General features: G+C 72.3%; 48 protein-coding genes and 2 pseudogenes (1 of these 50 running past the window's edge). 22 read left to right on the top strand and 28 right to left on the bottom strand.

The genetic code is table 11. From position 1 onward, the window contains the following. The 5 genes from QSK45_RS12595 to QSK45_RS12575 all read left to right on the top strand — a co-directional run. Positions 1-578 carry the final stretch of a class I adenylate-forming enzyme family protein gene (locus tag QSK45_RS12595; protein WP_285556171.1) on the top strand. Its footprint begins 916 nt before the window's first position, so the window shows 578 of its 1,494 coding nt (coding positions 917-1,494); its start codon lies beyond the left edge, outside the window; it ends in the stop codon at positions 576-578. Further along, on the top strand, positions 575-1,348 hold the full coding sequence (locus QSK45_RS12590) for a glycosyltransferase family A protein (RefSeq protein ID WP_285556169.1): 774 nt from the start codon (positions 575-577) through the stop codon (positions 1,346-1,348). Before QSK45_RS12595 ends, QSK45_RS12590 begins: the two co-directional genes overlap by 4 nt. Continuing rightward, the gene (locus QSK45_RS12585; RefSeq protein ID WP_285556167.1) at positions 1,345-2,493 is read left to right on the top strand and encodes a cytochrome P450; all 1,149 of its coding nucleotides are present in this window, start codon (positions 1,345-1,347) and stop codon (positions 2,491-2,493) included. The genes QSK45_RS12590 and QSK45_RS12585 overlap by 4 nt, the downstream gene beginning before the upstream one ends. Then, positions 2,490-3,401: an NAD-dependent epimerase/dehydratase family protein gene (locus QSK45_RS12580; protein WP_285556165.1), complete on the top strand. Its 912-nt coding sequence runs from the start codon at positions 2,490-2,492 to the stop codon at positions 3,399-3,401. Before QSK45_RS12585 ends, QSK45_RS12580 begins: the two co-directional genes overlap by 4 nt. A 567-nt stretch (positions 3,402-3,968) precedes the next feature. Beyond that, positions 3,969-5,522 carry a hypothetical protein gene (locus QSK45_RS12575; RefSeq protein WP_285556163.1) on the top strand — a complete coding sequence of 518 codons (1,554 nt, stop codon included), beginning with the start codon at positions 3,969-3,971 and terminating at the stop codon, positions 5,520-5,522. A 356-nt stretch (positions 5,523-5,878) separates the two neighbouring features. On the opposite strand, the gene QSK45_RS12570 is transcribed toward QSK45_RS12575, so the two are convergent. The 4 genes from QSK45_RS12570 to QSK45_RS12555 all read right to left on the bottom strand — a co-directional run bounded on the left by QSK45_RS12570 (position 5,879) and on the right by QSK45_RS12555 (position 10,700). Beyond that, positions 5,879-6,661, bottom strand: coding sequence for a GntR family transcriptional regulator (locus QSK45_RS12570; protein ID WP_285556161.1), 783 nt, complete (start codon positions 6,659-6,661; stop codon positions 5,879-5,881). A gap of 273 nt (positions 6,662-6,934) precedes the next feature. Further along, the gene (locus QSK45_RS12565; RefSeq protein WP_285556160.1) at positions 6,935-7,861 is read right to left on the bottom strand and encodes a sulfite exporter TauE/SafE family protein; all 927 of its coding nucleotides are present in this window, start codon (positions 7,859-7,861) and stop codon (positions 6,935-6,937) included. Then, complete coding sequence (locus QSK45_RS12560) at positions 7,858-9,285, bottom strand: MBL fold metallo-hydrolase (RefSeq protein ID WP_285556158.1); 1,428 nt, start codon at positions 9,283-9,285, stop codon at positions 7,858-7,860. Before QSK45_RS12560 ends, QSK45_RS12565 begins: the two co-directional genes overlap by 4 nt. Positions 9,286-9,497: 212 nt before the next feature. Then, a complete protein-coding gene (locus QSK45_RS12555) occupies positions 9,498-10,700 on the bottom strand; it encodes an NAD(P)/FAD-dependent oxidoreductase (RefSeq protein ID WP_285556156.1) in 1,203 nt (400 codons plus the stop codon). A gap of 357 nt (positions 10,701-11,057) precedes the next feature. Between QSK45_RS12555 and QSK45_RS12550 the strand changes: the two genes are divergently transcribed. Further along, a complete protein-coding gene (locus QSK45_RS12550; protein WP_285556155.1) occupies positions 11,058-11,561 on the top strand; it encodes a Tn3 family transposase in 504 nt (167 codons plus the stop codon). Positions 11,562-11,602: 41 nt separating this feature from the next. Here the strand turns inward: QSK45_RS12550 and QSK45_RS12545 are convergent, their stop codons facing one another. Then, a complete protein-coding gene (locus QSK45_RS12545; RefSeq protein ID WP_285556153.1) occupies positions 11,603-12,241 on the bottom strand; it encodes a TetR/AcrR family transcriptional regulator in 639 nt (212 codons plus the stop codon). Between the two features lie 94 nt (positions 12,242-12,335). Between QSK45_RS12545 and QSK45_RS12540 the strand changes: the two genes are divergently transcribed. The 3 genes from QSK45_RS12540 to QSK45_RS12530 all read left to right on the top strand — a co-directional run bounded on the left by QSK45_RS12540 (position 12,336) and on the right by QSK45_RS12530 (position 15,097). Continuing rightward, positions 12,336-13,298 (top strand): zinc-binding dehydrogenase, encoded by a 963-nt coding sequence (locus tag QSK45_RS12540; RefSeq protein WP_285556151.1) that lies wholly within the window; start codon positions 12,336-12,338, stop codon positions 13,296-13,298. A 383-nt stretch (positions 13,299-13,681) separates the two neighbouring features. Further along, positions 13,682-14,350 (top strand): class I SAM-dependent methyltransferase, encoded by a 669-nt coding sequence (locus QSK45_RS12535; protein ID WP_285556149.1) that lies wholly within the window; start codon positions 13,682-13,684, stop codon positions 14,348-14,350. Positions 14,351-14,563: 213 nt separating this feature from the next. Then, entirely contained in the window at positions 14,564-15,097 is a 534-nt protein-coding gene (locus tag QSK45_RS12530) for a VOC family protein (protein WP_285556146.1), read from the top strand. Between the two features lie 299 nt (positions 15,098-15,396). Here the strand turns inward: QSK45_RS12530 and QSK45_RS12525 are convergent, their stop codons facing one another. After that, on the bottom strand, positions 15,397-17,325 hold the full coding sequence (locus tag QSK45_RS12525; protein ID WP_285556145.1) for a hypothetical protein: 1,929 nt from the start codon (positions 17,323-17,325) through the stop codon (positions 15,397-15,399). Between the two features lie 310 nt (positions 17,326-17,635). Here QSK45_RS12525 and QSK45_RS12520 point away from each other — a divergent pair, with 310 nt between their 5' ends. After that, complete coding sequence (locus QSK45_RS12520) at positions 17,636-18,673, top strand: C40 family peptidase (protein ID WP_285556143.1); 1,038 nt, start codon at positions 17,636-17,638, stop codon at positions 18,671-18,673. A 155-nt stretch (positions 18,674-18,828) separates the two neighbouring features. Here the strand turns inward: QSK45_RS12520 and QSK45_RS12515 are convergent, their stop codons facing one another. Continuing rightward, entirely contained in the window at positions 18,829-19,791 is a 963-nt protein-coding gene (locus QSK45_RS12515) for a LysR family transcriptional regulator (RefSeq protein ID WP_285556140.1), read from the bottom strand. A gap of 220 nt (positions 19,792-20,011) precedes the next feature. Between QSK45_RS12515 and QSK45_RS12510 the strand changes: the two genes are divergently transcribed. From QSK45_RS12510 to QSK45_RS12500, 3 genes are all read left to right on the top strand, one after another. Then, positions 20,012-20,707, top strand: a complete 696-nt coding sequence (locus QSK45_RS12510) for a type 1 glutamine amidotransferase domain-containing protein (protein WP_285556138.1) — start codon at positions 20,012-20,014, stop codon at positions 20,705-20,707. A 6-nt stretch (positions 20,708-20,713) separates the two neighbouring features. Next, positions 20,714-21,355: a TetR/AcrR family transcriptional regulator gene (locus tag QSK45_RS12505; RefSeq protein WP_285556136.1), complete on the top strand. Its 642-nt coding sequence runs from the start codon at positions 20,714-20,716 to the stop codon at positions 21,353-21,355. 197 nt (positions 21,356-21,552) lie between these two features. Then, on the top strand, positions 21,553-22,920 hold the full coding sequence (locus tag QSK45_RS12500; protein ID WP_285556135.1) for an aldehyde dehydrogenase family protein: 1,368 nt from the start codon (positions 21,553-21,555) through the stop codon (positions 22,918-22,920). 183 nt (positions 22,921-23,103) lie between these two features. Here QSK45_RS12500 and QSK45_RS12495 read toward each other — a convergent pair whose 3' ends face one another. The 3 genes from QSK45_RS12495 to QSK45_RS12485 all read right to left on the bottom strand — a co-directional run bounded on the left by QSK45_RS12495 (position 23,104) and on the right by QSK45_RS12485 (position 27,226). Then, on the bottom strand, positions 23,104-24,615 hold the full coding sequence (locus QSK45_RS12495) for a carotenoid oxygenase family protein (protein WP_285556133.1): 1,512 nt from the start codon (positions 24,613-24,615) through the stop codon (positions 23,104-23,106). Positions 24,616-24,941: 326 nt separating this feature from the next. Continuing rightward, positions 24,942-26,414, bottom strand: coding sequence for an APC family permease (locus QSK45_RS12490; RefSeq protein WP_285556131.1), 1,473 nt, complete (start codon positions 26,412-26,414; stop codon positions 24,942-24,944). Positions 26,415-26,491: 77 nt separating this feature from the next. After that, positions 26,492-27,226 carry a FadR/GntR family transcriptional regulator gene (locus tag QSK45_RS12485; RefSeq protein ID WP_285556129.1) on the bottom strand — a complete coding sequence of 245 codons (735 nt, stop codon included), beginning with the start codon at positions 27,224-27,226 and terminating at the stop codon, positions 26,492-26,494. 711 nt (positions 27,227-27,937) lie between these two features. Between QSK45_RS12485 and QSK45_RS12480 the strand changes: the two genes are divergently transcribed. Next, positions 27,938-29,398 carry an amino acid permease gene (locus tag QSK45_RS12480; protein ID WP_285556127.1) on the top strand — a complete coding sequence of 487 codons (1,461 nt, stop codon included), beginning with the start codon at positions 27,938-27,940 and terminating at the stop codon, positions 29,396-29,398. A gap of 389 nt (positions 29,399-29,787) precedes the next feature. Here QSK45_RS12480 and QSK45_RS12475 read toward each other — a convergent pair whose 3' ends face one another. Both QSK45_RS12475 and QSK45_RS12470 read right to left on the bottom strand, forming a co-directional pair. Further along, complete coding sequence (locus QSK45_RS12475) at positions 29,788-30,015, bottom strand: hypothetical protein (RefSeq protein WP_285556125.1); 228 nt, start codon at positions 30,013-30,015, stop codon at positions 29,788-29,790. 230 nt (positions 30,016-30,245) lie between these two features. After that, a complete protein-coding gene (locus QSK45_RS12470) occupies positions 30,246-31,238 on the bottom strand; it encodes a LysR family transcriptional regulator (protein ID WP_285556123.1) in 993 nt (330 codons plus the stop codon). Between the two features lie 861 nt (positions 31,239-32,099). On the opposite strand from QSK45_RS12470, the gene QSK45_RS12465 reads away from it, so the two are divergent. The 5 genes from QSK45_RS12465 to QSK45_RS12445 all read left to right on the top strand — a co-directional run bounded on the left by QSK45_RS12465 (position 32,100) and on the right by QSK45_RS12445 (position 39,893). Further along, positions 32,100-33,563, top strand: coding sequence for an aminopeptidase P family protein (locus tag QSK45_RS12465; RefSeq protein WP_285556121.1), 1,464 nt, complete (start codon positions 32,100-32,102; stop codon positions 33,561-33,563). A 125-nt stretch (positions 33,564-33,688) separates the two neighbouring features. Beyond that, entirely contained in the window at positions 33,689-35,134 is a 1,446-nt protein-coding gene (locus QSK45_RS12460) for an aminopeptidase P family protein (protein ID WP_285556119.1), read from the top strand. A 106-nt stretch (positions 35,135-35,240) separates the two neighbouring features. After that, on the top strand, positions 35,241-35,948 hold the full coding sequence (locus QSK45_RS12455) for a GntR family transcriptional regulator (RefSeq protein ID WP_285556116.1): 708 nt from the start codon (positions 35,241-35,243) through the stop codon (positions 35,946-35,948). Between the two features lie 346 nt (positions 35,949-36,294). Continuing rightward, positions 36,295-36,819, top strand: coding sequence for a P-loop nucleotide/nucleoside kinase family protein (locus QSK45_RS12450; RefSeq protein WP_285556114.1), 525 nt, complete (start codon positions 36,295-36,297; stop codon positions 36,817-36,819). 479 nt (positions 36,820-37,298) lie between these two features. Continuing rightward, positions 37,299-39,893, top strand: a complete 2,595-nt coding sequence (locus QSK45_RS12445; RefSeq protein ID WP_285556112.1) for a collagenase — start codon at positions 37,299-37,301, stop codon at positions 39,891-39,893. A gap of 516 nt (positions 39,894-40,409) precedes the next feature. On the opposite strand, the gene QSK45_RS12440 is transcribed toward QSK45_RS12445, so the two are convergent. The 10 genes from QSK45_RS12440 to QSK45_RS12395 form a co-directional block, all read right to left on the bottom strand. Further along, entirely contained in the window at positions 40,410-41,336 is a 927-nt protein-coding gene (locus tag QSK45_RS12440) for an ornithine cyclodeaminase family protein (protein WP_285556335.1), read from the bottom strand. A 5-nt stretch (positions 41,337-41,341) separates the two neighbouring features. Next, a complete protein-coding gene (locus tag QSK45_RS12435) occupies positions 41,342-42,385 on the bottom strand; it encodes a proline racemase family protein (protein ID WP_285556109.1) in 1,044 nt (347 codons plus the stop codon). 222 nt (positions 42,386-42,607) lie between these two features. Beyond that, on the bottom strand, positions 42,608-43,609 hold the full coding sequence (locus QSK45_RS12430; protein WP_285556107.1) for a proline racemase family protein: 1,002 nt from the start codon (positions 43,607-43,609) through the stop codon (positions 42,608-42,610). A gap of 2 nt (positions 43,610-43,611) precedes the next feature. Continuing rightward, positions 43,612-44,508 (bottom strand): dihydrodipicolinate synthase family protein, encoded by an 897-nt coding sequence (locus QSK45_RS12425; protein ID WP_285556105.1) that lies wholly within the window; start codon positions 44,506-44,508, stop codon positions 43,612-43,614. 55 nt (positions 44,509-44,563) lie between these two features. Further along, positions 44,564-45,979 (bottom strand): FAD/NAD(P)-dependent oxidoreductase, encoded by a 1,416-nt coding sequence (locus QSK45_RS12420; RefSeq protein WP_285556103.1) that lies wholly within the window; start codon positions 45,977-45,979, stop codon positions 44,564-44,566. Then, positions 45,972-46,226: a (2Fe-2S)-binding protein gene (locus tag QSK45_RS12415; RefSeq protein WP_285556101.1), complete on the bottom strand. Its 255-nt coding sequence runs from the start codon at positions 46,224-46,226 to the stop codon at positions 45,972-45,974. Before QSK45_RS12415 ends, QSK45_RS12420 begins: the two co-directional genes overlap by 8 nt. Then, entirely contained in the window at positions 46,223-47,389 is a 1,167-nt protein-coding gene (locus QSK45_RS12410; protein ID WP_285556099.1) for an NAD(P)/FAD-dependent oxidoreductase, read from the bottom strand. Before QSK45_RS12410 ends, QSK45_RS12415 begins: the two co-directional genes overlap by 4 nt. 603 nt (positions 47,390-47,992) lie before the next feature. After that, positions 47,993-48,889, bottom strand: coding sequence for an ATP-grasp domain-containing protein (locus tag QSK45_RS12405; protein ID WP_285556097.1), 897 nt, complete (start codon positions 48,887-48,889; stop codon positions 47,993-47,995). Next, complete coding sequence (locus tag QSK45_RS12400; protein WP_285556095.1) at positions 48,886-49,770, bottom strand: ATP-grasp domain-containing protein; 885 nt, start codon at positions 49,768-49,770, stop codon at positions 48,886-48,888. The genes QSK45_RS12405 and QSK45_RS12400 overlap by 4 nt, the downstream gene beginning before the upstream one ends. Positions 49,771-50,735: 965 nt before the next feature. After that, complete coding sequence (locus QSK45_RS12395; RefSeq protein WP_285556093.1) at positions 50,736-51,146, bottom strand: RidA family protein; 411 nt, start codon at positions 51,144-51,146, stop codon at positions 50,736-50,738. 77 nt (positions 51,147-51,223) lie between these two features. Here QSK45_RS12395 and QSK45_RS12390 point away from each other — a divergent pair, with 77 nt between their 5' ends. Continuing rightward, entirely contained in the window at positions 51,224-51,595 is a 372-nt protein-coding gene (locus QSK45_RS12390) for a winged helix-turn-helix transcriptional regulator (RefSeq protein ID WP_285556091.1), read from the top strand. Between the two features lie 22 nt (positions 51,596-51,617). Here the strand turns inward: QSK45_RS12390 and QSK45_RS12385 are convergent. The 5 genes and pseudogenes from QSK45_RS12385 to QSK45_RS12360 all read right to left on the bottom strand — a co-directional run. Next, a pseudogene (locus QSK45_RS12385) lies at positions 51,618-51,880 on the bottom strand (IS701 family transposase); the annotation flags it as partial. Positions 51,881-52,035: 155 nt separating this feature from the next. Continuing rightward, positions 52,036-52,575 carry a GNAT family N-acetyltransferase gene (locus QSK45_RS12380; RefSeq protein WP_285556088.1) on the bottom strand — a complete coding sequence of 180 codons (540 nt, stop codon included), beginning with the start codon at positions 52,573-52,575 and terminating at the stop codon, positions 52,036-52,038. 256 nt (positions 52,576-52,831) lie between these two features. Next, positions 52,832-53,077 (bottom strand): hypothetical protein, encoded by a 246-nt coding sequence (locus QSK45_RS12375; RefSeq protein WP_285556086.1) that lies wholly within the window; start codon positions 53,075-53,077, stop codon positions 52,832-52,834. 143 nt (positions 53,078-53,220) lie between these two features. Further along, positions 53,221-53,320: pseudogene (locus QSK45_RS12370) on the bottom strand. Between the two features lie 470 nt (positions 53,321-53,790). Next, positions 53,791-54,468, bottom strand: coding sequence for a TetR/AcrR family transcriptional regulator (locus QSK45_RS12360; protein ID WP_285556084.1), 678 nt, complete (start codon positions 54,466-54,468; stop codon positions 53,791-53,793). Positions 54,469-54,569: 101 nt separating this feature from the next. Between QSK45_RS12360 and QSK45_RS12355 the strand changes: the two genes are divergently transcribed. Beyond that, on the top strand, positions 54,570-54,956 hold the full coding sequence (locus QSK45_RS12355) for a nuclear transport factor 2 family protein (RefSeq protein ID WP_285556081.1): 387 nt from the start codon (positions 54,570-54,572) through the stop codon (positions 54,954-54,956). A 927-nt stretch (positions 54,957-55,883) separates the two neighbouring features. Here the strand turns inward: QSK45_RS12355 and QSK45_RS12350 are convergent. Beyond that, positions 55,884-56,171 carry a hypothetical protein gene (locus tag QSK45_RS12350; protein WP_285556079.1) on the bottom strand — a complete coding sequence of 96 codons (288 nt, stop codon included), beginning with the start codon at positions 56,169-56,171 and terminating at the stop codon, positions 55,884-55,886. Between the two features lie 500 nt (positions 56,172-56,671). Here QSK45_RS12350 and QSK45_RS12345 point away from each other — a divergent pair, with 500 nt between their 5' ends. Next, positions 56,672-57,130 (top strand): Hsp20/alpha crystallin family protein, encoded by a 459-nt coding sequence (locus tag QSK45_RS12345; RefSeq protein WP_285556077.1) that lies wholly within the window; start codon positions 56,672-56,674, stop codon positions 57,128-57,130. Positions 57,131-57,254: the final 124 nt, after the last annotated feature.

Genomic DNA, 57,254 nt, shown 5'->3' with positions numbered 1-57,254 from the left:
TGTTCCCCGCCGCGGCCGTCGAGCAGGCCGACAAGGCCGCCTTCGCCGCTGACGGGGACCTGGTCGGGCCGCCCCTGCCCGGTGTGACGGCGAAGACCGATGCCTCCGGGGAACTGCTGCTCTCCGGTCCCGCCGCCCGTGACCGCTATCTGGGCGAGGACCCGGACCCGTGGGTCGCCACCGGTGACCGGGCACGCCTCGACGGCGGCCGGATCGTGTTGGAGGGCCGCTGCAAGGACATGGTCCTGCGGCACGCGGAGAACATCTACCCGGGGCTGTACGAACCGGCGCTGCACGTACCCGGCGTCGAACTCGCGGTGCTGGTGGGGGTATCGGCCGAGGACGGTGACGAGCGCCTGGTCGCCGTCGTGCAGCCCGGCCCCGGGGCCGACCGCGCCGCGTTGCGCGCGGCCCTGTCCGGGCCGCTGGAGCGCATGGGCTCCGCCCGCCCCGACGCGGTGCTGCTGGCCGACATCCCGCTGTCCGGGCGCTCCCTGAAGCCCGACCGTGCAGCCGCCGCCCGCCTCGCCGGCCGGAGCCTCGCCGTCGGCCGTCCCTCACGACGGAGCCGCGCATGACCGCCCGGAAGGACGGGCCGCTGTGGGTGGTGGTCCCCGCGTACAACGAGGAGGCCGGGATAGGGGCCACCCTCACCGCGCTCGCCTCCCAGACCGACACCGGCTTCACCCTGGTCGTCGTCGACAACGCCTCCACCGACGCGACCGCCGACGTGGTGCGCCGCTTCGCCGCCGCCGCCCCCTTCGGCGTGCACCTCGTCCGCGAGGAGCAGCGCGGCACCGGGGCCGCCGCCGATACGGGCTTCCGGTTCGCCGTGGCGCACGGCGCCGAACTGCTCGTCCGCACCGACGCCGACTGCGTGCCCGCCACCGGCTGGATCGCCGCGGCGCGCGCGGAGTTCACGCGCGGCACGGAGCTGGCCTGCGGCCGGAGCCTCCCGCGCCGGGACGAGTTCCCCTCCCTCGTCGAGCGCCGTCTCCTGCCCGCGGTCGTCAGGGCGACCGCTCTGTACGGGCGCTACCGCACCGAGCACCGGCATCCGCGCTACCGCGCCCCCTACGTGCTGTGCCACGGCCACAACCTCGCCATCACCGCCGCGCTCTACCTGCGGTGCGGCGGCGCGCCGCGCACCCCGCTGGAGGGGCCGCCCGAGGACGTCGTCCTCCTCAACCGGGCGCGCGAGCACAGCGACCGGATCGCTCGGGCGGAGCGGATGGTGGTGCACACCAGCTTGCGCCGCCTGCGGGCCTGGGGCGCCCGCCGGACCCTGCTGTGGTGCTGGGACCGACGCTACCTGCCCGCCGACGTGAAGGAGGTGCACGTCAGATGACCACGGTTCCCGCCGCGCCCGCCGCCTCGGCCCTCCGCGCCGCCCGGCGCCGCGACCGGCGCGTGTACACCCGTTCCCACCCCCTGTTGTTCGCCCTCCTCGCCGCCACCCGCCGCCGTACGGTCGCCCGCGTCGGCGGAGCGGTGCTGGTGCACGGCACCGGGCCCTTCCGGCAGGCCCTCACCCGTGTCCCGCTGGACCGGGCGGCCGCAGGCACCACCGGCGGCGCCGCCCGGGAACTGTCCACGGGCGGCGCGCTGTTCGACCAGGAGGGCACCGGGCACCGCGCCTCCCGGCGTGCCGTCGCCGACGACCTCGGCGCGGCGGGGGTGGAACGGTTGCGCCCGGTGTGGCAGGACGTCCTGAACCGCCGTCTCGCCCCGCTCCGTGCCGGTCGCGACGTCGATCTCGTCGTGCTGGCCCGCGAACTGGCCGGGGCCACCGTCTGCGCGCTGCTGGACACGAGAGGCGATCCGGCGGCCGTCGCCGCTGCGGCCGCCGCTGCGGCCGCAGCCGCCGTACGCGACCACCTGCCCGGCCCCCGGTCGCCCGGCACCGCACGCGCGGCGGCCGCGGCGACGGCACGGCTGGAGGCGCTGCTCGCCCCGGCCGCCGGCGAAGTGACGCGGCCGGCCATGCCGGCCGTGCTCGCGGTCGCCGCCGTCAACACCACCGTCGCGGCCCTCCCGCGCGCCGCCGCCTGGTGCGCCGACGCGGGGCTCTGGGACCAGGCGGCCGACGACCGGCTGCGCTCGGCCCTGGTGAGCGAACTGCTGCGGGTGACCGCCCCCTCCCCGCTGCTGCCCCGCGTGGCGGCGGCCGACGCGGAACTGGACGGCTGCCCGGTGCGGGCCGGGGACCGCCTGATCCTGGTGGCGCGGCACGCCGTGCGGGCCCATGACGAACCACCGGACGCCCGTCACCCGGCCCCGCCCGCCGTGGCCCAGCTCGTCTTCGGTGCCGGCACCCACGCCTGTCCCGGCGCCCGCCTGGCCCGCGCCCAGCTCGACGACACGCTCGCCGCGCTCGCCCCCCACCGCCCCGTCGTCCTGCGCGCACGCGTGGACCGGAGCGCGGCCCTGCCCGGCTGGCGCTCCCTCACCGTGCGGGCGGGAGAGGCCCGTCGACACCCGGAGACCCCGTGACCACGATCGCCGTCACCGGCGCGAGCGGCTTCTGCGGTTCCCGTGTCGCCACCGCGGCCGCCGCCCGCGGCGCCGCCGTCCACTGCGTCGGGCGACGCCCCGGCCCGGTCGGCCGGCACATCCCCTGGGACGCCGCGCGCGAGGTGCCGGACCTGTCCGGCGCAGACCTCGTCGTGCACTGCGCGGCGGCCGTCGGCGACCCGGTGCCCGGCTCCCCGGCCGAGGCCGCCATGCACGCCGTCAACGTCGACGGCACCGCGCGGCTGCTCGAGGCGGCCGCCGGCCGACCGGTCGTATGGGTGAGCAGCGCCAGCGTGTACGCGCCCGCCGCCGAGCGCTCCCGCATCACCGAAGACCACCCGGTGCGCGGGCACCTGAACGCGTACGGCCGCACCAAGGCCGCGGGTGAGTCGCTGGCGCTCGCCGCCGGCGCCGTGGTGCTGCGGCCGCGGGCGGTCTACGGTGTCGGGGACCCGCACCTGGTACCCCGGCTGCTCTCCCGCGTACGACGTGGTCTGCTCATGCTGCCGGGGCCGAGCGTCCGGCTCAGCCTCACGGCCGTCGAGAACCTCGCCGACGCCTGTCTCACCGCCGCGGACTGGCCGCCGGGCGCGTACAACATCGCCGATCCCACGCCGTACGAACGCGACGAGGCGATCGGGGCGGTCCTGCGCGCCCACGGCGTACGGGCGCGCATCGGCCACGTCCCGCTGCCGGTGGCCCGGATCGTGGCGGCCACCGCCCAGACGCTGGCCCGGCTACGGCCGCACGCGGAACCGCCACTCACCCGCTACGCCGTCGACCAGCTGGCGCATTCCGTGGTCCTGGACGTGTCCAGGGCCGTGTCTCAGGGGTGGGCGGCCGGTCACACGCTGAAGGACTACGAAACGGCCCTGCTCAGCAGGTGAACGGCCGTGGAGGCGCCGAACGAGGGGTGCGGGGCGGCGGAGACGCCACCGCCGCGCCCCCGTGTGCCGCTTCCGCCGCTGGTCGGCGAAGGCGTGCGCCACGTCGGCCGCGGCAGTCGGTCCAGGTCCCGTGACGGGCTGACCACCGGGGTCCGTCCCGCCTGCGACGGCCGGGTCCGCCGCGTCCGGTGCCGGGTGCGCTGAGCGGGGTGCTGTCCGGAACCTCCCCGTGTGATCCGGGGCCACGCCGGGCTGCGGATCGGTCGCATACACACGGTGGGCGGCATGCGGCGTTCCCGTCGGCCTGGAGGATGCGCGCGACGGCGGGGTGCTCGGCATCGGCGTCCGACCGTGGACGGCGCGGTCGCCACGCGGGCGATCGGTCCACCGCCGCCGTCCGTCACGGTGATCACGCCGGGAACCTCCGCAACGACGGGCCGTCCGCCCTCAAATCCCCTACGGACACCGCCCGTTCACTCGAAATCCATACAACCTTACGGCGACGTCCGAGGTCATGGCGGGTGGCTCCCGGGATCCCCCGGTGTCCGAACAGCCAGAGGAGTTCGCATGACTTCAACTCCGGTTCGCGCCGGAACCGCAGACAGGAGGCGAGCACGACTGGCCCTGGGCGTCCTCGGTGTGGCGACGGCCCTGGCGGGAGCGTCGGCCGGAGCCGCGGTGGCGGCGCCGGGCCCGGCCGGCGTCGATGTCGTACTGGACGGCCCGGCGACCGCCACGGCGTATCCGTATGCGCCGTTCGACGGTCCGCTGTTCGTCGACGTGGCCGACAGGGGGACGAGCAAGATCGGTTCCTACACGCTCACCCTCGACGCCACCTCGCTCAAGGGTGTCGCCGATGTGACGGTCGAGGCGACACCGTGTCCCGAGAAGTCGGACCACGTCCTGGTCTGCCCGAAGAGCAGCGCGACGCCGCTGCACGGCTCCGACCAGTTCGTGCTCGACGTGCGGCGCGCGAAGGGTGCGACGGTCGGGAGCTCGGGCGAGATCCGTATGTCCGTGAGGTCGGACGGGGTGCGGCTCGCGACGCGGACGATCAAGGTGACGGTCCCCGACGCGGGCCTGGTCCCCGACCGGCTGGAGCGCACCCCCGGCGGCAAGGCGGTGAAGCCGGGCACCGCCATGAAGGTGACGGCCGGGTTCACGAACTACGGTGCCACGCCACGGGACAGCACGGTCGTCCTCATGCGCTACGAGGGCCTGACGCCGGGCAAGGAGTTCCGCAACTGCGAATACGGCTCCCACGGCGGCACCGAGCAGGGCAGCGGCACGGCCCGCTGCGAGGTCAAGGGTCCGATCGGCGTCAACGGTTCCTACGACCTGGACCTGGGCACGATGACGGCCGACGCCGCCGTGCTCGGCGGTCACTTCGACATCACGTACGACGCCGCGGAGTTCCGGTGGCAGGACGGCCGGTCCCACCACCCCGGCACCGGCGCCGAACTGGAACTGACCCCGCGTCCGGCCGACGCTCCCCCGGCCACGCCGCACGACGGCGCCATGCGCTTCGGATTCGACGTCGACAACACCGCGGACCTCCAGGCCGTGGGAACCACCGTCCGGCAGGAGAAGGCCGGCGACGTGGTGAAGGCAACGGTGGGCGTGCGCAACAAGGGGCCCGCCGGGATGGACGCCTGGCTCGGCAGCGAGCCGGGCGAGGACCCGCCGTTCTCGACCCGTGTCCTCCTCCCGGCCGGCACGGAGGCGGTCGCCACCCCCAAGGGCTGCGTCACGTCGACGGCCGGGAGCGGCGCCGTCTCCTACCACTGCTTCCACGACGTCGACGACTTCTGGATCGAGTCCGGCCAGTACACGAGCTGGACCTTCGACCTGCGCGTCGTCGATCCGGCCGCGCTGAGGCCGGGCAGCATCGAGGTGAGCGTGCCGGGCAACGATCCGGACGCGGGCGACAACACCGCGGCGATCGTCGTCCACGCCCCGGGCAGTGGTTCCGGCGGCAAGGGCACGGGGGGCAGCGCGCACGGGTCCACGGCCGAGCCCGGTCCGAGCCCGGTGGTGCCGCTGGCGGCCGTGGGCTCGGCCCTGGCCGTCCTCGTCGGCGGCGCGGTGTTCGTCGGCCTCCGCCGCCGCGGGCAGGGCTGAACGCCCCTGGGGCCGTATCGGGCTCGGGTCCCGTGCGCGACGTGCCCCGCCGAGGGAGCGCCGTGGCAAGGTGCGCGGGAACTCCCGGCCGGTGGAACCCCGTGCGTGCGGCGGGCCGGGTGCACCGGGTCGCGGCGGACGCGGTCCCATCGGCCACGACGTCGCACCGGCGCCGCGTACGGCCTGCCACCCGCGGCCCGGCGGCCCGCCGGGTCCGGGCGTCGCCGGTGCGGACGCCTCGGCTGCCCGGCCCCCGCACCGAGCGGGGCGCCGAGTACGGCCGGTTCGAAGGGATCCGCACCCCGCGCCCGCTACCTCGGGCCCGAGGAGTCTCGGGCCCGAGGGGTCATCCCCGGTCAGGGCGCGCTGACCGGAGCGCCCAGCCGGTAGCCCTCGTCCATGGAGAACGCGGCAGCGACGGAGAAGCGATCAGCTCGGACGAGCGTCTGCCGCCACTCGACCTGACGCCGGTCGGTGTCATGAGCGAGTCGGTCGATCGCGAACAGCGCGGTCGACGCCGGGCAGTCGAGCAGCACGCGCTCCCCGCGGCCGGGCACGACGGCCCGTATGCGTTCCCAGCCGCCGCTGATACGGGTGCCGCAGTGGCGTTCGAGCTCGTCGTAGAGCGAGGTGCGGGTGAAGTCGACGTCCAGGAGCGGACGGGCCACGGCCGCGGGAAGCCACACGCGGTCGACGGCGAGGGGCTGCTCGTCGGCGAGACGGAGGCGTTCGAGGTAGACGAGCGGTGTGGACTCCTCGAGTCCCAGACGGGCGGCGATGACACCGTCGGCGCGCTCGTCGAGCACGCGTACGACGCTGCGCTGGACGGCGCCGACCTCCTCCACGGATCGGAAGAGGCTGTACCCCTCGCCGACCTTCTGCTCCAGCGGGCGGCCGGCGGTGAACTGGGAGACCCGGCCGCGCCGGGCGGTGACGAGGCCCTCCGCACGAAGCTGGCGGAGGGCCTCGCGAACCGTGTGCCGGCTCACCTGGTACTCGGCCACCAGGTCGTGCTCGCCGGGGAAGACGTCGCGGAACTCCCCGTCTTCGAGACGGCGCAGCAGGTCGGCGCGAAGCTGTGCCCACAGCGGCTTGCCCGCGGATCGGATGAGGGTACGGGGGCCGGGTAGGGATGTCACCGGCGTCTTCCTGGGGCTCGGGGGGCGGGCTGATGCTGCTGACACGAGGTGAATGTTCGTACATTTCCGGGGACGGTGCAAACTCGCGCTCCTCGGTCCCGGCGGTGAGCGGGTGACCCGGTACGCGGAGGGGCCCACGTGACCGGCGCCCCTACCGCCGGGCGGGCGGCGGGGGCCGTCGGCGCCCGCGTCGGGCTCGGACACCGCCGGTCGGCTGTCGCCTGACCGGCGGTGCCCGTCGCCCGCCGCGGGGGCCCAGCCGGACACGCACCGTCAGACGATCACGTCGATGAGCATGAACGCGGCCATCGCGAGGAGTACAACGGCGAAGGTGCGCTGCAGGGCGGCCCCGGAGAGCTTGGCCGCCAGCCGTTTGCCGTCCCAGGCGCCGAGCACGGCGGCGCCCACGAACGGGCCGAAGACCGCGAGGTCGAGGGACGTCCCTCCGGCCGCCATCCGGGTGGCCAGGGACACCACCGAGTTGATGAGGATGACCACGAGGCTGGTGCCGACGGCCTTCCGCATCGGCAGGCGGAGCACCGACACCAGGGCCGGCACGGCCAGGAAGCCGCCGCCGACTCCCAGCAACCCGGTCACCGCACCCAGGCCGGCTCCGGCCATGGCGGTGCGGACATACCCGGCCCGGCCCACAGACCCGCTGGGGGCCTCGACGCCGCCGGCGTCCTCCGCCTCCGTGCTCGTCGCGGCCCTTCGGGGTTCCGGCTGGACGGCCGGTGTCCCGGTGCGCCCGGTGTGACCGGAGCGGGACGCCGCCACGGCCTGCTCGGGTGCCGCGGCCCGCGAGGCGGACGCGACAGGCCGGCCGGCCCCCCGCGCCGCGCGGAGACCGCGCAGCATCACCAGGGCGGCGAAGGCGGCCAGGACCGCGAACGCGGTGGTCAGGAGGGCCTGCGGGATGCGATGGGCGAGCACGGACGCGCCGATGGCCGGTGCCACGCCGGCCGCGGCGAACAGGGCTCCGGTCCGCCAGCGGATGTTGCCGGTGCCCGCGTGGCGGGCGAGCGCGGTGACGGAGGTGATGGTGACGACGACCAGACTCGTGGTCCCGGCGTCGGCGGGTGCGAGGCCCAGGAGGTAGACCAGGGCCGGCACCGCGAGCACACCCCCGCCACCGCCGAGCGCACCGAGCGCCAGGCCGACCACGGCTCCGCAGAGCAGGGCGAGGATCAGCACACTCACGCCGAGACGCCGCCCGGCATGGTGTCGGCGGGGTGCGCGACCGCGCCTCGCCATGCGGCGAAGCCGCCGCGCAGGTCGGTGGTCTCGAAGCCGCGGGCCCGCAGGACGGACGCGGCCACCGACGAGCGGTTGCCGCTCGCGCAGAACACGGTCAGCGGCCGGTCGGTCGGCAGTTCGCCGAGGCGGCCGACCAGCTCGGGCAGCGGGACGAGGAGGGCGCCGGGGATGGTGCCGTTCTCCCGGACCTCCCCCGGCCCGCGCACGTCCACCAGCGCGAAGCCGTCCGCGTCCGCGGCGAGCCGGGCTTCGACGTCGGGGGCCTCCACGCGCACGCCGGCGGTCAGGTATTCGGCGCCGACGGCCTCGACCGGGGTCGCCAGGGCGCCGAGGACACGGTCGAAGCCGATGCGGGCGAGACGGTTGCGGGCCTCGCGCGCGGTGTCCACGTCACCGCACAGGACGATGTCGTCCCGGGCGTCGAGCACCTCGCCCGCGAGCTCGGCGAAACGTCCGCCGAGGGGGACGTTGACGGCGCCGGGCAGGTGGGAGGAGGCGAACGACTCCGGGTCCCGCGTGTCCAGGACGACGGCGCCGCCCGCCCGTGCGTCGAGGAAGGCGTCGGGGGCGAGGGAAGGGACGGGGGTGTCCTCGTCCAGGACCGGACGGGCCTCGCGGTTGCGCACGGACGTGAACGCGAAGTAGGCGGGCGCGGCGGGCTGGCCCTCGGTCACGACGGAGACGAACTCGTCCTCGGTCATGTCGGCCAGGGCGTAGTTGCCCCGGCGCTGGTTGCCGATGGTGCAGCTCAGCTCGGTCGAGAGGTTCTTGCCGCAGGCCGAGCCGGCCCCGTGCGCGGGATAGACGCGTGTGTCGTCGGGGAGGGTGAGCAGGCGCTCGCGGGTGGAGTGGTACAGGGCGCGGGCCATCTCCTCGGCGGACCGGCCGCGGGAGCTGAGCAGGTCGGGACGGCCGACGTCACCGATGAACAGCGTGTCGCCGGTGAGGACGCCGTAGGGGACGGCGTCGTCGGCGTGCTCGCGTACCACGACGCAGATCGACTCGGGGGTGTGGCCGGGGGTGTGCAGGATCTCCAGGTCGACCTCCCCGAGGCTGAGGTGCTCACCGTCGTCCAGGGGGTCGGTGTCGAAGTCGAGGGAGCCGACGGACCCGTAGGAGATGCGGGCGCCGGTGCGCTCCGCCAGCTCCAGGTGACCGGAGAGGAAGTCGGCGTGGATGTGGGTCTCGATGACCCTCTCGATGGTCAGGCCGTGCCGTTCGGCGGTGGAGATGTAGTCGTTGACGTCGCGCTGGGGGTCGACCACGACGGCCCGGCCGGTGGTGCGGTCGCCGACGAGGTACGAGGCGTGGGAGAGGCACTCGAGGTAGAACTGCACGAAGACCAGCGGCTTGGTGTGGTTCGTCATGACGGGCTCCTGAAGGATGAGCGGTGACGGTGCGCCGGGGCGTCGGGCCCGGGGCGCGGGTGGCAGGTGGCGAGCCGGTGGGGCGGCGCGGATTCGACGGCGAAGGCGCGGTGGCCGAGGGGCGGTGTACGCCCGGGGCCGGGACGGCGGGTGCGACGCGCCGGGCCGAGGGGCGGTGCGGCGGTCGGACCGTTCCGGCCCTCGGAGGCGGGTCAGGCGAGCCCTCGGAGCATGAGGTTCCAGTAGAGGAAGGGCAGGCCGCGCCGCTTGAGGTACCACATGTCGGTGCGCTCGCGGATGGTGTCGATCACCGGGATCGACGGGGTGGGCCGGCCGCTGTAGTCGAACTCGGCGAGCAGCATCTTGTTGCGGGCCGTGGTCAGCGGGCACGAGGAGTAGCCGTGGTACGCGGCCGTGGGTTCCCGGCCGTTCATCGTGGCGAGGAGGTTCTCGACGACCACGGGCGCCTGCTTGCGCACGGCGGCGCCGGTCTTGGAGTTCGGGGACGAGCCGGCGTCCCCGAGGGCCCAGACGTTGGGGTACCTGACATGCCGCATGGTGTGCTTGTCGATCTCGACGTAGCCGGCCGGGTCGTCGGCTCCGGCGAGCGGGCCGCGCTTGATCCAGTCCGGGGCGCTCTGCGGCGGTACGAGGTGGGCCATGTCGTACGGCAGGGTCTTCTCGGCGCCGGTGCCCAGGTCGGTGACGACCACCTCGCGGGCCTCGGGGCGTACCTCGGTGACCTCGCTGCTGTAGTGGACGTTGATCCCGTACCGGCGGACCACCTCGTCGAGCACGCGCGCGAACTCCGGAACGCCGAAGATGCCGGCGCCGGGTATCACCAGGTGGACGTCGATCTTTCCGAGGAGGCCCTGCTCACGCCAGTAGTCGGCGGCGAGGTAGGCGATCTTCTGGGGGGCGCCGCCGCACTTGATGGCGCCCGTCGGCATGCTGAACACCGCGCTGCCCGAGCGCAGCCCGCTGATGAAGCGCCAGGTGGCGGGAGCGGTGTGCGGGAGGTAGTTGCTCGACAGACCGTCCTGGCCCAGCCCGGCCTCCAGGCCCGGTATCCGGTCCCAGTCCAGCTGGATGCCGGGGCAGACCACCAGGTGGTCGTAGGAGACGGTACCGCCGTCGTCCAGCGCCACCTCCTGGGCTTCCGGGTCGATGGCGACCGCGGCGTGGCGTATCCACCGCACGCCCTTGGGCATGACGCTCTTCTGCGGGCGGATGCTCTCCTGGAGTGGCGCTCGTCCGCCGCCGACCAGCGTCCACAGCGGTTGGTAGTAGTGGTCGAGGCTCGGATCGAGAACCGCGACGTCCTTCTCACCGGCTCGGCGGAGCCGAGCCGCGACCGAGATACCCGCGGTCCCACCGCCGATGATCACAGTCCGGTGGTGCTGATTGGTCACCAAGGGAACCCTCCCGCTCAAATGTACGTACATTTAAGCTAAGCGGCCCGGCCCGGATGCGCAAGTCACCTGCGGAAATCTCACATCAGTTGTACGTACATTTCCTCTTGTCCTGCGGCTGAGCACGTGCCCGCCTCGCCCACGGCCGGAGCGCAAGCCGGGCGCGCCCGCGGAGGCGTCGTGCCTCCTGTGGGTCACGCGCGGGTCGGCGGTCGTCGCGAGGGGACGGCACCGGTGCGCCGCTGATGGGGACAGGGGCCGGGCGGCGACGGCCTGCCGCGGCCGCCGGCCCTCGGGCAGTGGCGACGAGCGTGTCCTCCCCGGCGTCCGGGGGCTTCCGGCGCGTCCGGCGCGACCACGATGTGTTCGCCGGCCCGTCGCACCACCGGTCCGACCCGCGGGCCCGCCCGCGGGAGGGCAGGGTGCGCGCGTACGGCCCGCCGCCGATGCTCGACCGCGCGGGCCCCACACCCCGCCGGGGCAGGCGTTCGGCGGGTACGGCGGATCGCCCGGACGGAGCGCCTGCCGCGGACGGCCGACCCGGTCGACGCCACCTGCCGTCGGCGGACGATCCGTCAGCTCACCGTGCGGGAGTCGCGCCACAGGCTCGCGAGGGACGTCTGCCACGGCGGGCACGGCACCATCCACCAGGCGTACCGCGACGGGATGGGGGACGAAGGACGAACTCGGCTCGCTCGGCCGTCCCTCGACGTCACCTCGCCGTGGACGACGCGCCGCGTCGACGCCGCCGTCGCGCGACTCCGGGCCGAGGGCCATGGGAAGAGGGGCCGCGACGCCGGCCGGCGCGGCCGCGGTGAACGCCTACACCTCGCTCCGGCGACCGGAAACGTCCGCCGCGGGTAGCCGAGATCACCGCAGAGGCGCTGCCGCGGTGGACCCGGCATTCACCGCGACAGGCCGTGGGGTGGCGCGGGCGCCAGCCGGGCCGCCGGTGGTAGTGGTGCGTGCCGAGGGCGGGCTTCGAATGCCTGGATCACCAGCGCCGAGAAGCGCCGGGATGCCTTGACCCGGGTGGCGGTCGACGTGGCCTGGATCCCCTTGTTGGCCATGAGTACGAGAATCAGGTCGTCCAGGACGAAGTCGGAGCGCAGGTGCCCTGCTTCCTTGGCTCGCCGGGCCAGTTCGGCGACTGCTCTCACCGTGTACTCACGTCCTGCGGCGACATCCTTCACTCCCGGGTAGGCCGACAGGAAGGCTTCGGTGAAGCCCCGATCGCGTGCGTGCAGCTCACAGATCTTCTCGATCACCAGGCACAGGCCATGCCACGGATCGGGATCGGCGCACCCCTCGTCGACAATGGCGCGGCATGCGTGCAACTGGTCCGCGAAGACCTCGGCGACCAGCATCCGCTTGGTCGGGAAGTGACGGTACAAGGTGGCGGGTCCCACCCCGGCACGCCGCGCGACCTCCCTCATCGGCACGTCCAGACCGTCGGCGGAGAACAGCGCTCGGGCCGCTTCGAGGATGCGTTCGCGATTGTCCATCGCGTCGGAACGCAGCGTGTGAGGCAAACGGTCGGTCACCGCTCTCACTTTACCTAAGCGGACGGGGGCGTCCGTTACCGTCCGAGCCGTAGAAGCACTCGCGCTTGAGCCGTCCGAGAACCTGGAGACCGCGTTGAAGGCAATCTCGATCCAGACGTTCGGAAGTCCTGACGGGCTGGCCGTCGTCGACTTGCCGGTACCCGCACCCGCCGCCGGGCAGGTACTGATCGCCACCGAGGCGGTGGGCGTCGGTGGTCTCGACACCGTGATCCGTAGCGGGGCCCTGGCCGCCTACGGCTTCAAGGAGGGCCACATCCCGGGCAGCGAGGTCGCGGGCACCGTGGCCGCGGTGGGTGACGGCGTCGACGCGTCGTGGATCGGCCGACGGGTGTGGGGCTTCACCGGCACCGGCGGAGGCTGCGTCGAACAGGCCGTCGCGCCGGTCGAGCAGGTTCTTCCCCTGCCCGACAGCCTGTCCGCCGCCGCCGCGGTGACGCTCGGCAGCGCCGGCGCGGTGGCCCACTTCGGGCTTCGCCACGCCCGTTTCGCGCCCGGCGAGGCGGTCTTGGTGCGTGGCGCGGCCGGCGGTATCGGGATCATGGCGGTGCAGCTCGCGGCTCGCGGTGGCGCCGCCGTGGTGGCGGTCACGACATCGTCGTCCGAGCGCGGCGAGCGGCTGCGCCGTCTCGGCGCGACCCACGTGCTGGACCGCTCCGGCGACGGAGGGGGGAAGGCTCCCGCGGGCTATGACGTCATCATCGACGTCGTGGCCGGTGGGGACATGCCGTCGTTCTTCGACAGGCTCAACCCGAACGGCCGCATGGTGGTCGTGGGCGCTGTCGCGGGTCAGCCGCCCGCGGACTTCGGCACGAGGATCATGGCGGCGTTCCAGAAGTCGATGTCCTTCGCCGCCTTCAGCGCAGCCACCGTCGCCCCGGCCGACCTGGGTGCCGTACGGAGCGAGCAGTTCGGCGCAGCCGGCCGTGGCGAGATCGAAGCAGTGGTGCACGAACTGCTGTCGCTGGACGAAGCGGCGTCGGCCCATCGGAAGATGGACGCGGGCGAAGTCTTCGGCAGGATCGTGCTGACACCGTAGCCTCCGCGCTCTCTCCTGCGTGGGCTGGGGCATCCAGGGGCCGGGGTCCGCCGTGCGAGAGGCCGGCGCGGCCCTCTCGCGATGCCGTACAGGCGCGGGTTGAGGCCGGCGCGGCCCTCTCGCGATGCCGTACAGGCGCGGGTTCACTCGTTTCCACGGTGGATCGTGCCGCCCGTTCGGCCGGGGCGCGGGGGCCGGTGCGGAGGCCGCAGTGAGGTTGAGGCGGGCGCCCATGTCGAGGTTCGCCTCCCCGAACGGGCGGACGTGGGACCAGAACGGCGGGCCGCTTCGCCGCGGGCGATCACGGAGTCGGCGCCGTCGCAGGACCGGTCGGGAGTGGATGGCCGGGGACCCAGGTGACCGCACAGTCCTATTGTTGGCCGATGCGCGCACATCCCGTTGACCGCCCGGCCGATCTCGACGTCGTACGTGAGTCCTACGACCGGGTGGCCGACAACTACGCCCACATGGTCGTGACGACGGGAGTCGGCGACATCCGCAGGCATCCATGGCTCAAGGCGTCGATCGACGCCTTCGCCGACACCGTGCGCGGGCTCGGGCCCGTCCTCGACGTCGGCTGCGGGCCCGGAACGGTGACCGCCTACCTCGCCGAACGCGGACTCGACGTGTCCGGGGTGGATCTCTCTCCTCGCATGATCGAGAACGCGCGCCGGCTCCATCCGGAGTGCCGCTTCGCCGTCGCTTCCGCCACCGAGCTGGACCTCGGTGAAGCGTCCCTCGGCGGCGTGCTCGGGTGGTGGTCACTGTTCAACCTCCCCCGGGACGTCCTGCCCCAGGTCCTCGCCTCGTTCGCGCGCGCGTTGAAGCCGGGCGGACACTTCATCACCGCGACACACGTCGGCGACGAGGACGTGGTGCGCACCGAGGCCTACGGAGGCGTACCCGTCCGCTGGACGACACACAAGTGGCGGCCGGAACAACTCGTCGACCTGATCGAGCAGGCCGGCCTGGACCCGGTCGCGGAGCTGCGCCTCCCCCCGGAGGAGTACAGCGGGCCCGGTCTGGTCGTCATGGCCAAACGCCCCGGCTGACGAGCGTCAGGGGGGTCGGTACGTCCGGAGGGCGTGTGGCCTCGTCGCGGCGACACGCCAGGCTGACCCACGAGAGGCTCTTCGAAGGCGAGGATCTCTTCCGCGCGGCCGGCCATCCGGTCACGACCCGAGCGCACTGCCATCGAGGACAGGGGCTGACCTGAATCACGCCTATCGTGGCCGCCTGCCACCGACATGAGCGAAAGGACCGCGATGCCCGAGCAGACCAGCACCGCGCCGGAGGGATACACCACGGTTGCGCCCTGGGTCGTCACCGACGACACGGGGGCCTTCCTCGACTTCGTTGCCCAGGCGTTCGGGGGTGAGGAGCTCGGGCGGGTCGCGACCGAGGACGGCCTGATCGGGCACGGTGAGATCCGAGTCGGCGACACCGTTGTGCTGGCCTTCGACCGACACGCGGACTGGCCCACCCTGCCGAGTCTGCTGCGCGTGTTCGTCGCCGACGCGGACGAGGCGTTCTCACGAGCCGTCGCGGCAGGCGGCCATGTCGTCACTCGCCTGGCCGACGACGCCTTCGGGCAGCGCGGTGGGCGCGTCAAGGACCCCTTCGGCAACATCTGGTGGATCGTCAGCCGCGTTGAGGACGTCTCCGAGGACGAGATGTGGAAGCGGTTGCAGGACCCCGTCTACGCCGAGGCGATGCGCGTGGCTCAGGAGACACTCGACGCCGAGCTCAGCGGTCGACAGCACGGACGCGGCAGCGCACCCGTCAGGACAACCGGCTGACCCCTGATGTCGGCGTTCGCACCCGCCCCGGCTGGACGTGGACGGTCATCCGTACGCGCGGCTCGCGGACGGGTTCGGCGTGGGCACCACCGCCGATCGACCGCATCGCCGCAGACCGGCCTCTCCACCCGGGCAAGCACAAGACACGGGATGAACGCGCGGCTGGTGGCAGATCCTCCCGGCCGCCTGCCGTGGGCCTCGACGGCCCCGTCACGGTGCCCGCGCAGGCCGTCCTCCGACCCGGTGGAAGCGGTACGCGGCGAGTCACGCGGGCCCGCCCGGCTGACCGGCGGCCGGTGTCACGGCAGGCTCGGGCGCGGTCGCGCGGACAGCCGCGGCAGGAAGTTGATCCCCGGGTTGCAGTCCCCGAAGACCACGCGGCGGCCGCCCGGACCCGCCTCGACGAGGATCAGTCCGGTCACGGGCAGGGCCTGCAACTGGGTCGGCTCGACCGCGAACTCGTAGACACGGCTGAGGTTCTCTCCGGTCGTCGTCGACCGGGCGGTCGAGGTGTTGGTGGAGTCCTGCCAGCTCCGCGAGAGCGAGGTGGAGAAGGAGCTGGAGGTGCCCCAGCTGCTGCCCGACCCGATACCGCCGCCCCGGTTGGAGCCCGAGGTGTCGGACACGCCTCGCTGGTAACCGTAGCTGGTGCCGCGCCCCTCGGTCAGGGTCTCTCCGACCTGCCGGGTCAGTTGGTTCACCAGGAACTTGTGTTCCTGCCCGATGAACTGCGCGGCGGCCTTGGCCTCCTCGCCGTTGCCCAGGCGCATGAACACCGTCGCGCTGTCGGATCCGCCGGCGACCTGGACCGCGGCCTCCCGCAGGTGTTCCAGGAGGAAGACGAGCCGCACTCCCGCGGTCCGTGCCTGGCGTGCCATCGTTTCGAGGGCCTCGCGGCCCAGGTGGTCGGCGCCCGCCACGACGAGCGTGCCCGAGCCGGGAGCCACCGCGCCCTTGCGCAGCGCGTGGAGCAGCCGGAAGAAGACGAAGCGGTCGGTGAGGTCCTTGCGCCGGTGGACGGGGTCCTCGGTCGTGACGACGGTGAGGCAGCCGGGCTTCCACCAGGCGGACGCGGAGGTGTCGGGCGCTTCGGCCGCCTCCGCCTTCGTCAGCAGTTCCGTCTGGGCCCGTACGTAGCGGAGTTCGTTCTGCACGCGCTCGCCCTGGCCGACGAGGTCGATGGCCTGGGTGATCGACTCGATCTCGGCGCGGCTCAGCGCGCCCGGTGCCTGCGGGTCGACGTCGTACACGCGGAGCAGGACGCGGAGTCCGGCGGCGAGGCGGGAGAAGGTCACCGGTCCTTCGAGGAGGTCGGTGACGGTCTGGAGCACGTCCACGTCGATGGTGTGGAGGTCGATGTCCGCGCCGGGCGGGCGCATCGTCCCCAGGGCTTCGGCCAGCGTCTCCGCCAGTTCCTCCGAGGTGAACTCCGCGCGCAGGTCCATGCCGAGAAGGGCGCCGGGCATGGGCACGTGGCCGACGGTGACGCCGCGCTGGGCGGCGAGCCCGGCCAGTTCCAGGGCCACGGCCTGCTGGGTGAGGTCGAGGACGACGAACGACTGACCGCCGGACAGGAGTGGTCCGCCCAGTGTGGCGAGGAGGCTGGCCCAGCCGTTGCCAGTGCCGCCGAAGACATCGATCCGGCTGGGCCCGGAGGTGAGGGAGATCGGGTACCAGGTGTCCAGCGTCTCGTTGTGGCGCAGGTGCTCGGCGCGGTGGGCGGCGAGCCGGTCCTGCCAGGACTTCCGGCGGGCCTCGTAGTCGCGCTTGGCGCGTTCCCGGTTGGCCTCCAGGCGGCGTTCGGCGGCCCGCAGCCTGGCGTTGGGCGAGGTCGCGGCGCTCGCGGCGACGACGAGGACCACGACGACGATCGCTGCCGCGGCGCCCGCTGCCGCGAACGCGAAACCGGCCACGATCAGGGTCAGGCAGCCGAAGCCGGAGGTCTTGCGGCCGCTCATGGCCCGCTCCTGCATGGAGCGCACCTCGGCGTCGGAGGGCTCTTTGTAGACGGGCGGGTTGTGGGCGTCGCGGTGGACCGGCGGCTCCGGCGGCTGGACGAACTCCCAGCCCCAGCGTTCCTCCCCGCTGAAGACGCGCAGTGCCAGTTCCTCCGCGGCCCTGTCCCCCGGACCCCCCGATCCTCTCGATTCCTGCGGGTTCACCTGGCCGCTCCGGCCGTCCCGGTCACCCGGGCCCACGAGTTCGGTCGCGTCTTCGGCAGCACTCATCACGCCCCCCGTTCCCCTGTCGGAGCATTGTCCCCGTACCGGTGACACCTGTCCCCTCCCGCGGTCGAGAGGAGCCAGCTTGGCCTGAACTCCCCTGTAGATGACCGGAGTTGACACATCCCAGCGTGAGCGGAACGGCCGTTCCCCCGCAGACCGCGCCCAGTCGCCCAAACGTTTGATCTGATGGTAAGAAATTCATTAAGGTCGTGCTCCAACCCCCGTTCAGACGCTCACTCAGACGGAGTGACAGCGGAGGGCCCCGCCCACCGACGTGCTGGCAGGCGGCTGAAGGAGCAAGGAGTTCGCCCCTGTGGCGTCCCATCGTCGACCCAAGCAGCCCAACCGAACGCGTGTCACCGTACTGACCACCGCGGCAGCAGCCGCCGTCGCCCTCAGCACGCATGCCGCCAACGCCGCACCGAGTCACAAGCCCGACAAGGACGAGGTCAAGGCGAAGGTCGACAAGCTCTACGAGGAGGCCGAGCAGGCCACCGAGAAGTACAACGGGGCCAAGGAGAAGCAGCAGCGGTTACAGAAGGAGATCTCCGCGATCCAGGACGGCGTCGCCCGCGGCCAGCAGGAGCTGAACAAGCTGCGTGACGGCCTGGGTTCGCTGGCCGGCGCGCAGTACCGCTCGGGAGGCATCGACCCCTCGGTCCAGCTCTTCCTGTCCTCCGACCCGGACGACTTCCTGGACAAGGCCTCCACGCTCGACCAGTTGAGCGGCCGGCAGATCGCCGCCCTGAAGAAGGTCCAGGGCAAGCAGCGCGAACTCGCGCAGGAGCGCGCCGAGGCCACCGGGAAGCTCAGGGACCTCGCCACCACACGCACCGAACTGGGCGACAGGAAACAGGAAGTCCAGGGCAAGCTCGCCGAGGCGCAAGAACTCCTCAACACCCTGACCCTCAAGGAGAAGTCGGCCCTCGCAGCCGAGCAGCAGAGGGCCAGCCGCTCCTCCGCCGAACGCGTCAGGCTCGGCAACGGCAGCTCCGCCTCCGGCCGTGCCGCCGCCGCTTTCTCCTTCGCGCAGAGCCAGCTCGGCAAGCCCTACTTCCGTGGCGCCACCGGCCCCTCCTCCTACGACTGCTCGGGCCTGACCTCCTGGGCTTATGCGCAGGCAGGCGTCCACATACCGCGCACCTCCGAGGAGCAGGCGAACATCGGGACCCGTCTCACGCGCAGCCAGCTCCAGGTCGGCGACCTGGTCTTCTTCTTCGACGACTTGCACCACGTCGGCCTGTACGCGGGCAACGGCCAGATCCTGCACGCCCCTCGCACCGGCACGGTCGTGCGGTACGAGTCGATGGACACCATCGGCGGACCGTTCATGTTCGGCGTCCGGGTCTGACCCGTGAGCCGCCCGCGCCTTCGGCGAGGAGGCGCGGCGGGACGTCGTAGGGACACGGCAGCGGTGGCGCGGCGAGAGCGGCTCCGGGCCCGGAGCGGTCGTCACCGGGCACGGGACAGGGGGTGCGCCGCGCACCGCGGCGCACCGCCGCCCGGTCACCACGTGCGTGCCTCCCGCAGCAGATGGTCGCGAACCAGCGCCACATGCGGATTGTCCGCGGTGCCGGGGCGCTCCACCAGGTAGGCGGTGTTGATCGGCGGATCCTCGGGGGTGAGCAGCGGGACCAGCGCCCCCGAGGCCAGCTCCGCCCGGCAGAGATACCCGGGCAGCACGGTGAAGCCCGCGCCCGCGGTCACCGCGGAGAGGACCCCGCGCAGATCCGGCATGGTGAGCGCGGCCTGGGCGGTCAGTCGCCGCCCGAAGACATGCCGCCAGTAGCGGCGGGCGATGGGCAGGTCCTCCGCGTACGTCACCAGCGGCACCCCGCACAGGGCCGCCGGGCCCTCGGCGGCGACCCGGTCCGGGCCGATGCGCTCGGCCCACTCCGGCGACGCGACGAGGACGAACTCCTCGTCCGCCAGCGGTACGGCGGTCAGGGCGCGCCCACGCGGCCGGCGGGCGGAGACCACCAGATCGTGGCGGCCCGCACGCAGTCCTTCCAGCAGATCCTCGGAGAGCCCGGTGGTGACCCGCAGCCGTACACCGTCCGCCACGAGCGGTGCCAGGACGCGCAGGGCGCAGGAGCCGAGGAAGTCGGCCGGCCCGGCCAGATGCACCGGCGGAGCCGGCACGCCTTCCCGCAGCGGTGCGCGCTCGGCGACGACCGCCAGGGCGTCGAGGGGGCCCGCGACCTGCTCGGCCAGCTCGTCGGCGAAGGGGGTGGCCGTCACCCCGCGTGGCTCGCGCTCGAAGAGCTGCCGTCCGAGGTGGCGTTCCAGCGAGCGGATCTGCGTGGTCACGCTGGGCTGGGAGAGGCCGAGCAGCGGAGCGGCGGCCGTGTAGGAGCCGGTCCGGTGCACGGCCAGGAAGGTGCGCAGGAGGGAGAGGTTCAGGGGCGCCGGGGCGGGCCGCCGGGGCTCCGTCCGCGGTCCCGGCACGTCGGATTCCCTATCTGCCATCGGATTCCCTATCGCTCATGTTGCCGATCCTATTGGTAACGGTGAGCCGGGGCGGCCTACGGTCGAAGGCGTCGTCGCTCTGACGTTCTCCGTCCGGAACGTCAGAACGTCAGAGCCCCGACGCCCCGGAGCCGGGGACCGCCCGGCCGTCCGGGACCGGGAACCCCGGCGTCCCCGTACACGGGGGCACCGGACCGTCTAGCGAGAAGAGAGCACCACCATGGCGAAGATCCTGTTCGTGATGACCGGCGTCGATCACTGGACCCTGGCCGACGGCACCCGGCACCCGACCGGCTTCTGGGCCGAGGAGGCCGTGGCCCCCTACGAGGTGTTCACCGCGGCCGGGCACGAGATCACCGTCGCCACCCCGGGCGGCGTCGTGCCCGTCGTCGACCGGGCGAGCCTCGCACCCGAGACGAATGGCGGCCAGGAGGGCGCCGAGAGGGTCGCGAAGGCCCTGGAGTCGTTCAGCGAGCTGCGGCGGCCCGTGAAGCTGGAGGAGGTGGACCCGGACGGCTACGACGCGGTCTTCTACCCGGGCGGGCACGGCCCGATGGAGGATCTGGCCGTCAACACCGACTCCGCCGCCGTACTGACCCGCACCCTGGAGTCGGGACGGCCGCTTGGTGTGGTCTGCCACGCGCCGGCCGCACTGCTGGCCACCGCGGGCGAGGACGGCACCTCGCCGTTCGCGGGCTACCGGCTGACCGGCTTCAGCAACGAGGAGGAGCGGCAGGCCGGCTTCGCCGAGAAGGCCGAGTGGCTGCTCCAGGACCGGCTGACCGAGCTGGGCGCCGACTACGTGGAGGCGGAGCCCTGGACCCCGAACGTCGTGGTCGACCGCAACCTCTACACCGGCCAGAACCCGGCCTCCTCCGGCCCCCTCGCGGCGGAGCTGGCCAAGGCCCTGGGCTGAACGGGCATGGCCCCCGACCGGCTCACGGAGGTACTGGACGCCACGTACGACTGCCTCACCCGGTACGGCGTACGGCGCACCACGGTGGACGACATCGCCGGCGCCATGAACGTGTCCCGGTCGGCGGTCTACCAGTACGTCCGGGGCAAGGACGACGCGTTCCGCCGGCTCGCCGAGCGCCTGCACGACCGGGCGCTGGAGCGGGCCCGGCGGGCCGCGTCCGCCGACGCCCCGCTCACGACCCGGGTGCGCGGCGTGCTGGAGGCCAAGCTCGCCCTGGTGCTGGAACTGGCCGGGGACTCGCCGCACACCGCCGAACTCCTCGACGAGAAGGCCCGGCTGTTCGGCGACATCTGCCATCGCTTCACCGCCGATCTGCGCGCGCTGCTGATCGGCGTCTTCACCGAGTCGGGCCTGCAGGACCCGGGAACCCCGGCGGCGGACACCGCCCGCGCGGGTGCCGGGGAAGCGGAGGGCGCCGCCGGCGCGGACGCCGATGCCGTCGGTGCCGCCGAAGCGGCCGACATCGGCATCGCCCTCGTGCTCGGCCTGGAGTCCGTGCCCGGCGGTGAGCGCCTCCTCGCTCCGGCGGTGGACGCGCTGGTCGCCGGCCTGCTCGGTGAGGCCGCCGAGCGGGCCGCCCGCTGATCCGCCGGCCACCGATCCACCCCCGTACCCACCCCGGTACCCACCCCCGCGCCCGTACGGCGCACCCGCCCTACGGCCCGTCCATCCGCCCCGCGACCCACGGCTCGCCGCCCCGCCCGGCTCGAAGCCGTACCCCCCGAGCGTCCGCTCGACGGACGCCTCCTCCCACCCTCCCCTCAGAAGAAACGGGACCGCCCGTGACCACCACCACCGATGTCTCCGCGACCGCAGCCCCCCGGAGGGCCGGCTTCACCGCGGAGGACGCCGCCGCCCTCGTCGGCCGTCTGCGCGCCACCTTCCGCACCGGGCGCACCAGGCCCCTCGCCTGGCGCAGGGAGCAGCTCTCCCGGCTGCGCGCGCTGCTGACCGAGAACGGCGAGGACATCGCCGCCGCCCTCCACGCCGACCTGCGCAAGAGCCGCGCCGAGGCCGACGCCATGGAGATCGGCAGCACCGTCGCCGAGATCGACCACTGCCTGGAACATCTGGCGGACTGGCTGCGCCCGCGGCCCGCGGCCGTTCCCGCGGGCCGCTTCCCCGCGGGCACCACCGCCCGCAGCCAGTATCAACCGCTGGGCGTCGCCCTGGTGATCTCCGCCTGGAACTACCCCGTCAACCTGCTGCTGGTGCCCGTCGTCGGCGCGCTGGCCGCGGGCAACGCGGTGGTAGCGAAGCCGAGTGAGCTGTCCCCCGCCACCTCGGCGCTGATGGCGCGGCTGCTGCCGCGGTACCTGGACGACGACGCCGTCGCCGTCGTGGAGGGCGGCGTCCCGGAGACCACCGCCCTGCTGGCCGAGAGCTTCGACCACGTCTTCTACACCGGCAACGGCGCGGTCGGCCGCATCGTGATGAAGGCCGCCGCCGAGCACCTCACCCCGGTCACGCTCGAACTGGGCGGCAAGTCCCCGGTGTTCGTCGACCGGGACGCCGATGTGGCGGTGACCGCCGCCCGGCTGGCGCGGACCAAGTTCGCCAACGCGGGGCAGACCTGTGTCGCCCCCGACTACGTCCTCACCGACCCGGACACCGCCCGCGCCCTGGAGGCGGCCCTCCCCGCCGCGATCGGGCGGCTCTTCGGCGACGACCCCCAGTCGTCGGAGCTGTACGGGCGCATCGTCAACGAGCGCCACTTCGACCGCCTGGCAGCGCTCCTGGACTCGGGGCGCACGGTGGTCGGCGGCACGCACGACCGTGCCGACCGGTACATCGCGCCCACGGTGCTCGCCGAGGTGGAGCCGGACGCGCCGGTGATGCGGGAGGAGATCTTCGGTCCCGTCCTGCCCATCCTCACCGTGGACGGCCTGGACGAGGCCATCGCCTTCATCAACGAGCGCGACAAGCCCCTGGCCCTGTACGCGTTCACGGCGAACGACACCACGCGCGAGCGGCTGGCCACCGAGACCTCCTCCGGGGCGCTCAACTTCGGTCTGCCCATCTCCCATCTCTCCGTTCCCGAGCTGCCCTTCGGCGGCGTCGGCCCGAGCGGCATGGGCAACTACCACGGCCGCCACTCCATCGCCACCTTCAGCCACCACAGGGCCGTCCTGGACGTGCCGCTCGTCTGACGCCGGGAGTCGTGCCTCCCGTAGTGGCGGGCTCCCGGGCCAGACCTCACGGGAGATCCCGTCGACCACGGTGCCCGAGCCGTCCCGGAGGGACTCCTTCTCCGGGACGAGCCCATGGCAGACCGGCAAGCTGCTCGTCGCGCCGCGGCGCGAGGGCACGGACCCGGTCCGGCTCACGGGCGGTCAGGCGTCCGCGATCCAGCTCCCGTGGAACCCCAGCGGTACCCGGCCCGGCAGGTGAACGCGGGCCAGCGGGTGGCCGCCGAAGTCCTGGGCCGAGAGGATCACCAGGTCGGTCGCGCCGCGGTCGGGGTCGTTCACGTACGACAGAACGTAACCGTCGTCCTCGTCCCGTGCCCCGCGCCGCGGGACGAACACCGGCTCGCCGACCGCCGCGCCCTCGGGAAAGCGGTGGAGCCGCCCGCTGTCCCGCAGCATGTCGTGCTTCACCAGGTAGTTGGTGAACTTCTCCGACGGCGGCACTCCGTCGACGGTCTCGTACGCGCGCCACATCTCGGCCGCGCTCGCGGTGTAGGCATAGCGGTGCCGACGCGAGACCAGGGACTCGTCGATACGAGGGAATTCCTGCGGACGGTCGTCCAGCCGGCTGCTTCGGACCCGGCCCGCGCGCAGGTCGATCGTCCAGCGGTCGAGCGTCGGGGCGCCGATCGCGGAGGGTCCGCCCATACCGCGGCCGGCGGCGTAGAACGGCGCCGGGAACCCGGTGTACTCCACCACGACCGTGTCACCCCGGTCGTAGGCGTTGAGCGTGTGGGAGTAGTACACCGGGTCCGTCTCGAACCAGCGCGTGCGGCCGCCGGTGCGCGGCAGCACTCCGACACGCATGGGATGTCCGTCGTTCCACACATACGGCACGAGCGCACCCGCCTCCGCGGCGGCACCGTCGAAGGTGATCGGCACGTCCACGATCACCACGTACTTCCCGGTGAGCGCGAAGTCGTGCATCATCGGCGCGTCCGCGACGGGTATCCGCGTGGTCCGCGCCACCCGGCCGGTCCGGTCGATCACGATGTGCCGCACATGGTCCCAGGCCGGGTAGTACGCGATACCGTGCAGTTCGTCGGCCGCCGCGTCGTACTTGGTGTGCGCGGTGAACGCGCCAGGGAGAGTGGAGCGGAAGTCGTACGGGCCCACGGTGCCGAGCTCGCCGTCCAGCTCGTACGGCAGCGGCCCGCCTTCCTGCAGCGCCAGGACGCGGCCCTTGTACGGGATCACGTGCGTGTTGCACGCGAAGTCGTCCGGCGGTGCCTGACCCGGGTACGTCTCCCCCAGCTTCGCCGTCACCCGCGAGGACCGCACCCAGCGGTTGCGATACCACTCCGCACGCCCGCCGCGCAGACGGACCCCGTGCACCATTCCGTCGCCGAGCATCCAGTGGTGGGCGCGGACGTCTTCGAGGCCCAGAGCGTTCGGGCCGTTGCGCAGGTAGCGGCCGTCCAGGTCACACGGAATGCGGCCGCTGACATCGAGGTCGAAGGCCGTCAACTCCTCGGTGACCGGCGCGAAGGCCCCCTCCAGGAACGGGCTCGCCCCGCTCACGCCGCTCTTCCCGGCTACGCCACTCGCCTGCGCCGCAGCCGTGAAGAAGCCGGGCCCCAGGCCGCCCCCGACCACGCTGCCCGCTGCCGCGGTCGCGGCGCCCTTGAGAAGTTTCCGCCGTGTGAGACTGGCCATCGCTTTCCCCGCTCCGTCGGTCGCCCTGGTGGTGACGGGAACAACCCTCCTCCTCGGTCGCCGGTGAAGCAGTGGGCCCAGGCCCCGGACCGGGGGTGGTGCCAAGCACCTGGAAGAGTTCTGGAACGGTACGTCCGCCGGCTGCCGGTCTCTCCTCCGGTAACCACGACGTCGTTGGGCCGACTTCCTTGACACTTATGGGCCCTGCGAGCCGGACCGCCCCCAGGAGGGCCGAGGCCGGTGGTGTGCTGCGTGTTCAGCATCTTCGGGCAGGTCCTCAACGCGCGGGACCGGTTCGGGGCGATGATGTGGACCCCGGTGAGGACTCAATCCGCGTCGGCGACGACGGAGCCGACGCGTTCGGCCAGGCTCGGGTCGCGGCGGACCAGCAGCGTGGCGTAGCCGATGGCGCCGAGCAGGGCGGCCAGCGCCGCGACGGGGAACCAGCTGTACGGCGCGGGTTGTCCGGGCTTGGCGAGGTAGTAGAGCGGAACCAGGATGGCCAGGGCCCCGATCGCGGGCAGCACCAGGTGCCGGACCGTCCGGAACTCCTGTGGGCGGTACCTGCGGTAGTACAGCGGCAGGGCGATGTTGGACGCGAGGTAGACCATCAGGATCAGGATGGAGCCCAGGCTGGAGGACTCGGTGAAGAAGACCACGGGGTTCATCGGGCCGCCCTCGGCACTGAGCAGATGGCCCAGGCCCCAGCCTCCGATGATGAGCAGCGAGGTGGCCGCGAAGGTGACGATCGCGTTGGTCGGGGTACGGCGCGTGGGGTGCACGTAGCCGAAGAAGGACGGGAGCAGCCCCTCGCGTCCGGCGTTGAACACCAGGCGCGCCTGGGAGTTGATGCCGGCGATCAGTGCGCCGAGGGTGGAGGTCAGGCCCCCGATGTAGGCGACGAAGGCCAGCGCTCCGAGCGTGTCGTGGGCGACGTCGATGAAGGGGATACGAGCGTGGCCGAGTCTGGCCAGGTCGTAGTCGAAGCCGGTCACCGTGGCGTAGGAGAAGAGGATGTAGCTCACGGTCATGATCGCGATGGAGAAGAACACGGCGCGGCCGACGTTGCGCCGTGGGTTCTCCGTCTCCTCGGCCAGCGCCGCCGAGTTCTCCCAGCCGATGAACAGGTACACCGCCAGCGGGAAGCCCGCGGCGAGACCGCTGAGACCGTGGCTGATGTGGCCGGGCAGGAACGGGTCGGCGGAGAGGCTGCCGCGGTGTTCGACGATCGCCGCGACCGAGACGACGACCAGCACCAGCATCTCCACGACGAAGAAGTAGCCGGCCCACTTCGTGGAGACCACCACCCCGCGCAGCATCAGCACCACCGACAGCCCCGTCAGCAGCAGCGTCCAGATGATCCACGGCAGGTCGATGCCGGTGTAGTGGTGCAGGGTGATCTGCACGAACCCACCCGAGATCGCGATGACGGAGGCCATCGCGATGATGTAGCCCAGCCCGGCCAGCAGGGCCGTGGTCACCGCGCTGACCGGCCCGAAGGACTTGCCGACGAAGGTGATGAAGCTGCCCGCGGAGGGGTGTGCCCGGGAGAACTCGGCGAGCGTGTTGCCCAGCAGCGCGACCGCGATGCCCGCGGCGACGATGGTCAGCGGGGAGGCGACACCCGCGGTGGCGGCGAGGAACGCGAAGCCGAAGAAGAAGCTCATGGCCGGGCCGACATTGGCCATCGTGGCGGCGGCGATGTCCGCCATACCGAGAACGCCGCCGCGCAGGCGCTGGGGCGTGCCGCCGACGGGGCCCGACGTCGGCGGCGGCCCGACGGCTCCGGGGTCAGTCATGGCGGCAGCTCCTTCTGCAGTGTGGCGGCGCAAGGGATGCGCGGGGTCGTCGGCATTCGGGCCGACGCGAGCGGGCGTCAGCTCGGGCGGGCATGCTGATGTGCTTTCACCGCCCGCACGGCCGGGTCCATCGCGCCGCGGCCGAGCTCGGTGAGCAGGTCGGCGTGGCAGCGGTTCCGGGCCCGTACCACCGCGGGTTCCGGAGCGGGCAGCACCAGGCACAGCCGTCCCAGCAGGTCGGCGGCGAACTCGCGGATACCGGCGCCGCCGAGCACCTCCGCGAGGTCGAGGTGGAAGCGCGTCTCCAGTTCGAGGAGGCGTGCCGGGTCCTCGGCCAGGGCCATCTCGTCGACCAGCGCCTGCAACCCGTCGAGTCGACCTGACTGGACCTCGCCCGCGCCGCGCGCCACGAGACCGCATTCGAGCAGCAGGTGGAAGGCGTCCAGTGACGCTGCCTCGTCGGGGTCGTGCATCAGGGCGACGACCGTGTCCCAGCCCGGCGCGACGAAGGTGCCGCCCGCCCGCCCTCGCCGGCGGTCGAGCAGACCGTCCTGGCACATCCCCTCCAGCGCGCGGCGCACGGTGATCTCACCGATCCCCAACTCCTCGGCGAGGACGCCGGCATCCGGCAGCCGGTCCCCCGGTGACACGGACTTCAGGCGCACCCGCAGCGCAATCCGTGAGCGGACGAGTTCCGATCCGGTCTGGCCCCTGCCGGGCAGGGCACGGGTGTCCCGTACCCCGGCGACCGGCGCCGGGCTGGCCGGGCCCGGCTGGTTGTAGGGTCCGAACTTGCCCGCTGCATTCACCACGACGCCACCCTAACGGCCCGCTGAGCGGGGTCAGGGCCCGCGGCGCCGTCCGGCCAGGGCCCCGGGATTCAGGGGTCGCTCTCACTCCGGCGGGCGGCCCGGACCGGTTTTTTGACGCCCACCCCGTCTCGGACGAGCAGGTAGGCAGCGACCCGGGAGGCCCGCGCGAGGCGTAGCGGCAGGGATGGCCGAGGCCGGATCAGCGGTGGTTCTCGCGACCACACCGCGGTGTTGTGCATAGGAGGCTCCCACGGGGGCCGGAACACGGGAGACGACGCGGGAACCACGACGGACGAGGTGGTTCCGCGTCGCTGAAAAATTAGGGCATGGTGAACACTTAAGACAAGCCCCCGGAAGTCCTCGGCGCCCGGCCGCCCCTCACGGCCGGCCTGGAGGGTGCGCGAGGGGGCGCCGCGGGGCCCGTGCCGATGGCGTGCGCCCACGAGGAGAGGCCCGGCCGACGCCTCTTGTTTTTTTTGATCGTCGTGAACTATTTTCCTCACGGCCACCCGTGCCTGCCCTGGCGGACACGGGCCACGAGGTCGCGGCCCACTATGCCCTCACGGCAACCGCGACCGCGACCTGCGACGCGTCCGACTCCCACACCCGTCCCCTTCTCTCTCCCCCTTCGGCGGAATCTGCGCGGTCACCCCCGCCCCGGTCCGCTGACGCATGCCCTCGTCCGCACCCCCTCCATGGATGGATGCCGAGATGACCACACGTCCCCCTCTCTCCGACACAGACCCGGTGACCACCACCGGGAGCACCGCCGAGAGCACCACCGCGGGTCCCGGGCTGCGCGCCGGGCTGAAGAACCGCCACCTGTCGATGATCGCGATCGGCGGTGTCATCGGCGCCGGCCTGTTCGTCGGTTCCGGCTCCGGCATCGCCGCCGCGGGCCCCGGCATCCTGATCTCCTACGCGCTTGTCGGCGTCCTCGTCGTCCTCGTCATGCGGATGCTCGGCGAAATGGCCGCCGCCAACCCCACGTCGGGCTCGTTCTCCGCCTACGCGGACCGCGCGCTGGGCCGTTGGGCCGGATTCACCATCGGCTGGCTGTACTGGTTCTTCTGGGTCGTGGTGCTCGCGGTCGAGGCGACCGCCGGCGCCAAGATCCTGGCGGGCTGGGTCCCGGCGGTCCCGCAATGGGGCTGGGCCCTGATCGTCATGGTCGTCCTCACCGTCAGCAACCTGGCCTCGGTCAGCTCCTACGGCGAGTTCGAGTTCTGGTTCGCGGGCATCAAGGTCGTCGCCATCGCCGCGTTCATCGTGCTGGGCTCCCTCGCGCTCTTCGGCCTGCTGCCCGGCTCGGACCACCCGGCGACCGGCTTCTCCAATCTGACCGCGCACGGCGGGTTCCTGCCGCACGGGCCGGGAGCGATCCTCACCGGTGTCCTGATGGTGGTCTTCTCCTTCATGGGCAGCGAGATCGTCACGCTGGCGGCCGGTGAGTCCGAGGACCCGCGGGGCGCGGTCACCAGGGCCACCAACAGCGTGATCTGGCGGATCGCGGTGTTCTACCTGGGCTCGATCCTGATCGTGGTGTCGCTGCTGCGCTGGGACGACCCGGCGATCCTCAAGGACGGCTCGTACGTCGCCGCACTGAGCTCCATCGGCATCCCGCACGCCGCGCAGATCATGAACGCCATCGTGCTGACCTCCGTGCTGTCCTGTCTCAACTCCGGTCTGTACACCGCGTCCCGGATGGCGTTCTCCCTCGGCGGGCGCAACGACGCTCCGGCCGCCTTCGGCCGCACCACGCAACGCGGCGTGCCGCGCACGGCCATCCTGGCCTCGGTGGTCTTCGGCTTCGTCGCGGTCGCCTTCAACTACCTGTGGCCGGACACGGTCTTCCAGTTCCTGCTCAACTCCTCCGGCGCGATCGCGCTGTTCGTCTGGCTGGTGATCTGCTTCTCCCAGCTGCGGATGCGCAGGATCCTCCAGCGGGAGGCACCGGAGAAGCTGATCGTCAAGATGTGGCTCTTCCCCTACCTGACCTGGGCCACCATCGCCCTGATCACGTTCGTCCTGGGCTACATGCTGACGGACACGGCCAACGGCGGCGGCCGCGATCAGGTGGTCCTGTCCACCCTGGTGGCTGCGGGCGTGGTGGTCATCGCGCTGATCCGCCAACGGCTGGGCCGCGGGCGCGAGGCCGTCACACCGTCGTAGGAGCCGGGGCCTGTCGGCCGACGGCGGTGGTACCGGGAGGCCGAGGTCCGTCCCGACAGCCCCGCCGTCGGCCGACGGCGGCAACCCCGCCTTCGGCCGTCGGCGGTGGCGCGGCGAACCGACTGGGCTCGGCCACGGAGGCCGCCAGGGCCTCGGCCAGTTCCTCCCCCGCCATCACCGCCGGTCCGGCTCCGTCTCGCGCGCCACGGAGGGCCGCCGGGCGTGGGGCACACCCACCAGGTCAGCCGGCGACGGCGCCCGCCTGCAAAGCGCGGACAAGTACGACGCCGTACTGCCGGACCGACCCAGCGCGCGGCGGGTCCACCGTGGCGAAAGCGCGCGAGCGCCGGGCGCCGGAAAGACCCGGCGCCCGGCGTGGCAGCCGGCCGTCACTTCTTGTGGCAGCCCCACTTGCCGTTGGCTTTGGTGAAGTGCTCACCCTTGGGACACTTCTTGTGGCTCGGCGTCGGACGAGGAGTGGATGCATGCTGGGCGGCGGTCGCGTGGGTGTTCGCGGGCACCGCCACGGCTGTCCCGGTGGAGGCCATCGCTGCTCCTCCGGCGAGTGTGCCCGCGGCGACGCTGGCGACCAGAACCCGTACGATCTTGCTGCGCATGATCGGCACCTTTCTGCGGTCGGCGTCAATACCTCCGTCAATTCCTGGGGGGCGGTTCCGCACTACGCGACCGCGACCGACACCAACTCCCGGCGGCTGTCGCGTCCGCAGCCGGGTCCGGCATGCCCAGGCGTCATGACCCGCCGTACTCGGACGCTCGGAGTCGATCGAACGGGGAATCCTCGCCGGGTTCGAGATCGACGTGCCCGAGATCCACGCCCGCCTCCCGATCAGCGCGTTCTCGGGAGGGACGCGCTCAGCCCGTCCGGCAAGCGCGCGGTCGTGTAGGCGCGTGCGACCCATTTCTGCAGGTGCGGTGCGCGGGCCAGCAGGTTTCGGTAGACGCGGACGGCGTGGTGATGCAAAGCCTCTGCCACCGGTGCCGCCACGGCCTCCGCGCGCCAGACCAGCAGATGCCGCTGCCACAGTGGGTCCCCGGCCAGCGGCCTGACCAGAACGCCGTCGGCCGGGCGCAAGGTGGGCTGAACGGTGGTCACGCCAAGGCCCTTGGCGATCATCGACTGCAACTGGTCGGGCACGTGGAACTCGTGTGTGCTCGCGGGTTCGAAACCCGCGGCCCGGCAGGCGTCGTAGAAGGCGGCGGGCCAGCCCACGCCGTCGTCGGAGGCGATGAACCAGGTGTCCTCGGACAACTCCTCCAGCGGTACCTCGACTCGGTGCGCCAGCGGGTGGCCGGCCGGCATCGCGACGAAGATCGGAACGGTGGTGATGGCGCGGTGCGCCAGAGCCGGGGAGTGCCGCACCGGCAGCCCGGGATAGTCGACGCCCAAGGCGGCGTCGAGTTCACCGGCCTCCAGGAGCCTGATGAGCTCACCGGTGGCGTACACGCTGCAGACGGAGACCGTGAGGTCCGGGCAGAGATCGCGGAGGGTGTCCAGCAGGGCCGGCACCACGGGGGTGTTGGTGACGCCCAGCCGGAGCGTGCCGGCTGTCACGGCCGGACCACCCGTACGGCGCCGGCCAAGGGCATCGGCCCGGAGCAGTACCTCGCGGGCCTGGCTCACGACCTCCGCACCATAAGCCGTCAGTTCCACACCCGTGCTGCCGCGCACGAACAGCCCTTCACCGAACAGTCGCTCGATGCGCCGCAGTTGGGAACTCAGCGCGGGCTGGGTGAACCCGAGCGCGGCCGCTGCCCGCCCGACGCTCCCGGAGTCCGCGATCGCGCAGAGCACACGCAGATGGCGCAGCTCCAGTTCCATCGGTTCACCTCGCTGTGTGGCGGAAACAGGGACCCAGTATGCGGGTGAGCCTGTGTGTACGGCGGCTCGGTGGTGTCCCGCACCGGAAGACTTATGCCTGGTCCGCTCGTTCTCTTATGCCTCGGCCCGTTGTGCCCGCGGAGCCCGCCGTGGAAGTCTCCGACCGGCGCCTCTGCTCCGGCAAAGTGGAGGATGCCCGCCCACGACGCCTTTCGCGCCGGCTCACCGCATCGCACGTCACCGAAGACCCGTGTTCCCGCGGCTGTACCAGTCGGTCACGAACGGAGCGGCCTCGACTCCGAGGAGAGACACCATGCCTCGCACCGTAATCCGCCTGACTCTTCGGACAACGGCGGCCGCGGTCCACCACGCCCGCCATCGCATCGTGGCGGAAGCGAGGTCGTGGGGTGCCCTTTGCGACGAGGAGGTGGCCTTTCGGCTGGAAGTGGTGGTGGCGGAACTGCTCACCGACGGCCTGCTGCATGCGAGCGGTCCGCTAACCGTCGAGGAGGCCCTGGCGCAGAGTCCGCCACGGCGGTTCCGCGGCGCCTCGGCCCGGTCAGGCGAGGTCGGGCGACGTGCTCGGGCGCGGCCTCGCCCTGGTCCAGGCTCTGTCCTTGTTCCGGGACACCGAGCGCACAGCCGAGGGAACGCGCTGCTGGGCCGTCCTTCCCGCTGTGACAGCAGCCGTAGCCGTTTCGCCCGGTGCGGGAGAGCCTTCCCGTCCTGACGGCGGCAGCGCCCCGCCGGAAGCCGAGCGTTGGTCGGTGACCCCCGCGGGGAGAAGCCTGCTTTCGAGTCTTTTCCCGGCGACATGATTCCGCGGTGTCCGGCCGACACGATACGCAGCCAGGGATTTCCATGCCCGAATCGATGAAGGAGGTGACGGTGACGACGGAGACGGACGAGAACAAGCACCGCAAGAATGGTTTGTATCGCCGGGTGAGCACCGAACTCGCCGAGAACATGAGGCGGGGATGGGCCGACACCGAGCGCCGAGACGTCGAGCCGATCGCGCAGGCGGTGCACACCGCCCACCGCAGGGCGGCGCTGTCCGCCCGTTTCCCCGGTGAGACCCTGGTGGTCCCGGCCGGCCGGCCGAAGGTGCGCACGAACGACACGGCCTACCCCTTCAGGCCGTCCTCGGACTACGTCTACCTGAGCGGCGACCAGTCGCGGGACGCCGTGCTGGTGATGGAACCCGAACGGTCCGGCGGACACCGGGCGATCGCCTACCTGCTCCCGCGTTCCGACCGCGGCAACGGCGAGTTCTGGCTCGACTACCACGGTGAGCTGTGGGACGGGCGCCGCGACAGTCTCGCCGAGAACGAGCGGCGGCTCGGCCTGCCGTGCCGCGACGTCCGCACACTGGCCGGCCGGCTCGGCGCGGTCACCGGCCCCGTCCGCCTGCTGCGAGGTCACGACGCGGGTGTCGACGACGCTCTCGCGAGCAGGGTGACGGCCGGGGACGATGCCGAGTTCCGGGAGTTCCTTTCCGAAATGCGCCTCGTCAAGGACGCCTTCGAGATTGCCGATCTGCGTTTCGCCTGCGAGGCCACCGCCTCCGGGTTCGAGGACGTGGTCCGCGCGCTCGGCACCACCACGCCGACTCCGGAGCGGCTCATCGAGGGAACGTTCCGGACGCGCGCACGCGTCGAGGGCAATGACGTCGGCTACGCATCGGTCTGCGCCGCCGGATCCCACGCCACGATTCTGCACTGGGTGCGCAACGACGGCGCGGCTTATCCCGGGGATCTCCTGCTGCTCGACGCCGGAGTGGAGACCCGCGACCTCTACACCGCCGACGTCACCCGCACGCTGCCCGTCAACGGCCGTTTCACACCGGTGCAGCGCGAGGTCTACGAGGCGGTGTACGCGGCGCAGGAGGCCGGCATCGCCGCGGTCGGGCCCGGCGCCGCCTACCGGGACTTCCACGAGGCCGCCCAGCGGGTACTGGCCGAGCACCTGGCCTCCTGGGGCCTGTTCGGGGAACGGTCGGCGCAAGAGGCGTACGAACTCGGGCTACAGCGGCGCTGGACCCTGGCGGGCACCGGTCACATGCTCGGCCTGGACGTCCACGACTGCGCCAAGGCCCGGACGGAGACGTACGTGGACGGCACGCTGCAACCGGGCATGGTGCTCACGGTCGAGCCGGGCATCTACTTCCAGCCGGACGACCTGACCGTTCCCGAGCGGTATCGCGGCATCGGCGTACGGATCGAGGACGACATCCTCGTGACCGAGGACGGCAACGAGAACCTCTCGGCCTGCCTGCCGCGCCAGGCGGAGGAGGTGGAGGCCTGGATGGCCCGGCTGCGCGGCTGAGACCTCCGGCCGCACCCACCCACCAGGGGGGCGCGGCCGGTCACGGGCGGCCCCCTCGTCGAGGCGGCCGAGGGGTGTCGCAGTGCAGGTCACTGGACCCCGGATCACGACACATGAGGGAATCCATGGAAGACCAGAGCCACGTGCGCGGCACGGGCGGCGAAGAGCGTGCGGGATGGGCGGCGGTGACCGGCCCCTTCCGGGCAGGATGGGCGGAAACGGATCTGCGGCTGCCGGCCGTACCGGGAGCGGCGTGGGCGGCGAAACGGCGCTCGGCGGTGTCGGAGCGGTTCCCCGGTGAACGGGTCGTCGTCCCGTCGGGCGGACTGAAGGTCAGGAGCAACGACTTCGACTACGCGTTCCGGCCTCACTCCGCATTCGTCCATCTCACCGCCGAGCAGGGTACGTCGGCGGTCCCCGACAGCGTCCTGGTCTTCGAACCGACGGGGAGGGGCCACTCGGTGACGATGTTCACCCGGCCCCGGTCACCGCGCGGCGGCGGACCGAACGGAGCGGAGTTCTACGGCGACCGCCGGCACGGCGAGTTCTGGGTCGGCCGACGCCGCACCCTGTCGGAGACGTCCGACGCGCTCGGCATCGAGGTCTGCGCTCGCGACGAGCTGGAGCGGGCCCTCGGCAGGAACGTCCCGACCCGTGTGCTGCGCGGTGAGGACGCGCACGTCGACGCGCTGGTGCCGCCGGTTCCCGGGGCCGACGCCGAACTGGTCTCCTTCCTCTCGGAACTCCGGTTGGTCAAGGACGACTGGGAGGTGGCCGAGCTGGGCGCGGCCGTCGGGTGCACGGTCGCCGGCTTCCACGACGTCGTCGGTGAACTGGACCACGCCACGCGTCTCGCGCGGGGAGAACGCTGGATCGAGGGCACGTTCAACCGGCGTGCCCGGCTCGGGGGTCACGGCCTCGGCTTCGAGACCATCGCGGCGGCCGGCGCGCACGCCTGCGTCCTGCACTGGATGCGCAACGACGGGCCCGTGCGGGACGGGGACCTGCTCCTGCTGGACGCGGGCGTCGAGGCGGACTCCTTCTACACCGGGGACGTCACCCGGACGCTGCCGGTCGGCGGACACTTCACCGACGTCCAGCGCCGCGTCTACGACCTGGTGTTCGCGGCCCAGTCGGCGGGTATCGCCGCGCTGCGGCCCGGCGCACGGTACGGCGACTTCCACGACGCCGCCATGCGCGTCATCGCCGAGGGGCTCGACGCATGGGGCCTCGCACCGCATGGCAGGACGGCCTCCACCTCGCCGTCCGAGCTGTACCGCCGGTACACCCTGTGCGGCTCGGGCCACATGCTGGGGCTGGACTGCCACGACTGTGCCGGTGCCCGCGACGAGACGTACGCGGACGGTGTCCTCGCAGCCGGTCACGTCCTCACCGTCGAACCCGGGCTGTACTTCCAGCCCGACGACCTCACCGTCCCCGAGGCCCTGCGCGGCATCGGCGTGCGCATCGAGGACGACTTCGTCATCACGGAGGACGGGGCCGTGTGCCTGTCGTCCGGCCTGCCGCGCGGCGCGGACGATGTGGAGGCATGGATGGCGTCCCTGCGCTGATCGGCAGGTCCAGGCGCTCCGTCCACGGCCACTGGCCATCGATCCCAAAACAACGTGACATTGTATATTGGGAGGTCACTGGGCTGGACACAGCAGGGGAGCGCAGATGCCTCATCTCGAATCGCGGACGATCGCCGTCCAGACCCATCTGCGCGATCAGGTCGCCGACGCGCTCCGGGCAGCGCTCATAGCCGGCGAACTCCGTCCGGGTGTGATCTACTCGGCCCCCACGCTGGCGGCGGAACTGGGCGTCTCCGCCACCCCGGTGCGCGAAGCCATGCTGGACCTGGCCAGGGAGGGCCTGGTCGAAGCGGTGCGCAACAAGGGCTTCCGGGTCACCGAGATGACCGAGCGGGATCTCGACGAGTTCACCGAGATCCGGACCCTGATCGAGGTCCCCACCGTGGGGCGGGTCGCCGCGACGGCGAGCGCCGAGCAGTTGGAGAGTCTGCGTCCGCTGGCGGAGCAGATCGTCATGGCGGCCCAGGAGCACGACGTCCTCAAGTACCTGGAGTCCGATCACCGGTTCCACCTCGCGCTGCTGGCCCTGGCCGGCAACCACCACCTCGTCCAGGTGGTGGCCGACCTGCGTAAGCGATCACGTCTGTTCGGACTGGGCAGCCTGAACGAGACCGGCCGCCTGGTCGCCTCCGCGCAGGAGCATCTCGAACTCCTCGACCTGCTGGTGGCCGGCCGGGGCCAGGACGCGGAGAACTGCATGCGCCGGCATCTGGCGCATGTCCGCACTCTGTGGGCGGACGGTCGAGCAGAAGCCGAAGAGCGCGAACCGGCCCTTCGTCTGGGTGGCCGCTAGGTTCTGTCCCGCGGGTCACCCGACCGGCTCGCGTCGACGGCGTGGTCCAGGTCGCCGGGCGGGGGATCCGACGAATGCGGAGTGGGCGCGACGTGCGCCGCGTCCGCCGAGTCCGAAGCCCGTGGTCGGCATCGGATCGATCGCCGGAAGGTGACCAACGGGATCTCGTTCCGGATTTCCGCACGGGAGTCCCGTGGCGGGATCTCCCGGAGCGGTTCGGGAACCGGAAGAGGCCCCGTGTCTTCCACGGCGCCGTCACCCGTGACCTCGATCCGCCTGTGGCTCAGGTCGTGGTCAAGCAGACAAAGCGGTGGGCTTCCCCCGCCTGATCTGACACGATCCGGGCGTGACCACGTTGTTCCTGATGGTCGGCCTGCCCGGGGCCGGCAAGACCACTCGTGCCCGGCAGCTCGCCGAGGAGCACGGCGCGCTGCGCCTGACGCCCGACGACTGGATGATCCCGTTGTTCGGTCTGTCGGAGCCGGACGGGAAGCGCGATGTGCTGGAGGGGCGGATGCTCTGGCTCGCCCTGGAGGCGGTGAAGCTCGGCACCGACGTCGTGGTGGACTACGGCTGTTGGTCCCGGGATGAGCGGTCCGCGATCCGCTGGCTGGTGGAGGCCGAGAACGCGTGCTTCCGCATGATCTACCTGCCGGTGGACGACGCGACGCAGCGTGCCCGGATCGACCGCCGCCGGGCGACCGCCCCCGAGCAGACGTTGCCGATGTCCGAGGCCGACATCCTTTACGGGCGGGCGCACTTCGAGGAGCCCGACGAGGCAGAACTCGACAGGCGCACGATGGACGGCCCGCCTCACGGGTGGCCGACCTGGCGGGAATGGGCCGCCGACCGGTGGCCGTCTTTCGTGTGACCGTTCTCCCCCACGACGACGCCGTGCCGCGTTCCCGCCCCGGCCCATGAAGATCCGCCGCGTTCTCTTCCAGGCGGGCGAGGCCGCGGCGGGCCGGAACCTCCTGTGGTGCGCGGGCTGAGCGCCGTCGACATCGGGGATGGTCGGCAGTCTCGCCGCGGCCCGGCCGGAGACGCGTGTCCGCTGCCGTCCGGGGTACGGACTCCCTGGCTTCTTCCCCTGCCCCCACCAGGCCCACTTTCTTGACTCGACGTCAAAGTGCGGCTGCCGTACGCCAATTGGCAACTCCCGATTTCACCGGACGCCTTCCATGAAACATGTCACCTGTGCAATGGTACATGTCACAGGTCGTGGGCATGCCAATGCAGGCACCGGCCGTGTCCCCGTCGCATCGACGGCGCGGCCTCCCTTCCCTCCACGCCCTCTCCCTTTCCCTGTCGGCCACGCCCCGCGTGGCCCGATCCCTCATGGGAGGCGTAGTGAGAAAGTCACTGGTCCGGCGAAGTCTGGGCGCGGCACTGCCGCTGGCCCTGACCTTCGCCATGGGCATCGGCCTGCTGGCGCAACCGGCCGGCGCGACCGAGAACCCGAAGTCCGCCACACACATCGCGGCGGGAGGCGGGAAGCACGCAGGGCCCCCGCCTGTCGCGCAGTACGCCACCGCCGAGACCGAACATGTCGGAAAGGGGCGCCTGAAGGCGTCCCAGCTCCCGCCGCTGGCAGCGAGCAAGGACGCGCTCAGGGAGCCTTACGGCAGGGCGGCGAAACCGCCGCTGCGGCCCTCCAAGTCGGCAGAGACGACGGGCAAGGGCACGGCCGGGAAGAAGAGCGCCACCGCGGCCGCCGCGTGCAACGTCTCCGACTTCACCAGCCGCACCGGCAGCACGCTGGTGCAGCAGATCGAGGCGTCCACGACCGACTGCGTCAACACCCTGTTCAACCTGACGGGAAGCGACGCCTACAACGCCTTCCGCGAAGCCCAGATGACCACCGTCGCCTACGCCCTGCGCGACGGCTCGGCGTCCTACCCCGGCGACTCCAGCACCGGCATGCCGCAGCTCGTTCTCTACCTGCGCGCCGGCTACTACGTCCACTACTACGACGCCACGACGGTCGGCACCTACGGCGACACCCTGCGGACCGCCATCCGCTCGGGCCTGGACGCCTTCTTCGCCGGCCCGCACTCCCGCGACGTCACCGACGCCAACGGCGAGACCCTCGCCGAAGCAGTCACCCTCATCGACAGCGCCGAGGAGAACGCCCGCTACATCTATGTCCTCAAGCAGCTGCTGGCGGACTACGACGCCTCGTGGAACGCGTCGTGGTGGATGCTCAACGCGGTCAACAACGTCTACACCGTGACCTTCCGCGGGCACCAGGTGCCCGCGTTCGTGACGGCCGTCCAGTCGGACCCCAGCCTGATCGACTCCCTGTACGACTTCGCCTCCGGCCACCTGTCACTGCTCGGAACCGACCAGTCCTATCTCACGTCCAACGCGGGACGGGAACTCGGCAGGTTCCTCCAGCACTCCGCTCTGCAGTCCAAGGTCCGTCCACTGGCCGCCAGCCTGCTGAACTCAAGTTCGATCAAGGGCGCCACCGCTCCCCTGTGGGTCGGCGTGGCCGAGATGACCGACTCCTACGACCAGGCCGACTGCTCCTACTACGGCACCTGCAACCTGCAGTCGCAGCTGGCGAGTTCGGTGCTGACGGTGACCTACCCGTGCAGCTCCGGCATCACCATCAAAGCGCAGCAGATGACGTCGGGCGAACTGTCGTCCACCTGCTCCAGCCTGCGCAACCAGGACGCGTACTTCCACAGCGTCGTCAAGGACAACGGTCCCGTCGCCAACGACGACAACAGCACGATCGAAGTCGTGGTCTTCGACTCCAGCACCGACTACCAGACCTACGCCGGCGCCATGTACGGGATCGACACCAACAACGGCGGCATGTACCTCGAGGGCGACCCGGCGGCGGCCGGCAACCAGCCGCGCTTCATCGCCTACGAGGCCGAGTGGCTGCGCCCGGACTTCCAGATCTGGAACCTCAACCACGAGTACACGCACTACCTCGACGGCCGGTTCGACATGTACGGCGACTTCAACGCCGGCATCACCACGCCCACCGTCTGGTGGATCGAGGGCTTCGCGGAGTACGTCTCCTACTCCTACCGCGGTGTCACCTACAACGAGGCCATGACCGAGGCCGGTCACGGTACTTACAGCCTCAGTACGCTGTTCGACACCACGTACGGCAACGACACCACGCGGATCTACCGCTGGGGCTACCTGGCCTCCCGGTACATGCTCGAAAACCACCCCTCGGACATGGCCACCGTGCTCGGCTACTACCGCACCGGTGACTGGAACGCCGCCCGCAGCTACCTGACCGGCACCATCGGTACCCGCTACGACAGCGACTTCCGCACCTGGCTGGCCGGCTGCGCGGCGGGCAGCTGCGGCGGCGGTGGCGGTGGGACCGACAAGGCTCCGAACGCGGCGTTCGGCTTCTCCGTGAGCAACCTGACCGCCACCTTCACCGACCAGTCCACCGACTCCGACGGCACCATCGCGAAGCGGTCCTGGAACTTCGGTGACGGCACCACCTCCACCGCCACCAACCCGAGCAAGACCTTCGGCGCGGCCGGCACCTACAGCGTCACGCTCACCGTCACCGACGACAAGAACGCGACCAGCAGCGTCACCAAGAGCGTCACCGTGGGTTCCGGCGGTGGCGGCACGACCGAGTGCACCGACCCGGACGCCCGGGTCCTGGGCCAGAACTGCCGGCGCAGCAACCGGTCCGCCGCCACCGGCGACAACGACTACCTCTACGTCCACCTGCCGGCCGGCGTGTCCCAGCTGAGGATCACCACGTCCGGCGGCACCGGTGACGCCGACCTCTACTACAGCGGCAGCGGCTGGGCCACCAGCACCAGCTACACGAACCGTTCGACCGGTGCGGGCAACAGCCACACCCTGACCGTCACCAACCCTCCGGCCGGCTACAACTACATCACTCTCCACGGGGCGCAGAGCTTCTCCGGCGTCACCGTCTCCACCCAGTACTGAGCCGCCCCCGCGGTACCGCTCCTCTCACGGCCGGCGCGGCTCCCCGCCCGGCCGTGAGTCGCGGGCGGCGACGCCACAGGGGACCGCCGCAGCCCGGACTCCGGCCATCGCGAACGAACGGCTCCGCCTCACCGAAGGAGGTGGCCAGGTGAAGGCCTCACCGCCACGACCACGGCTTCTCCGGCCGGTATCCTCGCTTCTCCCACGGTCGCCTGTGCCCTCGCGTCGCCCGCCGCGGACAGCGGCGACCGCACCACGCCGCGGCTTCCGTCTCGCGGACGTCCCCATCGCACCGCGCAGGTCTCCGGCCTCCCGCTTCGGCGAAGCATGGATCGACCAGCAGCACGGCGGGGCTCACCGGCGCCGTCACGCGCCTGCGGCGTCGACGTCCGTGAGGATTCGCGAGCCGATCAGCCGGGCGCTGTCGGCCCGCGGGGTCACGCCGCTCTCCGGCTGAACGTCGCGTCCGGGGAGAACGGCGGGGCGCGGCCCCCGGGGAGTGGAAACTGCCGGCAGTCACAGTCGTCCGCCCCCCTGCCGGTACACCGCGACGGCCACCACCAGGTCCTCCCATGCCATGCCGCTCGTCTTGACGACCATCGGCCGGTCCGGGCGGACGACCGCTCCCGGGCCGAGCAGGTCGGCCATGGCCACCAGGGAGCCCGGGTCGAGCCTGCCCTCCCGCACCGCGAGGACGACGTCACCGGCCTCGCGGAGCGCGACGTCGCGGCTCTCCACGACGACCGTCGCGCGTCCCATGAGCACACCGTCGAGTTCCCGCGCCGACGGCTCGTGGGAACCGACGGCCAGCACGACCGCCGAGTCGCGCACGAGGTTCCCGTCGACGACCGGTTCACGGGCCGAGGTCGCCGCGACGACGACGTCCGCGCCGCGGACGCGACCGGCGATCGCCGCGTCGTCCGCCGCCAGGTGACGGTCGGCCCATGCCGGGGCCGCACCGCCGGAGCGTGTGACGGCCGTGACATCGGCGACCGGGACGTGGGCCCGGAGGGTGCGCACGTGCCCCTCGCCCTGCGGGCCCGTGCCGAAGACCACCAGGCGCAGCCCGCCGGCGCCGGAGGCCGCGAGCGCGCGCAGCCGGTCCAGACATGCGGCGACCGCGACCGCGGGCGTGCGCAGGGTTGTCAGCGCGACCCCGTCGAGGATCGCGACGGGGGTCAACGTCCCGCTGTCGTGCAGGATGTACGTCGCGTTGATCCGCCGCAGTCCGCGCGCCGCGTTGCCGGGAGCGACGGTCGCCACCTTCACCCCGAACCAGCCTCCGGCCTCCGATGGCATCAGCAGGCCCTGTCCGCCGGCCAGCGGGACGACGGAGCGTGGCACGTCGCCGTCCGGATCGAGGCCCCCGGCCAGGGCGTCACGAATCGCGGCGACAGCGGCGACGGGACCGAGTGAGAAGACGTCCTCGGCGTCGAGAACCACCCCGCTCACCGCAGCACGAACCCGGGAAGGAGAACGTCGCGGGGATCGACGGTGAACCGGCATGTCCCCACCTCGTGGGCCGTGCCCGTCACCGCCGTGATCACCGCCGGCTCGCCGTGCGCCGTGGTCCGCTCCGTGATCCGCGCGCGGAAGAGGGAGCCCACGACGGACTCGTGCCGCAGTTCGTCACCGGGGCTCAGTTCCCCGGCGTCGGCCAGCAGCGCGACCCTGGCGGACGTGCCCGAACCGCACGGGGACCGGTCGACCTCGCCGTCGGCGAACACCGTGATGTTGCGCTGGTGCAGTCGCCGGGTGCCGTCGGCCCGCAGCCGTGGCAGGCGGACCTCCTCGGTGAACACCGTCCCGTAGATTCCGGAGAGCCGGGAATCCTGGGGGTGCTCGGCGGCACCGGCCGCGTTGAGGGCGTCGCGGATCTCCCGGCCCACCGCGATGAACTCCGTGACGTCCTCGGGCCGGACCCGCAGGCCGGCCGCGGCTGCCGGCAGCACGGCATACATCGCACCGCCGAAGGCGATGTCGACGGTGACCCCGCCCCGCGAGGTCGCGACCTCGACGCCGCGGGCGTGGACGTGGCTCGCGACGTTCGTGAACGTCACGTCCTCGACGCGGCCCCCGCTGGTGCGGACGCTCGCCGTGACACGCCCCGAGGGGACGTCGACGACGACGTCGGTCACCCCGTCGGCGGGGGCCGGGACCCGGCCCGAGGCGACCGCCCAGGCCCCGAGGGCGATCGTGCCGTGCCCGCACGCCGTCGAGAACCCGTCCTTGTGCCAGAACAGGACCCCCAGATGGGCGCCTGCGTCGTCCGGTGGGACCAGGAAGCCGCCGTACATGTCCGCGTGGCCGCGGGGCTCGCCGCACAGCAGCGCCCGCACCCACTGCGCTTCGTCGCTCTTGGTCGCAACGACCCGGCGCTCGGCGACGGTGAGCCCGTCGCCGGTCACCGCTGCCGGGCTGTGGGGCACGATCCGGAACGGCTCACCGCCGGTGTGCCAGTCGATCGTCTCGACCGGTTCCGTCCATGTCATCCGTCACACTCCCAGATATGCCTCGCCGACCTACGGGTCGGCGCGCAGGTCGGCGGCCGACCCGGACAGGGTCACACGGCCCGAGTGCCCGCCCGGTTGACCGAGTCGCCGCGGCGTGCCGTCGGCGGTTGGCGTCGCGGACCAGAGGCTTGCCCGCACCCGTGGTGGATGTGTGGCATTCCCGCCGCCTCGTATGCCGCGCGGGCGGGCACACGAGGCGGCTCAGAGGGTGAATCCGGCGGGGTAGGGGTCCGACGGATCAAGCAGGTACTGGGCGGTCCCGGTGATCCAGGCACGGCCGGTCACGGACGGCCGGATGGCCGGCCGGTCCCCGACCGTCGTCTCGTTCAGGACGCGCCCGACGAAGCGGGAGCCGATGAGCGACTCGTTGACGAACTCCCGGCCGACCGCCAGCTGCCCGCGCGCGTGCAGCTGCGCCATCCGGGCGCTGGTGCCCGTGCCGCAGGGCGACCGGTCGAACCATCCGGGGTGGATGGCCATGGCGTGCCTGGAGTGCCGCGCGGTCGACCCGGGGGCCTCCAGATAGACGTGGTGGCACACGTCGATCTCCGGGTTCTCCGGGTGGGCCACCGGGTTCTGCTCGTTGACCGCGTCCATGACGGCCAGTCCGGCGTCGAGCAGCCGCTGTTTCTCCGCCCGGTCGAAGGGGATCCCGAGGTCCTCGGTCCGGACGAAGGCGTAGAAGTTGCCGCCGTAGGCGATGTCGTAGCGCACCGCCCCATGGCCCGGGACATCCACGACCTGGTCGAGGGCGTGACAGTACGACGCGACGTTCTCCAGGGTCACGGCCTCGGCGCGGCCGTCGCGAACCCGTACCCGGGCCGTGACCAGTCCCGCCGGTGTGTCGAGCCGCACCAGGGTCTCCGGCTCGACGACCTCGACCATTCCGGTCTCGACGAGGACCGTCGCGACGCCGATGGTCCCGTGCCCGCACATCGGCAGACAGCCGGAGACCTCGATGAAGAGCACGCCGAAGTCGGCGTCGGGCCGCGTCGGTGGCTGGAGGATGGCCCCGGACATCGACGCGTGCCCGCGCGGCTCGCACATGAGCAGGGTGCGCAGGTGGTCGCGTTCCGCGAGGAACCGCTGCCGCCTCTCGAACATCGTCGCCCCGGGCAGGACGCCCACACCACCCGTGATCACGCGGGTCGGCATCCCCTCGGTGTGCGAGTCGACGGCGTGGTAACAGACCTTCGAGCGCATGGTCACCTCACCCCGGCGTCGATGAGGGCCTGGGTGACGGCGCGCACGACGGCCTCGTCCTCCGGGCGAAGCGGCTGCCGGGGCGGACGGCAGACGCCGCCACGGCGGCCGATCATCTCCTGGCCGAGCTTGATGGCCTGGACGAACTCCGTCCTGCTGTCCCACCGCAGAACCGGGTGCAGCCGGCGGTAGAGCGGAAGCGCCGTATCGAGGTCACCGGCGACCGAGGCGTCGTACAGCGCGAGGCAGGACTCGGGGAACACCTGCGGGTAACCGGCGACCCAGCCCTTGGCGCCGGCGAGGCCGACCTCGAGAAGGGTGTCGTCGGTACCGATCATGAGGTCGAGTCCGGGCGCGAGTTCGGAGATCTCGTAGCAGCGCCGTACGTCGCCGGAGAACTCCTTGACACCGACGATGAGCCCCTCGGCGTGCAGCTTGGCCAGCAGTTCCGGGCGCAGGTCGACCTTGGTGTCGATGGGGTTGTTGTACGCGGTGACGGGCAGGCCCACCGAGGCGACCAGCTCGAAGTGCTCCAGGATCGCACGGTCGTCGGCGCGGTAGGAGTTGGGCGGCAGGCACATGACCGCCTGGCAGCCCGCGTCCTTGGCGAACCGGGCGTGCCGCCGGGCCTCCACACCGCCGTAGGCGCCGACGCCCGGCATCACGGTGAAATCCTCGGGGGCGTTGGCGACGGCCGTCTCGACGACGCGGTCGCGCTCCTCGTCCGTCAGTGTCTGGTATTCGCCCAGGGACCCGTTCGGCGCGACGCCGTGGAGCCCCCGCTCGGCGAGCCAGGCGACACTCTCCGCATAGGCGCCGAAGTCCACCGTGAGGTCGTCGTTGAACGGCAGGCTGGTGGCGACGATGACGCCGTGCCAGGGCTTGCGGGTCTCGGTCATGAGCACTCCTTGTCGGATCTCGCTGGTTCTCACGGGGGTCCGTCCGTTCCGACGGTCATTCGTCGAGCTGGGCGAGCGCGCCGAGGGTGACGGGCGTCGCGACGAGCCGTTCCGCGGGCACGTAGGCCCGCTTCTGTGCCGCGAGGCAGTGCACAGCCGGTCCGCACATCCGCCCCTGACACCAGCCCATACCGGCACGGGTCAGTTGCTTGACCTGCCGGTGGTCATGTGCGCCGCCCTCGGCGCAGGCCGCCCGGACCGCACCCGCGGTCACCTCCTCGCAGCGGCACACGACGGTTTCGTCGGTCAGCCAGGAGGACCAGGCCGCGGGGACCGGGTGGGCCATGCTCATCGCTCGGGCGAAGGCACGTTGCCTCGCCACCGTGGCGCGCGCCCGCACCAGGCTCTTCCTGCTCAGCGCGGGTGCGGCGCCCGAGTCGGCGAGAACGGACTCCGCGGCAAGGCGGCCCTCGGCCACCGCGAGCGGTGCCCCGCCCACACCGCACGCCTCGCCCGCGGCGTAGAGACCGGGAACGGTGGTGCGCTGCCCGTCGTCGACGGCGACGACCGCGTTGCCGTCCGCCGAGTCCGTCAGTTCACAGCCGAAGGGGAGGAGCAGGTCGAGTTGTGGTGCGAAACCCCATCCGACGCCGACGGCATCGACCTCGACCCGTCGTTCCGTGCCCGGCCGCGGGCTGCCGTCGGAGGTCAGCGAGGCGATCCGGACCGAGGTCACGCGCTCGCCTCCTTCGGCGCCGGTGATCGCGGTGCGCGGGCGGACCGGTACGCGGTGGCGGGCGAGCACGGCGGCGTACCCCGCTCCCTCGGCCCACTTGCCCGGGTTGCGCAGCAGCGCACCCGGGTGCCGCAGCCAGGCCCGTGGGTCGGCGGCCTCGCACACCGTGACCACCGCGATCCCGCGCGCCGCGAGGCCGGCGGCCACCGGCAGCAGGAAGGGGCCGGTACCGCCCAGCGCCACGCGGCTCCCGGCCGCCACTCCCCCTCCCTTGAGCAGTGCCTGGAGGCCGCCGATGGTGAGCACGCCCGGCAGGTCCCATCCGGGGAACGGAAGCTGCCGGTCGTAGGCCCCGGTCGCCACGAGGAGCCTCGGCGCGCGCAGGACCACGGGCCTCTCCCGTGGTGCTTCCCGCCGGTCGGCGGCGTGGACCGCGAACTCGTCGTCGCGGACGGCCGACCACACGTGGTGCGCGAGGCGCAGGTCGAGCCGCCCCGCCGCCCGGCCCGCCGACAGCGCCGCGCACAGGGCGAGGTACTCGCGCAGTCCGTGGTGCAGATCCCCGGTCGGGATCGCGACCCGCGCGTGCTCGGGCGGGTGCCGCCAGAACTGGCCGCCGACGGCGGGGCCGGAGTCCACCAGCACGACGCGCAGCCCGCCGGCCAGAGCCGTGACCGCCGCGGCCATGCCCGCGGGGCCCGCGCCCACGACGACGAGGTCTGCCGGCTCACTCATCGTCATGCTCACCGGTGGTGACGGTCATACCCGCGACCGCCTGCACCAGGCAGGCGCGCTGACCTCCGGTCCCCTCGATCCTCACGAGGCAGTCGAAGCAGACCCCGATGCCGCAGAAGACGCCGCGCGGGCGGTGCTGGACGCGGGTGGTGCGCCAGGCGACCCGGCCCGCGGCCACGAGGGCCGCGGCGACGGTCTGTCCCTCGACGAACGGCAGGGGCTCGCCGTCCACGACGATCTCGCTCACTGTGGTGCACCTCCGGAGGTGAAGAAGCGGTCGGGCAGCAGGGCGGTGTGCGCGGCCGGGTCGGCGCCGCGCCAGGGACGGCCGAGCAGGTGGGCCGTCACGAGCGCGCCGGTCGCGGGCGCGAGACCGATGCCCGCCCCCTCGTGACCGCACGCGTGGACGACCCCCGGTACGCGCGGGTCGGGGCCGATGACCGGCAGGTGGTCCGGGCAGTAGGGTCTGAAGCCGCGGTAGGCGCGGATCAGATGGACTCCGCCCAGGAACGGGAAGAGCCGGCATGCCTGTGCCGCGAGCCTCGCGACCACCGCGGTGTTCATCGTCGTGTCGAAGCCGACGCGTTCCCGGCTGGCACCGATGAGGATCGTGCCGCCGGGTGTGCCCTCCACGACGCAGGAGGTCTCCAGGCCGGCGTCGGACGAGGCGACGTTGGCCACGTAGTCGGCCGAGTAGACCTTGTGCCGGACCATCGGCGGCAGCGGCTCGGTCACCAGGACGAAGCCCCGGCGCGGCAGCACCTCGACGGGGGCGCCGAGCCGGCGGCCGACCTCACCGCCCCAGGTCCCGGCGGCGTTGACGACGGCGTCGGCGGGCAGGACGTCGCCGGCCGCCGTCCGTACACCGGTGATCCTGCCGTCCCCGCCGGTCACCGCGCCGACGACCGCGCCTGTGCGGAAGCGTGCGCCGTACCGCACGGCGGCCCGCAGCAGCGCGGTCGCCGCCAGGACCGGCTGCACCTGGGCGTCCTGCGGATAGCGGACGCCGCCGGGAACCCCGGGTGCCAGGTGGGGTTCGATGTCCCGTACGTGGTCGACCGGCTCGACGCGGACTCCGGCCGCTTCCTGCCGCGCGGCGAACTCCCGAAGCGCCGCGAGGTCCTCGGTACCGCACGCGACCACCAGGCCGCCCTTGGGTTCGAGCTCGAACGACTGCGGCCCGAGTTCCTCGCCCGCCTCGTCCCACAGCCTGCGGCTCAACCGCGCCAGGTCGAGTTCGGGACCGGGTGCCTTGTCGGAGAGAAGCACGTTGCCCTCACCGCGACTTGTCGTCCCGGCACCGGCGGGCCCGCGGTCGACGACCGTGACGTCCATACCCGCCGAGGCCGCGTGGAAGGCACAGGCGGCGCCGACGACGCCCGCGCCCACGACGACGACTTTCAGGGTCATCAACTCCCCCGCCCTGTGCAATGTCACATGACATTCTTAGGCTATACACCTGACCGAACCGAAGACAACGCCGCATCCCGGCGTGACGTCGAGACGTGGGTGAGGAGGGAGCGGTGAGCCGACCGGAAACCCGATCACGGCCGGCCGTGACGTTCCGGATGCCGGGGAAGCGTGGCACGGCGACGGGCGAGCCTCGGGGCCCGCGACCGCGGGACGCCTCCCGGGAGCTTGTGGCGGAGTCGGCGGAACCGGCCGCCGCGTCGCGCGTGAGCGGCGAGCGGTCCGCGGAAACGTACGGCAGGCCACTGCCGCACCGCGCTCCGGATCGACTCGACCACCCGGACCCGGACGGGCGGCTCGCGCGTGTGCGGGGCCGCGCCCGAGCCGGGAGCGGGGCGGCGAACCTCCTTCCCGGCCTTCCTGTCCGCCGGACAGGCCACCGACCGGAACTCGACATGGAACCGCTGCCAGCGAGTTCTCCACGCACTCGGTCAGGTTCATGCTGTGCGCGGGCTCGGGCACCGAGCCGGCGCAGGCGTCACCGGCACCCCCGGCAGCAACGGCGACCGATCGTGCGGGAGAGGCGCACCGGGCCGGAGCGGTTCAGGCCTCGGCGGCCGATCCGGACGACGGGGCCCGCCGTACGAGGCGGTCGCGACCGCTCCTGCCTGCGTCCCCGGCGCCACGGCATGGGATCCGGTCCGCACCGGCCCCGTCGCCCCGGGACAGGGCGAGCGCCGCAAGAGCCTCGGGAGCGCCGGACTGGCCCCGGATGCCGGGGAAGGCGTTGATGTCCACGATCAGCGGGGCGCCGTGGCCGCTGTCGATGATGTCCACGCCGTAGACGTCGAGGGAGAACACCTCGCCGACGCGGTGGACCAGGGCCGGCCATCCGGGTGGCAGATCGTCGAGGCGGAGCGCCCGCGTGGGACCGCGTCCCTCGGGGGAGAGCTCGGAGCGGCGCAGGCCGGCGAAGAGCCGGTCGCCGATCGCCCAGAGCTTGTGGTCCCAGCCGTCGTTGGGGGCGAGATCCTGGACCACGACCGGCTCGTCCGGATGGGCGGCGGCCAGTGCCCGCAGCTGCGCGGGGCTGTCGACGCGGGCCACCACATCGTGTCGCCGACTGTGGCGGCTCTTGACCACGGAGGGTCCGGACAGGGCCGGCCCGGACGCCAGCCGGGCGAGGGTGGAGAAGGTGCGCGTGGCCGCGAAGGGAAGCCCGCAGCTCAGGGCCAGTGCGGCCATGGAGGTGCGGTCCTGGCACAGTTCGGTGGCGGCGGCCGAGTTGATCACACAGGCGTGGCGTCGCTCCAGGGTCCGGGCGAGTGCCAGGGCACGTGGAGTACGTGCCTTCAGGAGGTAGACGTCAGCGAGCGGTTCGGGGACGGGCGGCGGCGTACGCGGATCCAGCACATCCACCTGGTGGTCGGGCGCGAGCAGGGCTGTGGTGAGGCTCAGCAGCGGGTGGCCGGGCTCGGAGGTGATCAGGCCGATTCTCATGCCGTCCTGCCCGCCGTGAGATGGACCGGAGCGGCGCCGAGCGGCGGCTGCGCGGCCGAAGTCGCCCCGACCGCACCGGACGCCAGGGCGAGAACGGCTCTCGCCAGGCGCGCCGGCGCGTCGGGGACCTGGCGGAAGCTGGGGAAGTCGTTCACGTCGACGACCACAGGTCCGTTCGGTCCCAGGACCACGTCCACACCGTACAGATCGAGGCCGTAGACCACGCCGACCTGCGCGGCGATCGCGGCGATCTCCGCCGACAACGGCACCCGGCGCTCCCGTGCGGCGTGGTCGGGGTGGAGCGGGGAACGGCGCTCGGTGGCGTACTGCTCGTCGCCGATGCAGTACACCTTGATGTCGACACCCGAGTTGGGCACGTAGGGCTGAGCGATGAGCATGCCCTCCCCCGCCAGTTCGGGGAGCATCTCGGCGAGCCGGTGCGAGGAGGACACCAGGTGCACGGCCCGGCCGGAGCTGCCGTCAGCGGGCTTGACCACGATCGGATACTCCGAATCGGGTATTTCCAGGAGCAGTTCGGGCAGCGCGGCCGCGTAGGTCACCGGCAGGGGCAGCCCGTGGCTGAGGCCGACCGCGGCGGCCAGCGCCTTGTCCCTCACGCCGCGTATCGCCCGTGCGTTGTTGATCGTCGTCAGGCCGGCCGAGGCAGCCGCTTCGAGGAGGGTGAGACCCGGGCCGCCGGAGACCGTCTTGAGCACCCATGCGTCATGGCCGCTCGTCTGTACGGCCTCCGTCAGGCGCAACAGGGAACCGCCGGGGCGCAACACGTCCACCTGGTGGCCCCAGGCGGCGAGTTGGCGGATCACCTCGACGGGCATGCCGTCGTGACGGTACTGCTCCTCCACCAGAAAGCAGAACTTCATCGTTTCTCCCCATCATCGCCGGCCCGTCATACCGCTTGTCGTCCGGCGTTCCGTATGGTCTTCCGGCGTTACAGAATGTCATTACCTCGCGGCCAGGCAGTCCGCCGCCGCCGCGGGACCGGGTGGCGCACGGCGAGCCCTGCCAGGACCGGGACGGGCGGCGCGCCGACTCGGGGACTCATCCGCCGCCGCCTCGCCCTGTCCAGCAGGTGAGTTCGACGCGGGCGCGGCCACTGCGCGCCGCGAGGGAGCCGTACGTCCAGGACCTGACGTGACGTCGACATTGCTGGCGACCGCACCTGGTGGAGTGGTGGTCCGCCGAGTCGACGCCGGAACAACCTCGACGGGCGGCCCTGGACGCTTGAAGTAACGGGCAGTGGAGTAAATATGTCGACGCGTCAGAGATTTCACGGAAGAAGCCCTGCCGCTTCCCGCCCCGAGGAATGGCCGCTGGAGTCGCGTGGGCGTGCGGTCCGGAAGGTACGTGCCCGCCGAGCCGGGGCCCGGGATCGGGCGGATGGCCGAACCCGGCGCACATCACGAGGCATGAGTGGCGGGGAGATGTCCGGTGCCGACCTGCCCCGGACGGTGACCGGAGGTGGCACCGAAGGACGGCGCTGGTCGGGCGGCGAAGCGGCAGCGGCCGCGGCCGCGGATCGTCACGACGTGCCGCTAGGCGGTCGCGGGCCGGTGGGCCTCGGATCGGCGCTCGGTGCCCTGATCGCCGAGCGGGCCCCGCACCGCCCGGCTGCGGACGTCTCGCTGCGCGAGCAGTGGTGCGGCCATGTCCTCGTGGCTCGCCGGGCGCGTCGCGGCATCGGCTGCGACGCCGACGCGGGTCGGCTCACCGTGTGCCCGGAATCGTGGACCGAGCAGCCCGGTCGGCATCACTCGCCGACCGGGGTGCTCCGTCTCGGCGCGCACGGTGGCGATCGCGTGGAGACGAGGCGGACACGCCTCAGGGGTCAGCCGAGAAGAGCGGTCGCCTCGACTTCTACGAGCACATCCGGCTCGAAGAGGTACTCGACACCGATCAGGGAGGCCGGAGGCATGGGGAGCCTGAGCCCGATCTCGTCGGCGACGGCCTCCACACCGGCCATGAAGTCGCCGATCTTCTCCGGGCTCCACCGGGTCACGTAGAACGTCAGACGCAGCACGTCCGCGAACGACGCGCCCGCACCCGCCAGCCCTACGGAGGTGTTGCGCAGTGCCTGGGCGACCTGCCCGGCAAGGTCGCCGGGTGCGACCGGAGTCCCATCGGCCCGGCGGGCGACCTGCCCGCTGACGTGGACGTGTGTCGTGCCGGTCCCGACGGCCACGTGGTGGTACGGAGCCGGCTGCAGCATGCCTTCCGGCGTGAAGTGCTGGACGGTCATCGGTGTTCTCCCTCTGCTCTAGGTATCCGTAAGCTACTTAGTGGAAGAAGGACACTTCAACGAGACCAGGTTTCTCCATGGACACCGACGACGAGTTCCTCATCGGCCCTCCTCATCGCGAACTGCTCGACCAGGTCCTGGACAAGTGGTCGCTCAGCGTTCTCGGCGAACTGTGCGAACGCCCGTGCCGCTTCAACGAGTTGCGCCGAGCCATCCCGCAGGTCACACAGAAGTCGCTGACCGCGACACTCCGGCGACTCGAACGGAACGGCGTGATCGAGCGCGAGGTCGTCTCCACCCGCCCGGTGGCGATCACGTATCGGATCACCCCCCTGGGCAAGACCCTTCGGCATCCCGTCGACGTGCTGCTGGAGTGGGTCTCGGAGAACATGCCCGCTGTCACACGCGCCCGTGAAGCCTTCGACATGCGGGAGGAAACGAACAGCTGAGGCCCCCCGCCCCGGCGGGAAGGCGAGGGGCCGCGTGGGTGAGGAAGACACCGATCCGGCCGTTCTCGGCGCGGCCCGTGGTGGCGGGGTACCGCCGCTGGAGCCCGGCGGAGCGGCGTCCCTCCGGGAAACGCCTGTCACCCACGGCGAGTACGGCTTGGGAATGGCCGAGGTTCCCCACGACGTGATCGCGCACGTCCTCCATGACCTCGTCGGCGTCCCGGTCGATCCGGTCGGCAACCGGGGGATGCGGTCCGGGCCCGCGTGCCCGGCTTCTCCGCCGGTGATCCAGCCGGTCCTGCCGGTCCCGCCGACGGCCGGACAGGTCCACTGCGTTCCACAGGACGTGACGCGCCCCTTCCCGTGGAGGGTGCCCGCGCGCGAGGTCGGGCAGCCCGAGGGAGTCCCCCCTCAGGTCACCCGACCCGGCGACCTCGGGCTCAGGCGGACGGCGTGGCCGGGGGCCGCAGGCCGAGCCACTGCTCGGCGTCCCATGCCTGGAACCGCTCCACCTCGGCGAACCCCAGCTTCGCCGCGAGGCGCATCGAGCCGGCGTTGGCCGTCTGGGTGGTGAGCACCACCGGCTCACCGGGAAGAGTTTCATCGAACCAGTCGAGTGCCGCCGCGCACGCCTCGACGGCATACCCGAATCCCCACGCCCGTGGCAGGAACAGGTAGCCGAGATCGGCCTTCCCCGCGGCAGCCGGGCGACGGTGCTCCGTCGCTCTCCTGAGCAGGACCTGGCCGATCATCGACCCGTCGAGTTCGACGACGAAGCTCCCGGGCCACCGCTCGGGCACCTCGGGCACCTCGCGGTCGAGGTCGTCACGGGGGCGGGGGCCGCCGAGGTAGACGTGCACCTCCGGCGAGGCCAGGAGCTCGATGAACGTCGTACGGTCCCGGGCCTCGGGCGCACGAAGCACGAGTCTCTCTGTCATGATCGGGTCGGGTGGCCACGCTATGGGCCCCAGGTCTGCCATGCGCGCAGGCTAACAGCCCAAGAGGCGCTGGAAACGGGCCTCTTCGCGACCGCCGGCCGGCCGGCGCGGCGCGCCCGGCGGTGGCCGAGCCGCCCACGAGCGTCGAACAGCCCGGCCTCTCCACCGGCACCGACCCACGAGGTCGCGCCGCACGGGTGGCCGACCGCCGCGCCACGGTCGTCGTCCCACGCCTCCTCGGGTGGCTGACGGTCTCCGTGGTCCGACCGGTGCGAAGGGGCGGAGCGGCGGGTGCGGATCAGCGCCCTTCGCCGCGGTGCGCCTTCGCCTCGCGGAAACGCGCCCGGCTCCGCCGCCCACGGACGAAGGGCAGGCCGGACGCTTCGACCGCCCCGTGCCAGGCCAGTGGGGCCAGGCCTGCCCGTGCCGCTCCGGGGCCGAGCGACGCACGGCGTTCGGCGAGCGGCCGCACCCCGGCGACCACCACCTCGGGCACACCGCGCGGCGGGGCCGAACCCCTGCCGATCACGTCCTGCCGGGCCATACGGCTCCGTGGAAATCGGCGCCTCCCGCACCCTGCGCGGTGCCGGGGAGCCAGATCCACGACCTCTCGTCGGCGTGCCAGGCACTGGCACCAGGCCGCTTCCGAGGAACCGGCCGCGGCGTCGACGCGCCGAACGACGGCCTTGGCGGAGAGGGCAGGATTCGAACCTGCGTGGGCCCCCGGAGGGGCCCGACCGTGAGGCGAGCTCGCTGGTCCCCGATCAACCACTCCGGGCACCTCTCCCCGTGACCGGTGTTCGGTCTCCCGTGCCGGTCACAGGAACAACAGTGCCAGGGGCCGCTGACCGGACCCTGACATGCCGCTGACCGGACCGGGCCGGGCCCGCCGGGCTCGGCGCCGTCCGGGCGTGCGTGGCCCTGCGCATGCCTGCCCGGCAGGAGGCAGCGGGGTCGAATCCCATGCCGGTCACGTGGCCGGCGAGTTCGAGGGAGAGCACGCCGTGGACGCGGGTCCGGAAGGGAAGGGAGCGGTGGGGGCCGACAGCGGGGCCGGGTGCCGCGCGGCCCGGTACCGGCGCCCGTCCCCCGCAGCGGTGACGGCTGGTCGGCAGGGGGCTGTCTGGCGGTGCGGGCGTCGAGCAGGGCGGTCGTGATCTCCTGGGCGATCCGGGTGCCCGACTCGCCCGTCGGGCGACGTGAAGGTGATCGGAACGCCTTCGGCACGGCACCACGACGCGCTGCGCCACCCGGACGTCACCCCGCTCGACCACCACGCCGGGAACGTGAGGGCCCGCGCGCGGGCGCCGGCTCCGGGAGGTGGCCCGTACCGAGGTTCCGGACCGGGTCCGGCGTCGCAGGGGCGACACACCCGGAGTCGTACAGCTCGGCGACGAGGCCGCGTGCGTAGTCCTCGTCCGTTTCCGGGATCGAGAACACCACCCGGAAATACAGGGGTGCGACCACGTGTTCCAGCACCCGCTCCAGCGGGGGTGCCGCCTCGCCCCGCCGGGCCGCGGCCTCCAGGGCGGCGTGGAACCGGGTGCTGACCCGCTCCAGGCACTCGCGCAACCCGGCCCGTCGTTCATCCACGTCCGGTGCGACTTCGGCACGGAAGAACGCCACGCCTCCCGGCCGGGACAGGTCGGTGAGCGTCCACACAGCGGCCCGTTCGAGGTCCTTGCGCAGATCACCGACCAGCTCCGGCGTCCCCTCCTCCTGGCGCCGGGCGGCCACGTCCGCCAGGAGGGCGGAGACCGTCCCCCAACGGCGGTAGAGGGAACTGGGGTTGACGCCGGCGCGGCGCGCCACGGCGGGAATGGTCACCTTCTCGGATCCGACCTCCTGCACCAGGTCCACGGTCGCCCGGTGCACGGCGGCGCGTACGCGGGCGCTCCGGCCACCGGGGCGGCTGTCTTTGCTTTTGACGGGCATCCCTCCACCTTAAAGCATTGGTTTGCGCTTTAGCGAGCGGGCCACCTAGAGTACTTAAAGCGGAGTTCGTCGCTTTAAGCATCACCTCAAGGAGATACCCGATGGCCCAGTACGAGGTCCAGCACCAGCTCGGCAAGACGTTCCACGCCTGTCTCACCGCCCGTGACTGGGAAGGCATCCGGAACCTGCTCACCGACGACGCCACCTGGACGCTCCCCGGTGACAACACCGTCTCCGGTACGGCGGAAGGCGCGGAGGCGGTCGTCGAGCGGGCGAAAAAGATCGCCTCCTACGGTCTCCGCTTCGAACTGCTGCACATCCTGGTCAGCGCGGAGAACATGGCCCTGTCCCTGCACAACACCGCCCGCCGGGGCGAGGTCCGGCTGGACGAGCACCTCTCCACCGTCTGCCGCCTTCGTGGCGGCAGGATCGCGAGCATCGAGACGTACCTGTCCGATGTCCCTGGCATGAACGCGTTCTTCGTCTGAGCAGCGCTGCTCAGACGTCACCGGGCACACGTCCGCCCGCCGGCCAGGCCGTCCCCGGCCGACGTCCGAGGGGCCCCGGCCGGGGAGGGCCTCCACCGCTCGACGGAAGGCGCGACCGACAGCGCAACCGGCGGGCGCAACCGTTGTTGCAACCTCGTAACCCTGGTCGACCGAGCCGTCCGGTCGCGCCGCCGGACAGCTCCCCCGGCATCAGGTGCTCCGGCGGCGGATGTCGCGGACCCTGACCGGCGTCTGGTCGCGGCCGTCGTCCGGCTCCGGCGGCACTCCTCGGGCCCGGTGACATCACCTCGGGTCATCCGCTCGACAGGGGGCAGCCATGCCGGGCCCGGAGGTCAGCGGCCCTCTGCGAGGCCGCGAGGAACAAGGGGGACGCCGCCCGTCGGCATGCGGAGATCGTCCGGTTCCCGCTGTTCGAAGCCGGGTCCGCCGGACCGGAGTTCCATCATCTGGTGCGGGCGCCGGAGGCTTGTCGCCCGCACCAGGTCCGCTGCGGGCTCGCCACCTCGCGCGGCCCGGTCGCGGGGCGGGGCCGGCTGCCCCTGGCCTGGACCCGGGCGACCGGCTGCCAGAGGGCCTCGAATCCGCCCGCGTCACCGCAACCGCAACCGCAACCGCAACCGCAACCGCAACCGCAACAAGCGGATGTGCGCAGGGGACCAGGCTCATAACCCCCGCGGCGTCTCCGGCCACCGGCCCGCCGGGACCGAAGCGCCGGATCACGCCCTCGAACCGCTGTCGCAGCCGCTCCGGGTGCGGGTCGTACTCCCCGGTCGGCAGGTGTCGTTCGACGAACTTCCCGTCCTCGTCAGGTGGTCGCAGGTCGCGTCACGCGGTGGGTCGCCGGTCCAGGCCCCGCCGCGAGGCGTTTGCCGCAGACCGATCACGACCTCCATACGCGCCCGAAGATCAGGCGAGACCACGATGGGCGGCCCACAACGCCCCGGCACGGCCGGCAGCTTCGGAGACCAGGGCCGCCAGTTCGGGTCTGTCGGGCACCGGGAACGAGACGTATGCGCCGCGACCGCCACCGACCGGTCTGCCGTAGGCCTTCACGGCGAGATGACCGTCCGGGAGGAGCCGGACGTTGAGCGTGGTCAGCGTGAACGCTTCGCCGCGTCGGGTGTCCGTCCAGCGGAGCGGCTGCGGGATCACGACGTTGATCGCCAGAGCGCTTACTTCCGGATCGCTGCTCATGCACGGATGATCTCACGCGAGTCGCCGCAGGCGGCCGCCCCCGCCCGGAAGGGGCCCGACGGCATCGGCCCGTGCCTCCCGGACCGGGCGGATGCGGAACCTTCGGCGCCGCGTCCGTGCCGGGTCTGGTGTCGAGGCCGCGCTGCGGCCGAGTGCGCGGAAGCCGTAGGCGAAGCTGTCGTCGAGGCAGCCGCCGGTCGCCGTGTCTCCGAAGTGTTCGACCGCACGGGTGCTCGACATCTACATCGAGTAACCGGCTCGGCTGTCCGGCGTTCCCACTGCTGATCCCGGCTCGGCGTCCGTGAGGGCGGCCGTTCCGCCGCGGGACGGACGGCCCCGTCCGCCCTTCGCACGGCCTGAGGTCGTCGGCCGTCACAGCGCGCCCTCCCACGGCGACCGCGCCGTGCGGGTGCGAGTCGCAGACCGGGCGGCCTCCGCTCATGATGGAGAGCGAGGGAGTCACATGGCTTTCGGAGTTCACATCCGCGGAGGTGAGCCTCATGACTCTGCCCGCACGACACCGGCACGGCCACCTGCTGGAGCGGGCCTACCCGCCGCTGGCCGCCGAGTTCGACGAGTTCTTCGAACGGATGAACCGGTTCCTGGAGTCCGCCGCCCCGTCCTGGACGGAGTCCATGGCCTGGGCGCCGCTGGCCGACCTGAGCGAGACCGACGATGCCTACAAGATCGAGTGCGAACTGCCCGGCATCAAGCGCGAGGACATCAACGTCGAGGTCAGCGGACGGGAACTGCACATCACCGGGGAGCTGAAGGAGCGCGAACGGGAAGGCGTCCTGCGCCGCACCACACGCCGCTCCGGACAGTTCGAGTACCGGGCTCTGCTGCCCACCGACGTCAGGACGGAGGACGTGCACGCCACCCTTGCCGACGGCATCCTCACCGTCGCCGTCCCCAAGGCTCAGGCGGCCAAGCCCCATCACATCGAGATCGAGGGCTGAACCACCGCGTCCGCAGGGACGCGATCGACGGGTCGGACGGCTGCCTTCGCGCCTCGGGTCCTCCCCCGGTGACGGCGTTCGGTGAGGCCGGAGCAGGAGGCGCGAGCCGGCGTCCGCGCGACGC

The organism is Streptomyces hygroscopicus subsp. hygroscopicus (genome assembly GCF_030269125.1).
In the GTDB taxonomy this organism is placed as follows: Bacteria; Actinomycetota; Actinomycetes; order Streptomycetales; family Streptomycetaceae; genus Streptomyces; species Streptomyces hygroscopicus_C.
The sequence above is the reverse complement of the archived record's forward strand: the minus strand, read 5'-3'. Positions and strand labels throughout refer to the sequence as shown.

What these genes read in the sequence shown, in the direction of transcription:
- QSK45_RS12550 (WP_285556155.1), top strand. Translation starts at nt 11,058, where the DNA reads ATGTGTTCGCCGGCCCGTCGCACCACCGGTCCGACCCGCGGGCCCGCC.
- QSK45_RS12355 (WP_285556081.1), top strand. Translation starts at nt 54,570, where the DNA reads ATGGCCCAGTACGAGGTCCAGCACCAGCTCGGCAAGACGTTCCACGCC.
- QSK45_RS12560 (WP_285556158.1), bottom strand. Translation starts at nt 9,285, where the DNA reads ATGACGAACCACACCAAGCCGCTGGTCTTCGTGCAGTTCTACCTCGAG.
- QSK45_RS12475 (WP_285556125.1), bottom strand. Translation starts at nt 30,015, where the DNA reads ATGCGCAGCAAGATCGTACGGGTTCTGGTCGCCAGCGTCGCCGCGGGC.
- QSK45_RS12490 (WP_285556131.1), bottom strand. Translation starts at nt 26,414, where the DNA reads ATGACTGACCCCGGAGCCGTCGGGCCGCCGCCGACGTCGGGCCCCGTC.
- QSK45_RS12430 (WP_285556107.1), bottom strand. Translation starts at nt 43,609, where the DNA reads ATGCGCTCGAAGGTCTGTTACCACGCCGTCGACTCGCACACCGAGGGG.
- QSK45_RS12480 (WP_285556127.1), top strand. Translation starts at nt 27,938, where the DNA reads ATGACCACACGTCCCCCTCTCTCCGACACAGACCCGGTGACCACCACC.
- QSK45_RS12405 (WP_285556097.1), bottom strand. Translation starts at nt 48,889, where the DNA reads ATGAGAATCGGCCTGATCACCTCCGAGCCCGGCCACCCGCTGCTGAGC.
- QSK45_RS12345 (WP_285556077.1), top strand. Translation starts at nt 56,672, where the DNA reads ATGACTCTGCCCGCACGACACCGGCACGGCCACCTGCTGGAGCGGGCC.
- QSK45_RS12505 (WP_285556136.1), top strand. Translation starts at nt 20,714, where the DNA reads ATGGCCCCCGACCGGCTCACGGAGGTACTGGACGCCACGTACGACTGC.
- QSK45_RS12535 (WP_285556149.1), top strand. Translation starts at nt 13,682, where the DNA reads ATGCGCGCACATCCCGTTGACCGCCCGGCCGATCTCGACGTCGTACGT.
- QSK45_RS12395 (WP_285556093.1), bottom strand. Translation starts at nt 51,146, where the DNA reads ATGACCGTCCAGCACTTCACGCCGGAAGGCATGCTGCAGCCGGCTCCG.
- QSK45_RS12465 (WP_285556121.1), top strand. Translation starts at nt 32,100, where the DNA reads ATGCCCGAATCGATGAAGGAGGTGACGGTGACGACGGAGACGGACGAG.
- QSK45_RS12575 (WP_285556163.1), top strand. Translation starts at nt 3,969, where the DNA reads ATGACTTCAACTCCGGTTCGCGCCGGAACCGCAGACAGGAGGCGAGCA.
- QSK45_RS12590 (WP_285556169.1), top strand. Translation starts at nt 575, where the DNA reads ATGACCGCCCGGAAGGACGGGCCGCTGTGGGTGGTGGTCCCCGCGTAC.
- QSK45_RS12495 (WP_285556133.1), bottom strand. Translation starts at nt 24,615, where the DNA reads ATGGCCAGTCTCACACGGCGGAAACTTCTCAAGGGCGCCGCGACCGCG.
- QSK45_RS12400 (WP_285556095.1), bottom strand. Translation starts at nt 49,770, where the DNA reads ATGAAGTTCTGCTTTCTGGTGGAGGAGCAGTACCGTCACGACGGCATG.
- QSK45_RS12460 (WP_285556119.1), top strand. Translation starts at nt 33,689, where the DNA reads ATGGAAGACCAGAGCCACGTGCGCGGCACGGGCGGCGAAGAGCGTGCG.
- QSK45_RS12425 (WP_285556105.1), bottom strand. Translation starts at nt 44,508, where the DNA reads ATGACCGAGACCCGCAAGCCCTGGCACGGCGTCATCGTCGCCACCAGC.
- QSK45_RS12510 (WP_285556138.1), top strand. Translation starts at nt 20,012, where the DNA reads ATGGCGAAGATCCTGTTCGTGATGACCGGCGTCGATCACTGGACCCTG.
- QSK45_RS12470 (WP_285556123.1), bottom strand. Translation starts at nt 31,238, where the DNA reads ATGGAACTGGAGCTGCGCCATCTGCGTGTGCTCTGCGCGATCGCGGAC.
- QSK45_RS12515 (WP_285556140.1), bottom strand. Translation starts at nt 19,791, where the DNA reads ATGGCAGATAGGGAATCCGACGTGCCGGGACCGCGGACGGAGCCCCGG.
- QSK45_RS12530 (WP_285556146.1), top strand. Translation starts at nt 14,564, where the DNA reads ATGCCCGAGCAGACCAGCACCGCGCCGGAGGGATACACCACGGTTGCG.
- QSK45_RS12375 (WP_285556086.1), bottom strand. Translation starts at nt 53,077, where the DNA reads ATGGCCCGGCAGGACGTGATCGGCAGGGGTTCGGCCCCGCCGCGCGGT.
- QSK45_RS12420 (WP_285556103.1), bottom strand. Translation starts at nt 45,979, where the DNA reads ATGAGTGAGCCGGCAGACCTCGTCGTCGTGGGCGCGGGCCCCGCGGGC.
- QSK45_RS12435 (WP_285556109.1), bottom strand. Translation starts at nt 42,385, where the DNA reads ATGACATGGACGGAACCGGTCGAGACGATCGACTGGCACACCGGCGGT.
- QSK45_RS12380 (WP_285556088.1), bottom strand. Translation starts at nt 52,575, where the DNA reads ATGGCAGACCTGGGGCCCATAGCGTGGCCACCCGACCCGATCATGACA.
- QSK45_RS12585 (WP_285556167.1), top strand. Translation starts at nt 1,345, where the DNA reads ATGACCACGGTTCCCGCCGCGCCCGCCGCCTCGGCCCTCCGCGCCGCC.
- QSK45_RS12410 (WP_285556099.1), bottom strand. Translation starts at nt 47,389, where the DNA reads ATGACCCTGAAAGTCGTCGTCGTGGGCGCGGGCGTCGTCGGCGCCGCC.
- QSK45_RS12390 (WP_285556091.1), top strand. Translation starts at nt 51,224, where the DNA reads ATGGACACCGACGACGAGTTCCTCATCGGCCCTCCTCATCGCGAACTG.
- QSK45_RS12360 (WP_285556084.1), bottom strand. Translation starts at nt 54,468, where the DNA reads ATGCCCGTCAAAAGCAAAGACAGCCGCCCCGGTGGCCGGAGCGCCCGC.
- QSK45_RS12350 (WP_285556079.1), bottom strand. Translation starts at nt 56,171, where the DNA reads ATGAGCAGCGATCCGGAAGTAAGCGCTCTGGCGATCAACGTCGTGATC.
- QSK45_RS12525 (WP_285556145.1), bottom strand. Translation starts at nt 17,325, where the DNA reads ATGAGTGCTGCCGAAGACGCGACCGAACTCGTGGGCCCGGGTGACCGG.
- QSK45_RS12455 (WP_285556116.1), top strand. Translation starts at nt 35,241, where the DNA reads ATGCCTCATCTCGAATCGCGGACGATCGCCGTCCAGACCCATCTGCGC.